This window comes from Sulfuricurvum sp. (genome assembly GCF_028681615.1).
Taxonomy (GTDB): Bacteria; Campylobacterota; Campylobacteria; order Campylobacterales; family Sulfurimonadaceae; genus Sulfuricurvum.
Map to the genome: position 1 here is coordinate 1 of NZ_JAQUHV010000005.1, position 57,671 is coordinate 57,671.

Here is a 57,671-nt window from a genome sequence, read left to right on the forward strand (position 1 = left end):
CACACGCCATATAGAGTTCCTGTGCATAGATGCCCGCTTCAATATGAGACGATGCACAAAAATTCTCCGCATAAATTAATACTACCATATTCGCACCTGCGATAAAACGCTGTTCTAAAAGTAAGTGGAGTATTTCAGAGATAAAATTACCGTTCACGGCACATTTTCCGTTTAGATACACACCACATTGCATAGTATGTGCCTGAAGAACGACAGGTATGATTTCTAATGAGTCCGGAATGTTCAAACACATCAATTCCATTATTGTATCATCGCTCATTTGATTTGGATCGAACTCTCTGGCACTGCGACGGGTGAGATTGAAGGACTCAAATTTCTCATATCCATGGGTTGTCGGTATGCTGATATAGGGCGGTGTTGCTTTGAGGGTTGAGATTAAAGATGGAAGTGACTCAGAATAGTCGGTCGGCTGAACTCTCATCATAGGCTTGTGCAACGGTTTGACGGGACGTATCGAATTCTCACCGATTCCATAAACGGCGGCTATAAACTCTTCATCTCCCATCCCCATCAAGCGATTAAGGTCTTCCTTCGGAGACATTTTTGTAAGTTCTAATCCAAAATGTCGTACGGATGTACTTAAAGCAGCAATCTGATGCCCTAAGTCGAGATAGAGATATCGCCAAGAACGGAGTCCGTATTTCCAACTGGATCGAAAAGGGACAAGCGAGAGCATCACGATTGCTCCGCTGAAGCGAGTTTGCATTCCGAGGTAGGGTTCTAGCCCCTCCCCTGCAATTTCGGCAATCATCACCAGTTCCATACTTAAAACGTCCAAATGATAGATACCGCTTAATATTCCTGGGATGTTACGGAGCTGTACATAAATTTCAATCGGATGGAGATTGCCTGCAGATGGAACATTAAGACGACGATAGGGCTTATGTGCTACGAGCCGTTCATCATTAATAAAACGTGTGTGTAGCAGCCACTGCAATGAGGGATGATCCGATAAACGCACGCGATAACAAAAATGAGGATAATGTTTAAAGGAGGCAGGCTGCGTATCCCAATCCAAAAAAGATTTTTGGTTAGCAACCCACTGTGGAGTTAATAGAGTTTGCTCACGCACTTCGAAGTTGTAAGAATACGTCACGGTTACTCGTCAGTTCTATAGCGCTAAAACCGTCTTCATTATGGAGTTTGGTATCTGCACCGAGACTGAGAAGCATTTTGACACACTCAACGCGTGAAGCGGAAGCAGCATACATCAATGCCGTTGTCCCCTCTTCATTGGTATCGTTGATATCGGCTCCTGATTCAACCAAGAGACGGATGACCTCGGGAGAATTGGCATAACAGGCATTAAACAATACACCGTTAAAGTCATTGTTGATTGCATATAGGTCCGCTCCGGCTTCGATTAGCCTAGATACCATCATTGCATTTCCCTGCAATGATGCAAGCAACAGAGGCGTATTCCCGTTAAAACCGCGATATTCGATATCGTCCGGATGAAACCCATGATCATGAAGCCATGTAATGTATTGCTCTACCATGATATCCCCCTAAATATTAGACACCCATCCAATTTTCGTGGTCGTGCCCTTTTTTCTTAAAATTGGCAGCTTTATCAACCGCTTCGATGCATTTGTCATAATCGACTTCATCTGTAATTTCTGCAACGACTTCTTTATAACTGATCATCCCTTCCTGATCGATTACAAATACTGCGCGTGCAAGTCTGTCTTTGAGTTTTCCCTCGGTGATTAGAAGACCGAATTTTTTTGCAAAATCACGATTCGTATCGATAACGACATCAGCTCCGTCAATTCCTTCACGTGTGACAAAATCGTTCACAAATTCGGCATCATCTGTTGTAACCATGACAGTTTTGAGCTTTTTAAATTGTTTTATAAGGTCATTGAACTTTTTAGCACCCAATGAACACACTTCGGTTTTAAGCGATGGGATTGCAATTAACAGCTGTGCCGTCGGAGCGATCATTCCGATGACATTCTGGCTGCCGTCTAAGTTTGTAACGCGTGCCGCAGGGGCTTCACGCCATATTGTCATCTCTTTTCCCTCTAACGCTGTAGGTGTTCCGTGAACGGTAATTTGCATTTTGTCTCCTTATTGGATCATTTTGATAATCCAGTGCAAAAACAGTTCTATAAATTGTTTATTTTTTGTTCACATGAATGTACGTTCATTGTCGCGATTTGTACTACAATACTAAATATCTTAACATATAGAGAAAAGATTTTGAAATGATGACGTTTGATGCGAATATACCAAATCGTGAAGAGTGCAATACCTGTGCGCTTACCTTTGCGTATAAAGAGATTAATCTACTTTATGAAGTTGCCGTTACGCTTACCAGCACGATCGATATTAATGAAAATATCGAAAAAGCGATGCGCCGACTCAAACAGCATGGATATTTAGAGCGTTGCGCATTGTTTCGAAAAAAAGAGGATGTAGACGAACTTGAATTGCTGGCATCCATCGATCTTGAGCCTTATCAGAAAAAAATGGCTTCGTACCGATTCGGTGAAGGTGCAACCGGTTTGGCCGCTAAGAGTCGTGAACCGATCGTAATCGAAAATATCCATAACAATATCAATTACCTCAATAAAATGGGGAATATTTCGACACAGATGGTCTCGTATGTTGCCGTACCGCTGTTGCAAGATGATGAGGTTATCGGTGTAATTTCTGCCAATATCGGGAAAAAAAGCCCTCTGAATTTTGATGAGATCGTCCGAATGCTCACCATCGTCGGATCTCTTTTTGTAGGTTCCCTCAAAGTCCAGCAAACGATTACGAAAGAAAAAGAATCATTGACGGAACTGAAAACCTACTACAAAGAAGAGATGCAAAAAGATTATAAATTTGAAAATATTGTTGGACGTTCTACCCGTATGCAACAGGTCTTTTCGATGATTAATACCGTTGCACCGACTGATGCGACGATATTGATCCGCGGGGAAACAGGAACCGGTAAAGAGTTGATCGCAACCGCGATTCACAATCTCAGTCGTCGACAAAACGGGCCGTTTATTAAACTGAATTGTGCCGCCATCAGTGAAACCCTTCTCGAGTCTGAGCTCTTCGGTCATGAAAAAGGGGCTTTTACGGATGCTCGTGAGATGCGTAAAGGACGATTTGAGTTGGCAGATGGAGGTACATTGTTTCTGGATGAAATCGGAGATATTACACCATCGCTTCAAGTAAAACTGCTCCGTATTCTTCAAGAACAGGAATTCGAACGGGTCGGTGGAAATAAAACGATCAAAACCAATGTCCGTCTGGTTGCCGCAACAAACCGTAATTTGGAGGAGATGGTACGAAAAGGCGAGTTCCGTGAGGACTTGTTTTATCGTTTGAATGTTATCCCTATCAATCTTCCGCCATTACGTGAACGATATGAAGACGTCAAACTGTTGATCGAACATTATCTAAACCGTTTTATGAAAGAACATCGAAAAACGATGCATTTTACAAAAGGTGCGATGGAGCTTCTTTTGGATTATCCATGGCCCGGAAATATCCGAGAACTTCAAAATACGATGGAGCGTATTGTATTGATTTGTCCGGATGGTGAAATCCAGCCAGAGATGTTAAGTCATGTTCTTCCGTTTAATTATCAAAAACTTTATATGCAGCAGCCTGAAGTACCTGTTGCAATGATGGCACCTGCTCCAACGTATGCAGCTGCGCCGAGTACACCCCCTCCTCCAGCACCCGGTGGGCCGGTTACACGAAAAAGCCTTCAAGAGCTGGAAAAAGAATCTATCATACAGGCATTGATCGATTCGCACGGAATTCAGACAAAAGCGGCGCGGGCATTAGGTATGAGTGCTCGACAAATCGGGTATAAAATCAAACAATACGGGATAGAAATTTAAGAAATTTCCATCCTGACTGTATTTTTGCCATCGACTTTTGCACGATAAAGTGCTTTATCTGCCCGTTCAATTACCTGCTCAAGGCTATCGGTCGGATAGATCGCAGTCATTCCAAAACTGCAAGTAACGTGTACGCTCGTTGTAAAACTGTGTTGATCAATGGTTTGACGAATATGTTCAGCAATATTCATGACACTCATAGGATCCGGATATTGCAGTAATATTGTAAATTCTTCTCCGCCCCAGCGAATAAATATATCAGATTTACGAATTGATTGGCTGACTAATTTCGTCAACTCTTTTAGGACCGAGTCACCGACGACATGACCGAATGTGTCATTAATGGTTTTGAAATTATCAATATCAAACATCAGTAAAAACAAGGTTACATCGAAACGCTCGCCAAGACTTTGATGTGCTTGAAAAATCTCCTCAAATAATCGACGGTTCCCGATACCGGTTAGAGAGTCAGTCGTTGCCAATTTCAATAAACTACGTTCATTTTCTCCTGCTAAACCCAACATGGAATGGATGATATTATGCTCATGTTTAATCAAAGGGGTAAGTTGTGTATAACATAACGACAATAAATGACGCCGATCCATCACGCCGATTACAACTTGCTTTTCATTTATAGCTACAATTTTGTCATATTCAGCTTGGGACATTTCGTCTAATACATCCGCAATTGACATAGAACAATAAAACGTTTTAACCGGTGAACTCATGATCTCTCTAGCTGGTCGTGTAAGATTATCGCAGTTCTTAAGAGAATGAACCATGTCTTTTAGGGTAATAATGCCGATCGGTTTTGTTTCATGAAGGATAATTACGACATCTGCTGGGTTGGTTGTGAAATAATTAAATATTTCTTGAAGAAGTACGTGATCATTAAAAAAACGAACACTATGATTTTGTGAAAATATATGGCCTATCGGCGTCATATGGGATACCGATAAGTCCTTGGAAATCAAACTCATTGGATTAGATATCACTTTGAATATTGCAGTGATATACAAATTTCATAAATTCAGGTGCTTGTGTTTGCAAAATTTTCATATTTTTGAAATATTGCTTCAACGGAATTCCATAAAGACGTTTGAAATCATTCAAAAAATGGGATTGGTCATAATAGCCGCTTTCTCTCACACTCATAGAATCGTAGTTGTTTTCATATAAGGATTGAATCATTTTTTTACGTTTGACGGTCATGATATAAGTGGAAAGATTAATGCCGAGATATTTTTTAAAATAACGTCGTAACGTACTTTCAGAAATATTAAATTCTTTTGCAATGACACCGGACACATTTGTCGGAAGGTGCGAAAAATGTGTATTGATATATTGAATGATTTGTTGAGTTGTAAGATAGGATTGTTTCAGACTCTCTTCACTGCTGATAATACTATCAATCATCTGAACGTATTTGTCACCTTTTTGATTGACAACACAATCTTTATCGATGGATGAACGGGGAACAATCGTATCGATCATAGATGAAACAGGCACATCGGTTAACTTGAACATACCACATGACTTTAAACGGATAATGGTCAATTTTTTAGCAGTATTTTTAAATATGATGTTTATCTTAGGGGGATGGGTAAATTTACCACAGACTAAATCACTGTTAAACTCATGGATTTTGCCATTGATCTCAAAAGAAATAACAGCGCAATTGTCATTCAATATAATATGTTCATGGACAGAAGGTGCGCCGATAAATTGGAATTTATCATCTTCTTTATAAGACTTAAGCGGAAGATGAAAGATAGAATCAATAAAAGGGCTTTCGTGGCAAATAATATTCATTTAATGTAAATCCTTTTGAATGCGGTAATAATAAAGCACGGAAGGATAAATGTCTTGTAAAATTCCGTCAATTAAAAAGAATTATAATGATATATTGTAGATTAAAATTAAGATGGGTAAAAACCTATCCGATTTTGGATAGGTTATAAGTAGTGTGAATTATTCTTCTCGGCGTACAGCCATGACTTCAGACGGAAATTTTTTAACCCCCGGTTCAATAAACCATGTTTCCCCATTGCTGAGTTTTACCTCACCGCCCCATTTTTCATCCGTATCGAATTCTGCACTGAGAATGGTCTCTTCCATATCTTTTTTAGCAACATAAAAAGAGATTGCCCCTTTTGAATCGTAACGTAACATAACTTTTGCCATAACATTTTCCTTTTATAGATTTAAAAACAATAACGAAATTCACTACCCTATTTGAGTATGAAAAAACTTGCGAATCCTATACCACCAATCCGATGAGAGATGACTTTCAAATGTGATACGCAAGAATGTTCCAGCTAAACGACGAACAATGGTGTCGACTTCATAATTCTTATCATCCGTTTGAGGAAAATCATCACGATAATGTACCCCTCTGCTCTCTTCACGTGCCATTGCACTCATAAGCATTGCTTCAGAGACGGTGAGAGCATTGCGAAGTTCGATAATGGACATCAGTTCGACATTGTCGCTTCGGTCTTTATTAACGCAACACAGTCCTGAGGACATTTTCATTAAATAATGGACATATTCAAGAGCATTGGCCAAAGAATCATGGGTTCGAAACACCCCGGCATTTTTATAGAGATTATTTCCGAGATTACGTCGCATTGTATTGATATTAAAACGGCTTTCACCCTCTACAATCATATCAACATAACGTAATTCTTTTGCCACTTGTGCATAGTCAATGGGATGGAATACCCCTTTTTTGGCTGCGGAAGAGGCCTGTGTACCCGCAACACGCCCAAAATAAGCGGCTTCAAGTAAACTGTTTCCACCCAAACGATTTGCTCCGTGTACACCGCTTTGAGCACATTCTCCGCAAACAAATACATTTTCCATATCGATCGATGTATCGTTACGGCTCCAGATACCCCCCATGGTATAGTGGGCAGATGGTGTGATGGGTAAAAGCTCGGTTAGAATATCGATCCCTGCACCGTTCAGTGCATGTTTTCGAGCTGATGGGAGTTTTTTATCGATCAGTTCTTCACCCAAATGTCTAAAATCAAGATAGACAGTATGACCCTTTAACTGATGTAGGACTATATCTCGTGAGAGTTTGTCGCGGGTCTGCAGTTCATCGGTAAAGCGCTCACCGGTTTCATCAACAATATAAGCACCCTCACCTCTTGCCGCTTCACTGATAAGAGTGCCGCTTCCGACCAAAGTCGTCGGATGGAACTGCACAAACTCCATATTGGACAATCGCATTTTTGCTCGTAATGCTATGGCGATAACATCCCCGCTTGACTCTTGAGAGTTTGTCGAATGCCCTCTGTATATACCGGCATAACCGCCGCCGGCTAGTACAAGTGCCTTGCATGCAAAAGCGATCACTTGAGAATCACGACGGCGAAGGATCGTGATTCCGGACATTTTGTCTTTAAAAGTAGCGATTGAGAGCATCATATGATTGGGAAATAGTTTTACCCCCTCTTTACGACATTGCACTAATAAAGATTGAGTGATTGCGGCACCGGTTTTATCTGCAATATAACAAGTTCGTTTTGCTTTTGTCCCGCCAAATGGACGCTGTGCTACGTTACCTTCATCGTTACAGTCAAAAACTACACCCATGGAGAGGAGATCATTAATAATCTCTTCACCGCCTGTGACCATAGAGCTTACCGCTGAAAAACGGGCAAGTTTGTCTGCACCCTTGAGTGTATCGGCAATGTGTTCTCGACACGAATCATGACGTGTAGATTTAAGGACGGCATTGATGCCGCCTGATGCTACGGCTGAGTTGGAACGTAATGGATTGCTTTTACAAATGAGTGCGACATTGAGTCCCGCACGTTTTGCGCTTAGCGCTGCATATAAACCTGAGATCCCGCTACCGACAACAATCACATCATACAGCATAAGCACCCCGCATAAGGGTGTTTACGGATTCTATAGATGCTTCGGGCAGATACGCCAATACAGCATTATCAATAACATGCGCAGGATCAACCGCACCGAATACGGCACAAATCCCGCCTGCACTGCGTGCAAACTGCAGTGCACTTGCAACATCATTTAATTCACTGGTCTTCATAAGTTCAGCAACATTCGGTGAAAAGGCTCTTTTGAAGAGATTTTTTTGCAAAAGCGGTGAAGAGCCGATATAAGTCAAACCGAATTTTGCGCATGCATGCATTAATGGATAGAACAGAGAATCCTCGCATTTTTGATTTGCATACCCGTAAGCATGTGGTTTTGCAAGGTTAAACGGACTTTGGATATATTTGAACCCATGGTTTTCACCACCGACACGACGTGCAATTTCAACAACTTTTGCTAATGAAACATATTCGGTATGATCTTCTTCATATAAAAATCCATTCCATGCCGCAATTCCGTAACTGACAATTTTATTCTCTTTTCGGAGTTCCTCAAACAGGTTAAAAGCATCTTCTATTCGACTATAAAATGTCTCCTGATTAACATATCCCAGTTGTGTTTCCGGATTATGAAGAAAGAAAATGTCAATCGTATCGATTTCAAGATTACGCAGTGATTGTTCACAGCTCCAACGTAGAAAATTCGGAGACATACAATGTTGATCAATGACAATCTCATCTTTATCCGCTAATCCGGTATTGATAATCGTCTCTTGTATCCAACCGTACGGATTATCAGGAAAAGGAAAATCAAGCGGTATAAATCCGGCTTTAGAAGCAATGATCACTTCTTCGCGTTTTATATCACCTTCTTTAAACATCTCGTTCAATGCTTCAGCTATTTCCCGTTCAGACATTTGATATCGATAGTTTATTGCCGTATCGATAAAATTAATCCCATGACGAAGTGCCATTTTGATGGCTTCGGCATAGTTGATAATATAATTATCTTCTTTATACGGTTCGGCTTTATAGGTTCCGATTCCTAGCGAAGGGAAGAAGAGTTCTCCATTAAAACGGTAAAAATCTTTAGAATAATTACCGAATTTTTTTAGATATCCGAATGTTCCCTCTTTTGTCGCGTGTGACATTAGACCACCATCACTCGCAAGTTTGATTTGAGTTTAAAGTTAAGCATATCCTGCATTCCTGCAAGGGTTGTGGTTGTGTTCATTGAACAGCTCATACACTCTCCTTTATACTGGATGTACAGTTCATGTCCGTCTTCAACCTCTTTAAGATCGATAACTTCAACATCGCCGTTATCTGCTTTAAGTGTAGGACGAATATATTCTTCGAGAATAGATTCGATACTGCGAAGTTTTTGGACCAAACTCATAGCGTTGAAGTTTCCGTCACCTTTTGCTTCTTTGATTTTTTTACTGATGGCTTCTTTTTGGAGTTCAGCAGTGATTTCAGCCAACATATCGACAAGATAGACATCTTTTTTCTCATGCCCGCCCGGTTTGATACATGATTTGCAGAATCCGCCTGCTTTTGTATAGTCAGTAATTTGTTCAATAGATTCCAGTTTGTTGAGACGAATGACTTCTTTAAGGGTATCAAGGCTCACGCGGGCACATTCACACACGATGTATTCCGTTTCGAACTCTGACATATCAACACCTTTATAGATGGAAGCCGCCTTTTTAATAACGTCGTAGGCCATAACCGAGCAGTGCATTTTTTGCCCAGGTACCGCAGGAATATCTTCTTCGTCACGGAGTGCTTTTTCAACGTCGATGTTAGTGATTTTCAAAGCCTCATCAACTGTTTTATCCATACATAATTCTGCCATCATGTCCGAACTTGCTATTGCAGTTCCGCATCCAAAACTTTTAAAGCGGCTTTTGACGATAACATCATTTTTAGGATCGATCATCCAATATAGTCTGACGGCATCACCGCAGCTTTCTGCACCGAAGTCGGCGATGATCAATTTTTTTTCTGCCGCATCAGCTTCTTCTTGTGTAATCTCTCCCATATTTATAGGATCGTTCATCCGTCGCTGTACCTCTGTTGAGTACTCTTCCCATAATGCTCCGCCGATTAACGTGTCTCGTGCCATTGATTGCTCCTTGATGGATGATATTACCCCAATCATTGCAAATGACGTTCTAGTTAGAGGATGACAATTTTGTAGTGATCTTTGAATTAGAACATGCTATGCATACGAATAAAATGAATTGCTTATAAAATAATCAATATATAAGTGAATGGCCACTCAATTTCAATTTATAATAGCACATTACAAACCACTTAAAGGGGTCCAAAATGGTCCAGATTACTGCTGTATTTAACCGCCACTGTTTAAATGATGTTCTTCGTGAACTATTCGATAATGAGATCGAAGGAGTAACGGTTACCGAAGTAATCGGAAAGGGCTCTCTTGGAATTGCCGAAAAAAACAATGCTCCGGATTTGTACCCAAAAGTTATGATCCTGATTGTTGTATCAAACGAGAAAACAAAGCTTATCGCTATGGAAGCGATTCGGGCACATACTCAGGATTTGGGTCACGGTGCAGGTAAAATGTGGGTCACGCCGGTACTAGAAGTTGAGCGAATCCGAACAGGTGAAAAAGACGAGTCGGCATTGACACAGCCGATACCTCGAACAACCACAAAAAGTAATACTTTCTTCACTGCTGTAGATACACCTTCAAGCTAATCTGCCTAATTTTTAGTACACCCTTTTAGGCGGTGTACTCGCACTATTATTAAACCAAAAGTTTCTACCTGCTATAATTGCGAAAAATATAATCTAAGGACTTTGATTTGAGAAGTCATTTTTGTACTGATTTAAGTGAAGCGAACGTCGGAGAGGACGTTGTATTATGCGGCTGGGCAAACAGCTATCGTGACCATGGCGGTATCGTATTTATCGATTTGCGTGATAAAAGTGGATTGATTCAACTCGTTTGTGATCCTGCTGATAATGCACACGCTCATAAACTTGCCAGTGAAGTACGTGATGAATTTGTTTTGATCGCACATGGACGTATCCGTAACCGTGGTGAAGGTCTTGTAAATCCGCGTCTTAAAACCGGCGCTATTGAAGTGGTAGTAAACGAGCTGATTATCGAAAATCGCAGTGAACCGGTCCCGTTCGGTATCGGAGATAACACTGTCGGCGAAGAGATCCGTCTCAAATATCGTTACCTGGATCTACGCAATCCTGCATCGTATAATACATTTTTACTCCGTTCCAAAGCAGCAATCGCAGCGCGTAATGTACTTGACAGCTTAGGATTTCTGGAAGTCGAAACCCCTATCTTGACCAAATCGACTCCTGAAGGTGCACGTGACTATCTCGTACCAAGCCGTGTTCACGAAGGTGAATTCTATGCCCTTCCCCAATCTCCTCAACTCTTTAAACAATTATTGATGGTAGGCGGGTTTGATCGCTACTTCCAAATTGCAAAATGTTTCCGTGATGAAGATCTCCGTGCCGACCGCCAACCGGAATTTACCCAAATCGATGTCGAAATGAGTTTCTGTAATCAAGAAGATGTTATTCGCGTTGCCGAAGAGCTGATTGTGGGAATGTTCGCAAGTGCCGGACACACGGTCACAATACCGTTTAACCGCATCAAGTACAACGATGCTATGGAGTGGTACGGATCGGATAAACCGGATTTGCGTTACGACCTCAAAATGGTAGATGTCATCGACATTTTTGCACGTTGTGACAATGAAATATTCACTTCAATCGCTGCTAATCCTAAAATGAACCGCATTAAAGCGCTTCGTGTTCCTGGGGCGGATTTAGCATTTTCTAAACGTGAAATGAAAAGCTTTGAAGATTATGTGCGCAAATTCGGAGCAAAAGGCCTCGGATATTTCCAAATGAAAGAGGATGGTCTTAAAGGTCCGCTTGAGAAATTCTTCTCTGCAGAAGATTTACAGCTTCTTATCGATCGTACCGGTATGGAAGTGGGTGATGTTGTTTTCTTCGGTGCTGGTGACAAAAAAACCGTATGGGATTATATGGGACGTTTCCGTATCTTTATAGCGGAACATGAAAAAATGAATCTGATTGACAAAGATCGTTTCGAATTTGTCTGGGTAGTCGATTTCCCGATGTTTGAAATCGAAGACGGTCGTGTCAAAGCGCTACACCACCCGTTTACTATGCCGCGTGATCTGAATCATGAGCACCTTGAAGATATTGAATCGATCGCATATGATATCGTTCTTAACGGTACGGAACTCGGCGGTGGATCAATCCGTATCCATAAGCAGGCATTGCAAGAACAAATTTTCAGTCTACTCGGTATCAGTGAAGAAGAAGCTCAAGAAAAATTTGGGTTCCTTCTTGATGCATTGAAATTCGGTGCGCCTCCGCATGGTGGTTTCGCACTCGGTTTCGACCGTTTTATGATGCTTCTTTCCAAAAAAGACAGTATCCGGGATGTCATCGCATTCCCGAAAACACAAAAAGCTTCTTGTATCATGACAAAAGCACCTAGTCCGGTAGAGTTGACACAATTACGAGAACTTCATATACGTTTACGCGAGACTGCGAAGTAATAATGAAAAAACTTTTTTTGATCATTGGTGCACCGGGTTCAGGAAAAACGACTGATGCAGAAATCATTGCAGAACGTAATGATGAAGAAATTGTCCATTACTCTACCGGAGATTTGCTTCGTGCTGAAGTTGCCAGCGGATCTGAACGCGGTCAATTGATCAACAGCTTTATCAGTAAAGGGCATATTGTACCGATTGAAATTGCCATTGAAACAATAACCAGTGCAATTAAAGAGGCTCCGTCAGACGTTATTTTATTTGACGGTTATCCCCGTTCATTTGAACAAATGAATGAGCTTGATAAATTTCTCGCAAATGATTCTGACATTGAACTCGTAAGTGTCATTGAGGTGGTTGTGAGCGAAGATGTAGCACGTGATCGTGTTATTGGCCGTTCTCGCGGTGCTGATGATAAAGTTGAAATTTTTAACAACCGCATGAAAGTGTATACCGATCCGTTGTTAGAGATTCAAAATTTTTACGAATCCAAAAACCTTCTTAAAAAAATTGATGGCGAACGATCGATCGAAGCAATCGTTGATGAGATGGAACTTTACATAGAATCTAAAATCTAATTAATAGGAATTAATATGAAAATTATACTTTTAGGCGCTCCAGGCGCAGGAAAAGGGACTCAGGCCCAGTTTTTGACCAAAGCATTCGATATTCCTCAAATTTCTACGGGCGATATGCTCCGTGCAGCGATCAAAGCTGGAACTGAACTAGGGACACTTGCCAAATCATTTATGGATGCCGGAAAATTGGTTACGGATGAAATTATCATCGGATTGGTTAAAGAACGTATTCTCGAAGACGACTGCAAAAACGGTTTTCTACTTGACGGTTTTCCACGTACTGTTCCTCAAGCAGATGCTCTTAAAGAAGCCGGTGTAGCAATTGATGCTGTTATTGAAATTGATGTTCCCGATAGTGTAATCGTCGAACGTATGTCAGGCCGTCGTGCCCACCTTGCATCAGGACGTACCTACCATGTTGTTTTCAATCCGCCAAAAGTGGAAGGAAAAGATGATGAGACCGGTGAAGAACTAGTACAACGTGCTGATGATAAAGCGGAAGTCGTTCTGGATCGTTTACGTGTCTATCATGAACAGACCGCTCCTTTGGTTAATTATTACAAAGGTGTTTCAGCTAATGACACATCTGTTAAATATATTACAATTGACGGCACACAACCGATTGAAACTGTTGAGAAAGAGATTCTTTCACAACTCAAATAATTTTTTTGATTCGCCGCTGATGCGGTTGAATCTATTCTGTATGATATAATCTCCCTCATGAAAACTCCCCATTTTTATGCCGTAATTATCGGTACTGAAATCCTTAACGGCCGTCGTGAAGATAAACATTTTGTATTCATACGGGATGCATTGCTGCAACGCGGGCACACCCTCTTTTCCTCTTTTATTATTAAAGATGATCCCGTTTTGATCCATAATGCATTTACAATGATTAAAAATGATCCTGATAGTGTCATGTTTAGCTTTGGCGGTATCGGCTCTACTCCGGATGATCTTACCCGCCAAATTGCTGCAGATGTCTTTAGTGACGGTGTTCTGCTACCGCATGCCTCTTTTCATGCGCATATAATCGAACGTTTCGGTGAAGCTGCTTATCCACATCGTGTTCATATGGCAGAACTGCCTAAAAATTCTGGTCTACTCCATAACGTTATCAATAATATGTCAGGATTTTATTTAGACGACCGCTATTTCTTTATGCCGGGATTCCCGGAAATGTCCCATCCTATGGTTGAGGAAGCATTAACTCGATTTTATCCGGAATCCATTATGTCATATCGTCACACATTAATCGCGCAAACGGGTGAAAATACCTTAATTGATGTTATGCATCGTCTTGACAGTCGTGTTGATTTTTCATCTTTACCGATGATGAACGGTGGCAATCCTACTGTAGAGATATCTGTTGCATCTACAGACATGATATTATCACAATCAAGTTTTCAGCTCTTTCTTGATGCATTGAATGAAAAAATGATTGCATATAAAATTATCTAAAATTAATAAATATAAATATTTTTTTATATATGCCGATTTACTTTATAGTAAAGTAAGTAGGAGAATGTATGAGTATAATGAGCTATTTGCTAATCGTGCTGGGGTTAAGTGCGGCTTTGTATATTATTTACCGTCACACTTTTCTAAAAAAACCTAAAAGCGATTTGCCAAAGAAATCCCATTTTACATTTAAAATTGAGACGGACTAGTATACGACTATTGATAGTGTCTATCGTAGAGTTTATTGCGTCTGTTGTCAACGGTAACTTCCATTTTAAGTGCTTCTAAACGTTCTAAGCGTTCTTGTGTCGTTGGATGTGTCCGGAAAAGGTTTGAAAAAGAAAAGTTTTTTCCGTCAAAAGGACTAACGATAAACAAATGCGCATTCTCCGGAGTCGCCCCCTGCACTTCTCCTCTCTGATTATAATTTGAAAGTTTTATGAGCGCACTTTGCAGCCATTCTGGATGACCGCTTAAACGAGCCGCCCCCTCATCCGCCATGAATTCACGTGAACGGCTGATAGTCATTTGAATGACACTAGCGGCAATCGGAAGAAGTATTGCCATTGCGATCATAATAATCGGGTTGCTGTTTCGGTTATTTCGTCCGAACATTGCACCGAATTGGAGTATATTGGCTATAAATGCAACCGCTCCGGCTATGGTAGCGGCAATAGTAGCAATCAGAATGTCGCGATGATGGACATGTGAAAGTTCATGTGCCATAACCCCTTCGATCTCTTCTTCAGTAAGAAGCTCCAGTAACCCTGTTGTAATCGCAACTGCAGCGTGCTCTGGATTTCGTCCTGTTGCAAAAGCATTAGGAATGTGGTCATGGATAATATACACCTTAGGCATTGGAAGATTGGCACGCTCGACCAGACGCTCAACGACACGATAGAGCATTGGAGCTTCACGTGGATCAACTTCTTGTGCATCATAATGTTTGAGAATCATTGAGTCGGAAAAATAGTAGGCATAAAAGTTCATACCTCCAGCCATAATGAGTGCGATGAACATTCCACCTGTCCCACCCAGATACCCACCGATCAAAACGAGTAAAACACTGAGTGAAGCTAATAATACGAATGTTTTAAACTGTTCCATCTTCTTTGCCTTCTAAAAGTGCTAAAATGGATTTTTTATGCATTTTGCGAGCAAAATCAAGTGCGTTAAGTCCATACGCATCACGTGATTCTACATCTACTCCCATCTGTAGAAGTTTTTTGATTACTTCCACACGTCCATAGCATACCGCTCCCATAAGGGGTGTAAAACCGCTCTGACGTGTTGCATGATTCACATCAAATCCCCTGTTGATCAGGAGCTCAATCAACGGGAGATTATTATAAGTGACTGCGACGTCAAAGACGCTGACACCAGCATGATCAGTATGGAAAATATCAGCGCCGTTTTCTATTAAAAGATCAATGATTTCAGGGTCGCAATGGTAGCGCATTGCAAAACAGATAACGGACTCTCCGTTTTCTTCAACCTCGTTTGCATTTGCTCCATTTTTAAGATACTTTTTTATACCGAGATAATCGTTTGCTTTTAATAAATTGATCCATTGTTCCATTGTTTATCCATAAATAATATATCGAAGTATAACACGCAAGATTCAACCCATCCATAGGCTCTTATGGTAAAATCCCATATTAATTTTATAACAAGAGAGTGAATATGGAAATTTTAGAGACCGAATCAGCATTTAAAGCGTGCGTACAAGAGATTCAAAACACTACTGGGTATAAAAATCCACTTGCATTCGGAATCTGCCGTGTCGATTTCGGTCAGCTTGACAGTTCAAAAATACTCCAAGCGACTTATCCTCATATCAATTGGAATGAAAACTTCGGAAGTGCGGCTATCTTTATTAAAAGTGCTCAAGAACAAGGGTTTAATGTTGATTTTACGGCTGATGAAGTGATTATTCCCGTTACATCAAAATTTTTAGAAGGGTGTTTGAATGCATTCACTCCTTATGCTGATGAAGCGTTTGGTGATGCTCATAAAAATATTCAAGTCGTTTCTGCTCTGTACAACCAAATACAAGAACGCGGTATGCGAGAGGGTGAATTCCGTCTCGTTATCCTTTTCAATGATGTTGCCTGCACTAGTGTGGAAGGTACCTATCTCAAGCTCTATGCTCTGTCTACTTCAAAAGCCCCTCTTCGTTCCCTTAATTTAAATGGTGCCTTTGGTGCATTGTATAACGTAGCATGGTCTGACGGACAGCCGATTGAACTTGAATGGTTACGTGAAAACGAGATTGAGCTCAAATTTGCCAATGAATATCCTAAAATCGATTTTGTCGATAAATTCCCGCGCTATCTCCAGCACATCATCCCTGCCAACAATACCCGTGTATTGGATGATTCAAAAGTACGTTTCGGTGCTCAACTTCATGCTGGGACAACGATTATGCCGGGAGCAAGCTATGTCAACTTCAATGCTGGAACAACAGGTGTCAGTATGGTAGAGGGTCGTATTTCAAGCTCTGCCGTTGTCGGTGACGGTTCAGATGTCGGTGGCGGAGCTTCAATCCTCGGTGTTCTGAGCGGAACAGACGGAATCCCTGTCACTATCGGTAAAAATACCCTTTTGGGCGCTAACTCGGTTACAGGAATCGCTCTGGGTGACGGATGTATCGTAGATGCCGGCATCGCAGTCTTGGCAGGAACAAAATTTGCGGTTAGTGCCGAAGAACTTGCTAAAATCCAGGAAGCAAACCCGTCAAAAGCACTCAGCGGAACGAGTTTCAAAGGTAAAGATTTGGTCGGATTAAACGGTATCCATTACCGTCAAGACTCTACAACGGGTCAACTACTTATTCGCCGCTCTACCCGTGAAGTAAAACTTAACGCCGATTTACACTAATTTTATTTCCCTTCTGTCTCTTAAGGTAGAGGGGATTATACTTTTTTATCTGATATACAAGGAGCTTTAGATGATAAGCTCAAATGTCTCTTCTTTGATCTCAAATCAAACCTACATGAATAACAGTGCTGCAAATGTAGCAAACGTAAATACAGACAGTTACGTACCGCGTAATACAACGATCAGTGAAACACAAAACGGTGGGACAAAAGCAAACACAACCTTGGCTACATCAACCGGAAGTGAAAAATCTCAGACGGATTTAACGAAAGAGATGACAGATCAAATAGTGATTGAGAAAACAGCAGCTTCAAATGTTCAAGCCATTCGAACCCAAAATGAGATGTTGGGTTCTCTTTTGGATATCAGAGGATAAGAGGACGCCTTTATAACGCTTTTTTCTTTGATACGGGTTTGTTTCCTCGTGTGAGAGTAAGCGGTAGCTGCGTAAATATATTCATACTTTCAGCTCTGTTGAGTAGCATTTTCTCCGGATCAAATTCATCTAATTCTGAGCCCAGTTCCAATGTACTTATTATTGCTTTGCCGATGATAAAACGCCCTTTGTTACCGCTCTTATCAATTGTTCGGACGCCCCATATATTGTGCATAACCAACACGTTATCTTGATATGCACCGATATAGAGTAGCACGTGTCCTTTCAAATAAATAATGGTTTCAAAAGGAACGCCCTTGCTTTTTATCAGTGAAAGTTTCTCGTCATTGCTGATCCCGGCGAATGAGATTACTTCTCCTTTGCGTCCTTGTGCTGAAGAGTTACGCGGCAGCCAAATACCAAATGGAGTATACATATCCCGAATCATTGAAGAACAATCGCGTTCTCCGTACATACCACCCCATCCATAAGTATTTTTCAGTAATTGTGTCCCGATAGTGATCAAATCAGTTTTATTAATTTTACTAACACCGACATGGGCAGCATGTTTCGGGAGAGTAAGAATTCGAAATGAGTTGTTAATGTCATAGGCTTTAACGTAATAATTTTCTCCGTTTTCATGATCTAACGGAAGTACCATACCGATGCGCGAATAGGCTACAAAGCGATTTTCCGAGTCTTGGAGAGGGATATTGTCTTCAATAATAAAAACTTTATCGGATTTCTGAACATCAGTTGCGGTTTGATCACTGATGATACTAATACCGTCTGATTTTACCCAACCTGATGCGTTATTGGTAAAAATATAGCTCCATGCCCCGTCTTTGGTTGTGTGTGAAATAAAAATCGGTTCATTGTAGTTGACACTGCTATTTTGGAGGAGATCGAACGGATACCCTTCTCCCGGTAGTGAAGGATCTTTATAAAGAGGTTTGTCTGTCGGAAGTGCTCGTATATCCATCCATTTAAGGGTTATCGCTTTTTGGTTCATGGTTCCATAGGACTCAAAATTACACTGATCGCCGATTTCTTCAAACCATGCAGGCAGTACCGGTCGAAGATTGCTTCCATACCCTCCCCTAAACGCTCGTATAGGCCATGCGGCTTCTTGTGCCTTTTCAGGTGGAGATGAATAATTCCATGGAGAATAATACCGCGTATTAAAAGTAGTTTGTACTTCATACAGATGATCACGATCCACTCCGTTTTGTTCGACATATGGTGCCATGGCTTGTTCAAAGCGTTCCAAATCATTTATTTTCGGGCCATATTCGGGAAATTTGATATCAAGTTCTTGGGGAAGTGCGCAACAAAAAGGGTCTAATTTTAATGCACTTTGATTGGTATCTTGGTTGATGAGAGCTAGTGGTTTAGTTTGTATCGGTAAAGCAGGCGGAGTATGCGGTGCACACCCTCCCAAGATAATTAATACGCCGATAATACCAATCGTATGTTTCATTCTTATCCTGCTTATTCCACTCCGCCGAAACGCCCTACGACTCTGCCGATAATCTCAACTTCATCTTTACGCGCGACATAGGTTGGGTAATCTTTATTATCTGAAATGATATCAAGTTTCCCATCAATCCTGACTTGTAATCGTTTAATAAATAGGCCATGCTCCGTACGGATGGTAAAAATACCTCCGCGACTGATGTCTGTTTTGGAGCGATTGACAAAAACAATGTCATTGTAACTAAAAGAAGGCTCCATGGAATCTCCTGAGACATTTATAGCTTCAATGTTGCGTAATTCTTTCTCTCCGCCAAGGGAGAGTACAAAGTTTTCTTCAAGCATAAGCGGTTCGTAATCCAGTTCCTCATTTTCTGCCCCTCCGCCTGCAGAGGCATTCACCGATGAGAAATAACGAACCATATAAAAGCGGTTGGTAGGTTCAATCAAACTCTCCGGAGATTGGTTATAGAGTAACCAGTTTATGGCTATAGAGCGTTTAGCACAAAAATCGAGCAATTCGGTAAAGGGAATTTTATTGCGCTTTTTCATAGTTGCAAAATTCATTTGCGAAATTTCCAATAACTCTGCCACGTCTTTATCAAAGACTTTTTTATCTGGGAATTCGGAAGAGACAATATCTTTGATTGCTTCGACGATATCACTGAATGTTTTCATATTGAAATCCTTTTACAGTATTGATAATGTATTGTAGGAATTATGCCATTAAAATTGAGTTTATATGACAAAATGACATATTTTATATCAATATTTTTAAATCTATCTACAATTTGCCTAATATCACTCAAGGAGTTGACAATGGCAAAGGTTATTCGCAAGGCAAACGGATGGATGGATCGATTTGAGATGAAGATGGGAGAATGGGCAGAAAAGCTGTTTTAGTCTTCTTTGTTGTCTCGATCCAATCGTGAAAGATGATATCCGCGAAAAATGTAGACTAATAAGAGAACAAGCAGGATAAGTACAATGGTATCTATAATTTGGAACATATTACATCATCTTTCTATAAGAGTTAAAGTTCTGTTTGATCGCTTCGTAAAGAATAATCCCCGTACTGATAGCGAGATTAAGACTGCGCCCTTCTTTAGTCATCGGGATAGTCATCGTTTGATTAGGATAGGTATCTAATAATTCACTGGGAAGTCCGGACGTTTCGCTGCCAAAAAAGAGGTAGTCACCCTCTTGAAACGCGGTATCAAAATAAGGACGATCCGTTTTTGTTGTAGCAAAGAAAAAACGTTCTTTATTCGGATGTGCTTCTAAAAATTGCTCTATATTTTCCCACACGTGCAAATCGATTTTATGCCAATAATCAAGGCCTGAGCGTCGCACGGCTTTTTCATCAATATCAAATCCCAAAGGTTTGATCAGATGCAAAGCTGAACCGGTATTGACACAAAGTCTTCCGATCGCCCCTGTATTATTAGGAATCTGAGGGGTTACTAAAACGATATTGAACATTTAGAAAATGATCGTTTTATTTGCATGAACAAAAATACGATCCTCCAATGCCAATTTGAGGGCTTTGGACAAAACGATTTTTTCGACATCTCGACCGAGCCGTTGCATCTCTTCCCATCCAAAGGCATGATTAACATGGATTACATCTTGCGAAATTATCGGCCCTTCATCAAGATGATTATTGACAAAATGGGCAGTTGCACCGATGATTTTTACTCCACGCTCATACGCTTGTTTATAAGGATTGGCTCCAATAAACGCAGGGAGAAAAGAGTGATGTATATTGATGATTTTGTCTTCATACGCTTCCACAAATCGAGGAGTCAAGATACGCATGTATTTGGCTAAAACCATATAGTCAATTTCACCTAACTCAGAAAGTTGTGCAAGAACCCGTTTTTCGTGTTCGTCTCGGTCACACCCTTCATGAGAAACAGTATAAAATGGGATATCGAATTTAGAAACTAGAGGCTTGAGCAAATCATAATTGGATACGACTCCGACGATATGACAATCCAGTTCGCCTGCTTCATAGCGAATAAGAATATCTCCCAGCGCATGTGACTCTTTCGTAGCCATTAAAACGATCCGTTTTTTACGTGGAGCGATTACTTCTAAATGGGCATTTGAAGGCAAAATCGCAGCAAGTTCATTTTTAAGTACGTCTGGAGCAATCTCTCCAGCCACAACACTGCGCATGAAGAATTTGTTGTGTGCTTTATCTACGAATTCATTGTTAGAGATGATATTGAGATTACGGTGGAAAAAAACACTTGAGACTTTATAAACAAGCCCTTTTTCATCGTTACAATGGATTAAGATACGATATTGTTCATTCATTTTTCAATCCTTATCATATCCAAGCGGTTGTCGATGGTTCCTAAAAGGTATTCCAAGAAATTAAGCGTCAAATCGACTTTGGCTTCTATCTGGATATTATTTGGAGATTGAAAGCCTTCAAACAGAACCAATAAGCGTTCTCGTATCCCCTCAAGCATACGTGCTTCATCATCCCGTATCGTATGAATCGTTTCAACTTCCCTAATAGGAGTTTGAACAACAGGTTCGTGCGGAACTTCTGATTTTTCTTTGAAGACTTCGAACGTATTGGAAGGTTCAGATAATGTCGATAGCTCTTCAATTTCGGCTAATGTGGATAAAATTACATCTTTTAGTTCCATGCTTTCATCAACCACCTTTCAAACTGGATAAATTCTGCTTCTTCATCCATTTGGACAAAAAAAGCTTTCATTTCGTTGTTAACGCCTAAAAATTTTTTTCGCATTCCTGATAGTCTGCGGATAGCAATTTTAGCATCCGCATTAGAAGGATCTTTTTTCAATATTTCTTTGTAAATTTCAAGGGCATCTTCTTTAAGGCCTTGAAGTTCGTAAATATTGGCGAGAGTTAAAGTTTGCATTTTGCTGCGAAATTAGCGATAATAGAACCCATTTCGCTAGTAGAACAAATCTCTTTAGCATCAAATCCTGAGATATCTTTAGTGCGATAGCCCTCAGCAAGAGCTTGTTTGATACCATAATCGATACGATCCGCTGCACGGTTTTCGCCGAAGGCAAATCGGAGCATCATAGATGCACTAGCGATGGTTGCGATAGGGTTGGCAATCCCCTGCCCTGCAATATCGGGAGCTGAACCGTGAATCGGCTCATATACGCCGATATCTGCACCGACAGAAGCAGACGGTAACAGGCCGATAGAGCCAGAGAGCATACTCGCTTCATCACTTAAAATATCTCCGAAAATATTACCTGTTAAAATGACGTCGAATTGTTTCGGGTCTCGGATAAGCTGCATTGCCGCATTATCGACGTACATATGACTGAGCTCTACTTCCGGGTACTCGGTTGCTACCTCTTCGACCACTTCACGCCACAATTGGCTGACATCCAGAACGTTGGCTTTATCGACTGAACAGACCCGCTTAGATCGTTCCATTGCTATTTTAAAGGCAACATGAGCGATTCTGACCACTTCATCACGCGTGTAAACCATGGTGTTCCAGCCTTTGTTCTCATCACGCCCTTTAGGTTCACCGAAATAGATACCGCCGATCAATTCACGTACAACCATCAAATCGACGCCTTTAACGACTTCAGGTTTGAGGGAACTGGCATTCACGAGTTCATCATAGACATTTGCGGGACGAAGATTGGCAAAAACACCTAACTCTTTTCGGAAACGGAGCAATCCGCTTTCAGGACGCTTTTCTCTTGGAAGAGTATCCCATTTTTGCCCGCCGATTGCACCGAACAATACAGCATCGCTGGCAAGTGAAATATCAATTGTTTCTTGCGGAAGCGGATCGCCTGTAGCATCTACGGCACATCCGCCCATAAGTGCTTCTTGGTAATTAAATTCAATATTTTCACATGCAGCTACCGCGTCAAGAACTTTTACGGCTTCGTCGATAATTTCAGGACCGATTCCGTCCCCTTTTATGAGTGCAATGTTATAGGTTTTCATAGTTTACTTCTCCTGTGCAGCGATTTCTTCGCTCGCATAATTCATTAAACCGCCGGCAGAAAGCAACTCTTGCATAAATGGCGGGATGGGTATAAAGTTGTAAGTTTTATTTGTTGTAAGATTGGTGATGGTCCCTGCATCCATATCAATACTGACAGACTCACCTTCTTTTATCTCTAAACTCTCGGTAAGTTCAAAAATCGGCAATCCCATGTTAAAAGCGTTGCGGTAAAAAATACGGGCAAACGTCGGAGCGATAACAGCTGCAACACCGGCAGCTTTAAGTGCTATCGGAGCATGTTCGCGGGATGATCCGCAACCGAAATTTTCATCGGCAACAATGATATCACCTGGAGTCATTTTAGAAACAAATGTCGGATCTGCATCTTCCATAACATGTTTTGCGAGCTCTTTTGGGTCAGAAGTGTTTAGGTAGCGAGCGGCGATGATAAGATCGGTATCAATATCTTTACCGAAATTCCAAACTTTGCCTTCAATTTTTTGCATCAAAAATCCTATGGTACGTAAAATTAAGCGGATTATAGCCAAGAAGAGTTGAAAGAGTTTTAAATCCCGTATGAAGGGATTTAATAGTGGTTAATATTAACGTTTCAATCCATTAACGGTCGCGAGCATCTCATCACTGGTGGTAATGACTTTTGAGTTTGCATCGTAGGCACGTTGTCCCGTAATAAGGTCGGTGAGCTCAACAACCAGTTGAACGTTTGAAAGTTCGACAAATCCCTGGCGAATAGAACCCAATCCATCTTCACCTGCTGTCCCCTCGACAGGCTGACCGGAACTGTCTGTTTCAACGAAAAGGTTATCTCCCATTGCATGTAAACCGGCGGGATTGATAAAATTCGTCAGAGAAATCTGTCCTACCTGTGTTGCTTGTGCCTGTCCAGGTTGAGTCACACTGACAATCCCATCTGTACCAATGCTGACATTGGTAGCATCTGAGGGAATAACAACTTCAGGAACAAGCGTATATCCGTCGGAGTTGACCATAGTACCGTTGGCATCGATTTTAAAGGAACCGTTACGGGTATAAACTTCCGTCCCGTTAGGAAGTTGGAGTTTGAAAAAACCTTGACCGGTTATTGCCATATCAAGGGTATTGTCGGTTTGTTTTAGACTTCCCTCGGAGAATATTTTATTGATAGCGGTCGGACGAACCCCGAGACCGACTTCGATTCCTGTCGGTGACTTGGTTGTATCACTGGTTGACGTTCCAGCATAGGTCATTACTTTATACATCAAATCGGCAAATTCAGCACGGGACTTTTTATATCCCATGGTGTTAACGTTGGCAATGTTATTTGCAGTCGTGTCGATTTGGGTTTGCATAGATAGCATACCGGTAGAACTGGTATAGAGTGATTGCATCATGGGTCATTTCTCCTTAGTTTTATCGTCTGGTTACGGCAAGTTTTTCGATTGCGTCTTTATTCATATCATTCATTTGCGTGTCCATTGCTTTTTGGTACATACCGACCAAGCGATTGGCTTCAACCAATGAAATCATTTGATTAACCGCATTGACGTTGCTTTTTTCGGTAAATCCCTGCATTAGAGATCCGCTCTCATTTAATGGTTTAAGTGGATCAGCGGATTCAGGGATATAAAGGTTCTCTCCCTCTTTTTTTAACATGCGTATATTTTGAGGTTCAAGAATCATGAGTTTTTTGTTTGCGACCATTTGTGTCGACCCTGGAACATTTGTGGAAATTTGACCGTTTTTATCGATTGTAATCACGCTATCCTGCGGATTGAAAGAGATCGTGGTCTTACTCTGAGCATAATCTGCCGGTAATACCTCATATCCTTGTTTTGTCACGAGTTTACCTGCGTCATTTGTCGTAAAAGTTCCATCTCGGGTCAATCGGATCCCTTGCGGTGTTTTGACGGCGAAAAACTGACCTTCTTTACTCAGAGCAAGATCAAACGTGTTTTCAGTTTTTTGCATAGAACCCAAACTAAAATCGGTATAAGCATCTGTAATCTGTGGAACACGTGAAAGCGAGCGGTTAAAATACTGTGCGCCTTCTTCTGTTTGATTAGGAATAGGGAGAATATTTTGTTTCTCTTTAAAAAGACGGACAAAATCTCCAGTAATCAATTGATCTTGTTTAAAGCCTGCCGTATTTGCATTGGCAAGATTCGAAGCAATTGTATCGATGCGGTTAAACTCAGCAACCATCCCGGCTGTAGCCGCATAATATCCGGTCTGCATTTATCATCCTTATAGAATATTAATACGACACTAGCAACAAGTGTTCCAAAGTAAGAAATAGAAGAAAAATATATATTTCAGAGAGTATTTAAGAAATATTTCGGTATAATCCACCTCTTTTTAACGTAAGGGAGTCTTCCTCGCATGAGTGTCAAAGATCTAAATAAATATCTCGAAACCCTATTCACAGAACATAAATCTAAAAATTGTCTCACCTATGAAACAATTGTCGATCCTTTTGACAAACAACCAACCCTTGCACAAGCTAAAACTATTTTAAAGCTGGCACAAAAACATAAGATCTGCTTGTTTACCTCTTCGGAACATGCCAAAATGCTCAATCAGCAAGAAGCAGCTGCAAAACGTGCCGCGCAACTTAAATACATTGAAGAAGCCAGCGGAGATGAATTCGATATTCTAAAACAGCATGAACTTCTTGAATGGTCACGTTCGGATTCTCCTGTACGTATGTATCTTCGTGAAATGGGTCAAATCCCGCTTCTTACAAAAGAAGAAGAAGTCGAAATATCCAAACGGATGGAAATGGGGGAAGGGATCATTATCGATGCGATCTGTTCTGTCCCCTATTTAATTGATTTTATTCTTGATTACAAAGATCCTCTCATCAATCGTGAACGACGCGTCAAAGAACTTTTTAAAAGTTTCGAAGAAGCTGAAGAAGAAGACTCTGATGATGACAGTGATGATGACGGCGATGATGATGAATCAACTGAAAAAGCACCGTCTCTTAAAGATAAAAAACGGGTAGAAAAAGTCGTTACCAGCTTTAAAGCACTTGAAAAAGCAAAAAAAGACTGGGTCAAAGCAACCGAGAAAATGTTAGAAGAGTGTTCTATCGATGAGATGGATGCAGAATACGTTTTGTTCTTCCTAAATGTCAGTTTCAAGAAAAAAATGTTGAAAGAGGCATTACTTGATCTTGGACCGACCTCAAAATTGATCAATGAGCTTGTCCGTTCTATGGAAACAGCTCTACGAAGTGATGAAGGTTTTGACCGTGAGTTGAAACGACTTGAGTATAAGCTTCCGCTTTTTAACGATCAACTCAAAAAAAATCACACATTGATCTTAAACAAAATTTGCGACCTGACGAAAGAAGAAATCGCTGCTAAAGTTCCTGAAGCAACGATGGTTAGTACCTATATGGAGATCAAAAAACTGATTCAAACCAAAGAAGCCTCTAAAGGCGGTTTCAATATGGAGCCGGAAAAGTTAGCTGATATTTTGGAACAGATCAAACGGGGTAAAAATATCTCTGAAGTTTCAAAAACACGTATGGCTAAATCCAATCTCCGTCTGGTTGTCTCGATTGCAAAACGTTATACCAACCGCGGACTTCCTTTCTTGGATTTGATTCAAGAAGGAAATATCGGATTGATGAAAGCGGTCGATAAATTTGAATACCAAAAAGGGTATAAATTTTCAACGTACGCTACATGGTGGATTCGCCAAGCAATCAGCCGTGCGATTGCCGATCAGGCACGTACTATTCGTATCCCGATCCACATGATTGAAACGATCAACCGCATTAATAAAATTATGCGTAAACACCTCCAAGAGCACGGAAAAGAGCCGGATGTCGAAACCATCGCGGAAGAAGTAGGCTTGTCGGTTGAGAAAGTCAAAAACGTCATCAAAATCACAAAAGAACCGATTTCGCTTGAAGCTCCTATCGGTAACGAAGAAGACGGACGTTTCGGAGATTTCATCGAAGATAAAATGTCTCTCTCTCCATCAGATGCTATTTTGAAAGACGATTTGAAAGTCCAGATTGAAAGTGTTCTTGAACAGTTGAATGAGCGTGAAAAAGCGGTTATCAAAATGCGATTTGGTATTATGGACGACGAGAGTGACCGTACTCTCGAAGAGATCGGAAAAGAACTTAACGTTACACGTGAACGTGTTCGTCAAATCGAAAGCAGTGCGATCAAAAAACTGAAACACCCTAAAGTGGGTCGTAAACTTAAAAACTATATCGAGGACTGATGACATTTGATCAGCAGTGGATTGAATACGATTTCAATCCGTTTATCCTATTTAATTCCGGTGGAAAAATTATATCACTGAACACAGAAGCGCAATATCTTCTCGGTGCTATAGAAGCATCGGCTATCTATAAGATTGCAACAACGTATGCAAGTTCTTCATTCGGATTTAAAACAACATTTCTTGAACTTGAATTTGGCCGTTTTAAATTTTTCGGTATCACTGTAGGATATGAAGATGAAGAGCAGATTGGTATACGTCTTTACCAACTCCCTTCTTTCCAGTTCACAAAACAAAAACCGGACGGCCAGTTAGTCAATGTCTATACATTGATCGATTTGTGTATCAGTTCCAATTCGATAGGCAGCCAAACACGCTATACAAAAGAGCTCGATCCCACGATTCCTGAGATTCGTTTGCAAACAGAATTATTTATTAAATTGCTTAATAAAATCTATACGTCGATGTTGGGGAATGATAAAATTTTAACCCGGCTATTTTTCCGTGTAGGTGAGCATATTAAATTTGAAGGGGAGAAATATTCACTCTTCTCTATTGAAGTTTCGTCAGAATCAATTAATAAAAAATATCTCTCTGAGATTACCCATTTGGCTGAAGAGAATAATCTCTTCGTCGATCTAAAAGATCAAAAAATTATTCTAAATGTTCCGATGATCGTGAAATAAATAACTCGCGTGAAATAAAGTATCCCAACGGGATACCCGCTGCTAGTCCTAGAAGATAGGGCAATACTAAGAGAGAATGGTTGTTGTTAAGAGCCAGGAATCCCAAGATTAAAAAAGCATACGGAATAAGACGATACAGCGATATCCAAGCTGATGCATTTTTGGTCGTGTTTTGAACTATATTACTCTTTTGACGTGCTTTTTCTTCTTTTATCATCTGCTTGATATCGGCAACTTCGTTCTCTCGTTCTTCTTCGTACAAATCGTACGGATCATCCATCATATCTATTACATCTTTATTGTCTTCGATATCGGCTGTCTCGACACGTTGATTAATCATCGTTCGATACGAATAAAGCGATCCCATAAGGATAAGCATCGAAGAGAGCATCGCAACCGTAAAATTTGAGTATACTTCTTTAGATAAAAAGAGTAGTACTAAGACGGCAAAGTGGGCAAGTACAAAAATACGGATTGCGTTTTTAATCCTCATCCTCATCCTCATCGATGCTTTTCCCCATATTGTATCGCGGATCTTTGGCCAATTTTTCAAACTCTTTGTATTGTTTGCTGTAGGCTTTGTAAACATTTAAAAATGCAGCTGCAAGACCTATAGCAACACCGATCCACAAAAGCCACGTAATACCTGTAAGTTTTTTAAGCCCCAAGCCGATTGCGACACCGATCAAAACGGCTACAACCATCGAGATTCCAAGTGATAAGGTCTCGGCACCTTCGATAATCGGTTTAATCCGTGGTTTATGCTCTTCGTGATTCTCTTCCACTACAGTTCTCCAAATATTTTGTTTGCAGCGGCAATTGTCTCTTCAACCATTTCATCGGTTGTTGCGGTAGAAATAAATCCTGTTTCAAATTGTGAACAAGCAAAATAAAAGCCCGCATCCAACATCGCAGCATGGAACTTGGCAAAACGTGCAGTATCACTCTTAAGGGCTTCGGCAAAATTCGAAACTGACTCATCACTAAAGAAAAATCCGAACATAGAACCGCGTACATCGGTTTGTAAAGGGATATTGTGTTTTGTTGCTGCTTCCGCAAAGCCGTTCATAAGACGTTTTGCCCTCTCTTCGAGGACACTGAAGACTCTTGCATTGTTCTTGAGCTTATGAATGGATGCAAGTCCTGCAGCCATGGCAACAGGATTTCCGCTGAGAGTTCCTGCCTGATAGACACCGCCTTCGGGTGAGAGGTGCGCCATTATCTCGCGTCTGCCCCCGAATGCTCCGACAGGCATTCCGCCACCGATGACTTTTCCTAGCGTTACCAGGTCAGGTTTTGTACCTGTGATACTCTCCGCACCATGTAAACATGCTCTGAAACCGCTCATTACTTCGTCAAAAATCAGTAATGCGCCGTATTCATCACATACTGTCCGAAGTTCTGCCAAAAAATCTTTGGTTGCGGGTACCAGTCCCATATTTCCGGCAATCGGCTCGATAATGACACACGCAATACCGGGGCTGTCTTTAAAACATTGACGGACACTTTCAATGTTGTTGTATTCAGCTAATAAAGTATGTTTGGTAAAATCGGCCGGCACTCCCGGAGAACTCGGTGTTCCAAACGTCACGGCACCTGAACCTGCTTGAACAAGCAGAGCATCACTGTGTCCGTGATAGCAACCGGTGAACTTGACAATATCATCACGACCGGTAAACCCTCGAGCAAGACGGATCGCACTCATTACCGCTTCGGTTCCGCTGCTGACAAAACGGATTTTTTCAATAGAGTCATAAATAGAGATAATGAGCTCAGCAAGATCACTTTCAGCTTCTGTAGGAGCACCGAAACTTAGACCGTGTTTGACTGCTTCGATTACAGCTGATTCAATGCTTTCGTCTCGGTGGCCGAAAATTAGAGGACCCCAACTTTGAACGTAGTCTACATAGCGGTTATCATCGATATCAATCAGATATCCGCCTTCTCCGCGTGAGATAAAACGGGGAATACCACCAACACTTTTAAATGCCCGTACAGGTGAGTTTACTCCGCCCGGTATCAATTGTTGAGCTTTTTCGAAGGCTGTTTGTGAGTGTTCAATGCTCATACATAATCCTAATCAATAAATCTTTTTCTTATTATACCGAAGATTAGGTTGTCCAAACGGCTCGTTATGCGATAAAATAATAAAAAAACTTAAGGCCTTTTATGCAATTTAACGTCGATGCCACCTGCGGCAACGCCAGAGCGTGTACTATCACTACGGCACATTCTACAATCCAAACACCTATCTTTATGCCGGTGGGAACGGTAGGCTCTGTAAAAGCACTTGATATGGCAGATATGACAGAACTATTAGATACTCAAATCATCCTTGCCAATACCTATCATATGTATCTGCGTCCGGGAGATGAAACCGTAGCACGTTTCGGCGGACTGCATGGATATACGACATATCCCAATAGTTTTTTGACGGATAGCGGAGGTTTTCAAGCATTTAGTCTTAGTGATATATCTAAACCAACCGAATCAGGGATCGAGTTTCGCAGCCATATTGACGGAAGTAAACACTTTTTTACCCCGGAAAAAGTCATTGATATCCAAAACAATTTAAACAGCGATATCATGATGATTCTAGATGATCTTGTGGCACTGCCGGCTACACAAGAACGGATTCAAACATCAATTCAACGGACGACCCAATGGGCACAACAGTCGATCGACTATCATCGTAACAACCAATCAAAAGGAATCGGTATAAATCAAAATATCTTTGCCATTATTCAAGGTGGAACCGATTTCAATTTCCGTACCCAATCGGCAGAAGAGCTATGCGCCATGGATTATGACGGGTTTGCGATCGGAGGACTTTCAGTCGGTGAATCGAACAATTTGATGTATGATACGGTTGAACACACTACACCGCTTATGCCAAGTGATAAACCGCGGTATTTGATGGGTGTCGGTACACCTGAAGATTTAGTTGAAAACATTGAACGGGGCGTTGATATGTTCGACTGTGTTATGCCGACGCGTAATGCCAGAAACGGTACACTCTTCACCACATTTGGGAAAGTTAATATCAAAGGTGCACTTTATAAATACGACGCACAGCCAATTGATCCGGAATGTACTTGTTATACTTGCAGACGCTACAGTAGAGCGTATTTACATCATCTTTTCCGTTCACGTGAGATCACCTATTTCCGTCTTGCATCGCTTCATAACCTACATTACTATCTTTGGTTGGTCCGTCAAGCACGCGAATCAATCTTAGCCGGTAAATTTATTGAATTTAAAAAGGATTTTTATGCACGCCGTCAAGCCTAAAATGACCCTCGGAGTCAATATCGACCATATTGCCGTTCTCAGAGAAGCACGAAAAATCAACGATCCGGATCCTCTGATGGCACTTGCCATATGTGCTCAAAGCGGAGCCGATCAAATAACTATCCATTTGCGAGAGGATCGTCGTCATATCCATGATGAAGATGCACGTCGGATCATTTCAGCATCACCTCTTCCTGTGAACCTGGAATGTGCGATAGAACCCTCCATTATCGATATTGTTTGTTCTCTAAAGCCTCACCGTGCTACTTTGGTTCCTGAAAAAAGAGAAGAAGTAACAACGGAAGGCGGATTGGATGTCATTGGCAACTATAATTCAATATTAAATACTATTAATATATTAAAAGAAAATGAAATAGAGATTTCTCTCTTTATCGATCCTACGCGAGAAGCAATTGAAGCTTCTGAACGTTTGGGAGTACAATGGGTTGAACTCCATACAGGAAGTTATTCTAATTTGTATGCAATGCGACACAGCGCCCTACCCCACACACATCATGCTATTTCGGCACTTAACCTTTCACGGAGAGAATTGGACGATAAAATCGAACAGGCATACGGAGCAATTGTCGATGCTGCGAATTATGCCCGATCACTTGGACTAAAAGTAGCTGCCGGGCACGGGTTAAACTACCAAAATGTGACCCCTATTGTGAATATCGATACGATTGAGGAACTCAATATCGGTCAAAGTATCATTGCCCGATCTGTGTTTACCGGTCTTTCCTCAGCCGTGTCGGATATGAAAGCATTATGTCAACGCTGAAAACTATCGCCATCAGTGTCGGTGATTTGAACGGTGTGGGATTTGAGATAATCCTCAAGGCCCACAATCAGATCAAACAGCTCTGCAATCCTCTTTATTGTATCAATTATACTATGGCACATCAAGCGGCAGCTTTACTGCATAAACAAATTCCAAACGATTTTCATATGTATAAAGTTTCCGGTGAATTTACCATCGAAGCAGGAAAAGTTTCCGCTGAGTGCGGACGATACAGCTATGATTCTTTTATTGCCGCTGTAGAGCTTGCACGATCGAAAGCCGTTGATGCCATTGTCACTTTACCGATTCATAAAGAAGCATGGAAGTTGGCAGGCATCCATTATGTCGGACATACAGATGCGCTGAGAGATATATTTCAAAGTGATGCGATTATGATGCTCGGATGCGAGAAGCTTTATGTTGCGCTTTATACGGAACATATCCCTCTTCGTGAAGTAGCATCTAAAATTGAGACGGATAAATTAACGGCCTTTTTGCTGCTGCTCCATACAGCTACAGGGCATGAACCGATTGCAGTGTTAGGTCTTAATCCCCATGCCGGGGATCATGGAGTCTTAGGTGATGAGGAGCGTTTTATTGAAGAAGCGATTGAACGTGCTAATGCACAGATCGGTAGAGAGATCTTTATCGGTCCGATCGTTCCGGATATAGCATTTACACCTCGGTTCCGAGAAAATTTCTCAATGATAGCGGCGATGTATCACGATCAAGGATTGGCTCCGCTTAAAGCGCTCTATTTTGATGAAAGCGTCAATGTCTCCTTAGGTCTGCCGATCATTCGTACTTCTGTCGATCATGGAACGGCGTATGACATAGCGTATCAAAATAAAGCATCCGTACTGAGTTATATGAATGCTGTCAAGGCAGCAATTACATTTAACGTTAAAGATGAAAACCATGGCTGAAAAAGCATCTATCAATGTGTTTAAGAGCTTAAGCCATCCCCATTTTAATATACAATTATTTCGTCCCGGTTTTATAAAAGCGGCTTGGAAAGCGTATTCGGATATTGTATCGACACCTATTTCACAAAGCCAATTTCAAGTCCTTATCGGTGCATTGTTTGATTGGCTTTTCTTAGAAAAAAAATCCGATTCTGATACGGTATTAAGCGATATACGCGATCTGTTTCGTAATTCTGAAGAGGTTGAACGATTTTTATCCGATACATTTTATATCGTACTAAACCATTATATAAAATCGTTTTACGGACACCTTGGCGGATGGAGTAAAATCGTCTCTTTTTCTACAGCTATCGAAAGGTTTGTCACCTATGCCGCTAACCGGCTGGATGATGAATCCTTCTTCTTATTCGAAGATGCTTTTATCAATGCGCTTGAAACACTTCGCCAGAAGTCAGAGGCTATTACGGTCCTTAACACATATTACGGTGTACCTATCCAATATACCGCTGAAATTTTACATACCGATACCCAAAGTGTTATCCTCCGCGTACACCCTCTTCAAGAGACTGCCGCATTGATACAAAACGGCATTTATATTCTCAAAAAAGACCAATTCATCAATGATGTTTATGCATCCGTTAATCCGATAACGGTTGAAGGTGAACGTCTGTTGGAATTGAAACAGTTTGATCAGCTTCAGACCTCACTTTTTCATCGTCAAAGCATTCGTGTACAACCTCCAAAACCGTATAGTTTTACGATTGTCCACCCAAGCCTCACCTTGCATTGTCATTTGTATGATATTTCCATTGGAGGAATCGCTGTTACGACGAAACATCCGTATGCAATTTCTCCGTTAAGTGATGTAACCTTGATCTTCCCTCCTGAAATTATGGGACAATCACCGGAAGTAAAGGGAAAATTAGTCTTCAAATCTTCCTATGAAGCAGGATACAAATACCATTTCAAGATTGAAACAAATCTCCAACAAGAGGGTGAACTCGGAAAATACATTGCTAGACGGGAACAGGAACTCATTAAAAAACTACGAGATGAGATTATTTAATATGAATGAGACAAATACTTCTCAGTCGGATACAGCCTTTGTCAATCCAAAGATAGTTTCTGATGTCATCGATGTTTTGGATACGATCCTTCCCAAAAACCTTTATGCACTTGATTTTACACTTGAACACTATTTTACGTTGCTCAAAAAATTATCGCTTTTTGAAAAAGAAGAGTATTTCAACGATAAAAAAGAGGCCATAAAAAAAGCCATAGTATCCTATTTTGCTCAATCCAATCAAAATATTGATATCAAGATCTCTTTTAAAACTTTTACCATACACAAACATTTTTTTGATCATTCAAATTCAGAAAAGCTTGACCGTATGATCCATAAAAACAGGGCCTTAATCAGTGATTTAGAAAGTAAAAAATCTGAATTTCTTCCATTGCCTTTTTTAGTTTCTATCCCCAACGAATTTTATACACAGATTATGCAAGGCTACATTGACAACAAACAATCGATGGAGTCTGCACGATATATTACACGACAGCAGGTCGACAATATTTTCAATCTTGATGAACGTGATATTATCTTCTTTTTGCGTGGAAAAATTTCGATACGTTATTTTACCCCTCCTAAAAAAATACCGGAAGGTGTGGATAAACGATTTTCAGGGGAATCCATTGAGAGCATGGAAATAATGTATCAAACCTACTTTCCTGATGGTGCATGGCCGATGATTGAAGAGGTATTGGATGATGTTCTTGCAGATAGCCTTAACTTTGCGTTTATCAGCAATATGACCTTTAGCAAAACGTTTATTCAAGTATTTAGATCCATGGTAGAGGTTATGCTGCTCGATATCGTCAGTGAAGATGATCGTTCTAAAATTGAAGGACAAACGGGATATATACTTCGACAATATTTTCAAAAAATTCTTTTACATACCTCTAAAAATCTTTTGAATTTTATTGAGAACCGAAATAAAAATGCTGAAAAATTTGTCAATTATTTTACCGAAGAAACGGTCATCGATGCCAACGGAAATAAAATACAAAAATATGCTATTACGGATAAGCGCAACAACAGATGGAACTGTAGCGCCGTCATTTCTTTGATGATGCAATACAAACAAACAAAAATCAAAGTCGCGGCTCAAGACGAAGTTTTAACTATCGCTCAGGAACGTGTTAACGAGTCGGAAAAAGAGATTGAATCCGAAAAAAAATCTAAACATAATATTGAGAAAGAACTGGAAGAAATTGTAAAATTGTTACCTGATGCTGATATGAAATTGATGTCCCTTAAAGAGAAACTCTCATCGAATTCAGACGAGAGTGAAGCGATAAAAAATGAAATGGTTCTACTAAATGATTATTACAATGAACTCATTACAAAAAGAAAAAGTCATATTGCACAGCTTGAATCCATCAATAACAAGATCACGAATAAAATTAGCGAATTGGCCCAACGCAACATCAAACTGGCATATGAAGAGAAAATGCATAAAACGATTATGGAACAGAGTGCTCCTGTCTTAGAGATGTACGAATTAGTCGCGGATGCCCTTGCCTTTACACTTGCAAAACGCTAATTCTTACGATAGACGGTTTCGGTAATCTTCATAGCCGAACTCATGGAGAACATTTAGTTTCCCTTCTTTTGTCCAGATTGCAAGAGACGGGAGTTTAATCCCGTTGAAAGTTGTATTTTTGACAAATGTATAGTGAATTTGATCTTCAAAGATAATTTTATCTCCAACTCTCAACGGTACATCAAACGAATAGTCTCCCATAATATCGCCAGCTAAACACGTATTTCCGCCAAAACGATAGGTGTATGCTTTTTCACCTGCTTCCGCGGCATTACGTACAGCAGCGCGATATGGCATTGCAAGTGTATCGGGCATATGGGCTTCAGCAGACGTATCCAAAATCGCTATGTCCATTCCGTTATGTACAATATCAAGTACCGATGCAACCAACGGGCCTGTTTGCCAACCTACCGCTTCACCCGGCTCAAGATAGACGGTGATATCATTATGACGGGATTTAAATGCTTTTATGACTTCGATGAGGCGATCAACATTGTAATCGATACGGGTAATATGGTGCCCTCCCCCAAAATTGACATATTTTAATCCATTGATATAAGAACCGAATTTCGACTCAAACGCTTCGAGTACCCCTTCCAGCGCATCAACGTTTTGTTCACACAACGCATGAAAATTTAAACCGTCCAGTTTGCTTACAATACTCTCATTGAAATTAGACAAAGTCGTTCCTAACCGGCTGTAAAGACCGCACGGATTATAAAGATCTACCGGAGAGGACGAATATTCAGGGTTAACACGCAAAGACACCGAGATCGATGGGTTTATTGCTTTTACCCTATCATAGTAACGGTGAAACTGTGCTGGGGAATTAAAAACGATATCATCCGATATACGGGCTATTTCATCAATATCTTCGTCTTTAAATGCGGGAGAATAGGTATGAACCTCTTTGTTCATTTTTTCACGTGCGAGCTTAGCTTCATGTAATCCGCTCGCAGTACATCCATGCAGATATTTTCCTACTAAATCAAAAGTCGACCACATCGCGAACCCTTTGAGCGCAAGGATGATTTTAGCCCCGGATTCATTTTGCACACGCTGCATTACTTGTAAATTTTTTTCTAACCGGGCTTCTTCACAAATATAACACGGAGTATGGGTGAGTTGGGAAAAATCGATATCGCTCATGGAAATTCCTAGGAAGGTAGTTTTACGGGTGTGATTGTAGCACAGAGTTATTTCTACACCGACAAAATTGATGGAACAAGAATTGTATTGAGAAAATATATATAACTCTGAAGGAACCTCAATGTCTATAAAAGACTACATCGCTGAAAACAAACTCGAATGGATGATCGTTTACAACGCACCGACTGATGCTTACAAATATGCGTACCGTGGATGTCTCATCGTTACTGAAGGTAAAGTAATTACTGCCGATAAAAGTCTTCCGCCTAAAGATATTGTTAAACAAGTACTATTGGCTACCAACAACGATACAATCGATTTTATGGCTTTAGAACTCCAATCCTTGGATCTTTTTGAACCATTTGTTGCAAAATACAAAGAGTATTTGACTCCAGAAGGAAAATACCTTCTTTTCGTCTCTGACATTATCGGTAAAGGGACATTTGTGTATGAAGGAATTACCTTCAATACTTTTGCATTGGATGAAAGTTCAGTATGGAATGACTTGCTTGATATCGCTGATCTTTCAAAAGGTGATTTGAAAAAAATGTCTGACAAAGAGAAAATTGATGCGGTAGCAAAAGAAATTCTACGCAGTAATCTTCGATTGAATGATAAAACCTATGATGATATCAAAGCATTGCAACGTGGTGGAAAAGCTTCATTCGGAGCAGTATAACCCCTTCATTTCCCCTTTGTTTGGGGAAACAACATCTCTCAATCAATTCTCCAAAATTCTTTCTTTCTCATCTCTCATTTTATTACACTTTGCATGATACAATTGTAGTCAATCCTAGTTTTAGCTCCGCATATGAATCAAGGAGATTAAATGAATACTACAGTATATTTGAAGATCGCTAGAGATGTGATTAAAGCACATTTTGAGCATACAGTTGTTGATAAAGATACACTAATAGATACATATCCCGAACTAAAGATACAAAGAGCCACTTTCGTGACACTTACTCTAAACGGTCATTTACGTGGTTGTATCGGTTCGATCATCGCCCATCAGAGTTTGATTGATGATTTAGTCTCTAATGCCGAATCCGCGGCCTTTCGTGATCCACGCTTTCCTCCGCTTTCTCTAAATGAACTTGATTCAGCAAAGATTGAAGTATCACTTCTCACTAAACCTGAACTTGTCACATACAAGGATGCTGAAGATCTATCACACATTATCCGCCCAAATATCGACGGTGTTATCCTACGCGTAGGAAATTATCAGGCAACTTTTTTACCCCAGGTATGGGAAGAATTGGAAGATTTTGATTCATTTTTTACCCATTTAGGTCTAAAAGCAGGGATTGGAAATGATCCCCTCTCGTATCATCCCGATATTTATACGTATCAGGTTGAGAAAATCAAGGAGGCGTAAATGACACACCGTCTTATGAGTGTAGCAGGTAGTTTTTATCCTGCACAGGAAAAAGAGATTAATGTGATGATTGAGCATTTCAATACGATATTATCATCCCATCCTGATGTGTTACATCGTTTCGATCTATTAAAAGGCAATGCGATCATTGTTCCGCATGCAGGCTGGATTTATTCCGGTTTTACAGCAAACATCGCATTTCGTATTTTAAAAAATACCCATCCTAAAACAATTGTAGTGATCGGTCCTTCCCATCGTGTCGGTTTTGATGGGGCAAGCATATCGGATATGGACTCGTATCAGACACCATTAGGAAATTTAGCAATCGATCGTAATCTCGTAAAAGATTTAAAAGAGCGGTTGCATGTTGCATATTATCCGGAAGCACATCACGAACACAGCACCGAAGTGCAGATGCCTTTTATAAAACACTATTTTCCGGATGTAAACGTCGTAGAGATTGTCTACGCATATTCGGATCCTTCCCAAATTGAACCTATCATAGCTTATTGTCTGAATCAAGGGGATGTTGCCGTTGTTATCAGTACCGATTTGAGTCATTACTATTCACAAAAACAAGCAAATCAAATCGATGAGATCTGTTTGGAAGCTATTCGAGATAAAAACACAGTTGAATTGCATCAAGGGTGTGAAGCATGCGGTATTATTGGTGTAGAGGCTATGTTGAATGTGGCTAAGAAAAAAGGGTTAAAAAGTACGATTCTTGATTATAGAACAAGTGCCGACACGAGTGGAGATTCCTCCCGTGTCGTTGGATATGTAAGTACTTTGTTTAGTTAAACGTCCATCTCGATAACATTCCAAGGGAGTCCTTGGGTGTTCATTTCATCCATAAACGGATCCGGATCGAGCTGTTCCATGTTAAATACGCCTTGTCCGCTCCAAATGCCCTGAACCATCAATTTGGCACCGATAACGGCAGGAACACCTGTCGTATACGATACACCTTGTGATTTTACTTCGGCATAGCACTCTTCGTGGTCTTTGACTTGATAGATATAAATTTTACGTTTTTTACCGTCTTTTAGACCTTCGGCAACGATACCAATGTTGGTTTTACCTTTGGTACGAGGGCCAAGAGATGCCGGATCAGGGAGCAGAGTTTTCAAAAACTCGATCGGAACGATCTTTATCCCCTGATGTTCAACCGGTTCGATTCCGAGCATACCGACATTTTCGAGACATTTCATGTGTGTAAGGTAGCTTTGCCCAAATGTCATAAAGAAACGGATACGTTTAAGACCATAGATGTGTTTTACCAATGATTCCATCTCTTCGTGATACAACAGATAGCTGTCTTTAGGCCCTACTTCCGGATAATCCCATACCTGCATGATTTCCATCGGTGCGGTTTCAATCCATTCACCGTTTTCCCAATAACGTCCTTTTGCACTTACTTCGCGAAGGTTGATCTCAGGATTGAAGTTTGTTGCGAACGGATAGCCGTGATCACCGGCATTACAGTCAAGGATATCGATTGTGTGGATCTCGTCGAAATAGTGTTTTTGAGCGTATGCACAGAAAATGTTTGTTGCACCAGGATCAAATCCGCTTCCTAGCAGCCCCATGATTCCGGCTTCTTTGAACTGTTCATTACGTGCCCATTGAAGTTTATACTCAAATTTTGCCTCGTCAGGGTGTTCGTAGTTAGCCGTATCGAGATAAGGGGTTTTTGTAGCGATACATGCATCCATAATCGTAAGATCTTGATACGGCAAAGCGACATTGATTAAAATATCAGGATTGAATTTATTGATAAGATCAATGACCTCTTGTGTATTGTCCGCATCTACGGTCGTAATTTCAATAGCACCTGATGGAAGTTCACTTTGGATCTCTTCACAACGTCCGATACTACGGCTCGCTAAAATAATGCGGTCAAATACATGGTTGTTCATAACACATTTATGTGCTACAACGCGCCCTACTCCGCCGGCGCCGATAATGAGTGCAGTTGCCATAGCAAAACCCCTGAAAAAAAAGATAGTGTAATTATAGGTGAAAATCTCTTACGAAATTGTTACAGAAAAAAGGCTGCATACAGAGTCAAACCCCATATAAATGCCAACATGCCGAGTGAAAGAAATACCAATGCCGCTCCGGCGTCTTTTGCCCGTTTTGCCAGTTCATGGTGATCAAACGTTACTAAATCAACGGTTCGTTCTACCGCACTGTTGATTACTTCAGCAAGAAGCGGAATAAACAATGAAACAGAAAGAATGGATTTATAGACAAAGGCTATCGGCAGGCTCCATGCAATGATCATCCCCATAACAAATAAAATGATTTGAAGACGAAATGACTTTTCATTTTTCGTCACTTCAAGCAAGCCGTTAAGGGCATATTTTGTATTTCTAAAGAGTGTGTATTGCGGCTTGTTGAGCGCCATTAGTTTCCTTACATCCAGTAATTTAGTTTAATATTGTAGTCAGGTTGAATAAACAATCAACCTAAAACAGTACTCCATCCTTCATAAAGGCCGTGTTCCTGCATCGCTGACTCATAGAGCGATGTCGTAGTTTCTTCAACAATTTCAGCTGTTATGGCTTCATTCTTGATCAGAACAACACCATATCCATAGTCACTTTCGTCATCATTGACATATTCTTTCACATTAAACCCATGCGAAGCGAGCTGTGCAATCGCACGTTCCATAGAACTTTTGGTTTGAAAAAAGAGATAGTGTTCAACTTCTCTAGGAATATTTAAATCATCGCCTGCTTCGACAAGTGCAGCGATCGTATGTCGGTTTTGGATACTCAAAAGCCCATATGCATCAGGATAAAGGTTATCACTATACATTTCCCATTTGCTATCTCTCGACGAACCGCGTTCATACACAAATCCACCATGCCGATTCATTACATCGGAGCTAATATTTTCAAAACGTTTTGATTGAGGAGCATAAAAATAAAACTCAGCCCACCCCTCTTTCATTACACGTCCTGCAAATACCGCATCCAAAGAAGTGTTGAGGGTAGCTATTAAATCTTGAGTAAATGATTCCAAACTTTCAGTAACGGCATCAGCCTTGACGAAAAGCCATAAGAGAGATGGACGATACTCTTGAGGTGCTTCTTCGATGAGGTCAAGTTCAACATCACATCGATAGGGGATATTCTCATCATCAAGAAGTTCATAAAATTCGACCATTAACTAAAACCTTATTTTTTCGTCATTATAAAGTCTTTATTCTTGGTTTTCTCCCAAATAGCTCTTATGAAGTTTTACTTTGCTCGCCAATTCTTGAACATTTCTCGTTTCAACCAACGGAATCGATTCTCTTTTTTGAAGAGTTTGAACCAAAACCTGCATTTGTGCTATCGCTTCTGCAGCCACCTGCTCCACACTCTGTCGTATTGAACGGTATTCTTGACGTTCATAGGATTCAAGCGTGACAATAAGTTCACTCAATTTGCCTTTAGCATCACTAAACTCATCATGCAGGGTTTCTGCAGAAGCGAAAAGTCGTGTAAGTGGTTTAAGCGAATCGGCAAGCTCTTTTGAATGAGACGTCATTTCTCGCATCTGCTTGGATGAGAGGACCATTTGCTGCATGATAAGCTCACTTTGTTCTCGTGTCCCCCGTAATAATGAATCATTTTCAAGTAATGAGGTTACAATAGATTCACTTTTTGAACCGAGTAATTGAATATGATGCGAAAAATCATGGATAATGCGATCCAGTTCTTTTTGCAAAACTGCAATGGTATGATCAGGAAGATGCTGACGGTTCATATGGGATACGAGGTCATGTAACTCTTTTAGCTGCGTATGCACCTCTTTTTGTTCATCACACGTGGTACGAGATACGTTTTTGAGCTGATTAAAATGATCTTGTTCCGCGACACGTAAAAGATCGATATGACGATGCACGACATTATCAAGACTCGGAAGTTCACTGAGAGTAAATTCTTCAAATTTTTCCATAGCACTTTGCTGTTTTGCTAAAAGGGATTCTATTTTGGAGACGAAGAGTTTTTGATTGGCTTGTATTGCATTTAGGTTATCGAGTTCTTCTTTAAAAACATTACGAATTTGATCATGGGTTGAGCTCTCCATTTGTGCCACAATATCTAACCGTTCGCCCAAAGTAGATAAAACGGATTCTATAGACCTTATTTCTTCATTCAATGAAGCAGATCGAAGCCGATCTTCATGCTTGTTGATGCTGGAAACTGTTTGACTCATAACACTCATAATGGAAGCCAGTATTACCCCTACACTTAACGGTAGAAGCGATTCTTTGAATATATTGATATCTGTCATACCGCTGAGAATAAAATGCAACAACCCGCCAATGATCCCTAGCGCCAGTACTACTGGGGTGTAATTGATTTTATTCGGATCTTTATAGACTGCAGTATGACGTAAAAATAAAAGTGACATCACAATTATGATAAAAAGTAAATCGATACTGATCATACTTTATCCTTTTTCACAAATAATTTTGAATAACGAGTCAGGCGTTGATGCAAAATAATCTCCGTTCCCATCAGTACTAAAGCCCCATGCAGCGAAGATACTGCGTATCCCTGCACGGGAAGCTGCTTCAATATCTTTGGAATTGTCACCTACCATCCAAGCATTATCCGTACCCGGACGATATCGGAAATGATTTAAATGGTGATTGAGCATTTGTGGATGGGGTTTTGGGCTTTCTACATTATCCGCACCGATTATATTCGTAAAAAAAATGTCCAATTCCAAATGCTTCAACATACGCTTTGCAAAAATACTTGGAGCATTCGTTGCAACACCCATTGCAACACCATGATCGTGTAGCGTTTTTAGTACATCATGAACGCCTTCGTATGCTACTACATTTTGAATGCATTGTTCAAAATAGTGTTCTTCAAAAAGATCACGGGCACATTGTTCATAAGTCTCTTTTTCATAAAATATCTCAGATAAATTTCGCTTCGGAGCATTAATGGCATCGACAACTTCTTGAACACTCAAAGGCTTAAGAGAATAGCACTGCGATCGGACATAATTGATAGACACGGTTATATCCAAACCCGAATCAATCAATGTACCGTCCATATCAAAAATCGCGATGCGTTGCATTTATTTCATTTTCTCATAAAGTTCAATGAGTGTTTGGACAAATAACGGATGATCGTTCGGACAACGGCAGACACGATACTCTTGATAGCCAAATTCATGAGCCACTTCAGCATATTCAATAGAAAGTTCGAAATCGGTTTCGGAATTATCAATCGTAAAAGCAATAGGGACGATAATGACTTTCTTATTGGTTAATGAATGTAATGTCGTCTCCAAAGACGGTTCCAACCACTTCATAGGTCCGACTTTAGACTGATACGCCAAATGAATACCGTTAAAGTCAAGCCAGTTATTTTTCAACATCTCTTCTATCAATCCAACATGCGCTACAACCTGACGCTGATACGGATCACCTTGATCAACGATTTTTTGTGGCAATCCATGGGCAGAAAACACAATATCAAATGATCCGGCATTATCAGATCCCAATGCTTCTTTAATGCGTTCGACAACACATCGATTATACGTTTCGCTGGAAAAGAAATGTTTAATTTCTGCAGTGATTACATGCCAGCCGATTTTATGAGCTGTTTGCTCAAAATCATCCAGCGATGATTGGGTCGTAGTACTCGAATATTGGGGATAAAGAGGTATTAGATATACTTTCTCAACACCCAGTTCTTGTAAACGTGTACACACTTCCATTGCCATAGGAGGTGTATATCGCATAACAAAATCAACAATAATATCTTCTCCTAGAGCCACATTCAGTTGATTTACCAAAGAGCGTGTAATATCAACGATAGGAGATTTTCCACCGATTTGACGATAAATATCTTGAGACTTTTCGGCACGTGTCAACGTAATCATTCCGGCTATAAATTTGCGCAACAAAGCACTTTTTGTCCGTATAATATAAGGGTCATTAAACATATTGTGCAAAAACATCTCTACTTCGTGAAGATTGTTTGGTCCACCCATATTTAACAGTACAATTGCTTCTCTCATCTGTGCTTGTTATCCATCTGTTTTTGAAGAAAGTGTACCATAACGAAGTGTTAAAATTTAGCATTATAAAAAAAAATAAAGCTTTTTAATCTATAATGACTACAACGCAGAAAAAAGAAGGAGGGTTAATGCTGATAAAACGAACAGTGCTATCACTGATTTTACTGACATTAACGGTTCAAGCAGAATCACAGAGGCGTGAACCGTCCCTCTTTTTAGAATATGAACGGGAACTAAAAAAAGTTAACGATTCAGCAAAAAATGATGATAACCCTTTTGAAAAAAACAATCAAACTTTAACAATAGCCAAACCAACTCCACCAACACCTCCGGTTGTCAAAGAGACAGTCTTAAAAAACACCACATTCGATCACGATTCTATCGGTAAAGATACCAACCCTTATCTAGTAATCGCCAAACCTTCTCCGATTGGTTCCAATACAGTTTGTCCCGATAATGCAAACATTGATGAACCGCCTAAAAATGCACCACAAAAGATCGCAGGAAATTTGAAAAATCTAAAAGACAAGATTCTTGCACGTGCAAAACTGTTTCTTGGCACACCCTATGGCTTTGGGGATAAATCAGGGGATCGTACCGACTGTTCCGGATTTACACAGCAGGTATTCCAACAATTTGGTATAGCACTACCCCATAGCGCTACAGAACAGGCGCATCTCGGTGAAAATGTCGACCCAAAAGATCTACAGGTCGGAGATCTGCTTTTTTACCGTACCTATAAATCCGATCCATCCCATGTAGCCATATATGCTGGAAACGGACAAATTATCCATGCTTCTTACGCCAGTCGAAAAGTTCAATATGATTCAATTGACAAAGGATATTACAAAGAGCGCTTTATGTATGCCAAGCGATTGGCTCTTAATACTCCACAATACGACGAATAAGAAAAAAAGATGTCCTCTTTTTATTCCATCCTTGATAAACACTGGCTCTGGAAAGAGGTTTATACAAAACTTTCCCTTTCCTCTCCGGCTTACTCTTACTGGAATGACAGCCGACATATAAAACTGAACCGCTATGTCTTTATCGAAAAGAATACTCTTCCTGAAAAATATGCACATATCGAAGAAGATTTAACCGACCTAGGCGGCTATCTTCCAACCCAATATGCAGCGACACAGCTTGGAATAGACAGCCATATTTTCGGCTATAAAAAAATGCGTCTTTACCATCAATTCGAATACAAGTTTGTCAACGATATCAAATTTGTGAACCTCAAACGTTTTTTTCTCGAAAACGGGATCAAAATCGGGAAACAAAGTTATGTCCATCTGGCACGTCTTGATGAGTTGATCATTACATCCGATTCACGCTTTTACCGGATTGATGACAACTATGGTGTTGTTGTTTACGACTGACGCTTTGCCCATCGAGGGAAAAAACGAGACGGAGACAAGATCGGATCCATCTCGAAACCATCTGCAATGAACTCTTTTAGTCTTTTTGCCAAATACGGCGCAAGAACAAATCCGTATCCGCCTGAACCGTTAATCATAGTTACGTTTGGATAATAGAGGTAATCAGTTGGATTTACTGCTTGACCATGACGTATATGGGGATATTTTGCCAATGTTGCATCCGCATTTACCAGATTGCCCAACATTGGGAGATAGTCGTTTGAGCCTGAACGCAAGCCGGTATAATCCGCAAGAACTATGATATTATTTAACATTAATGTTTTAGAGGCTTTTTCAAGAAGTATCTCTCTCCCCTGCACTAAATCATAAGGTTCCCCTGAAAACGGTGAATAGTGGACATCATGAGTCGCTCCGATAGCGACAATTCCTTCTTTGTTCGTCGGAGAGATCGAAACATGTTGGTGCAAAATACATGGAATATGTGTCGACGTTTCAATGTCGATTCGATGCCCCCAAATTCCTCGTAATCCAACATAATCGACAGGCAAGAGTTTCGGATAGGCACCGATCGATAGAACCAGATGTTTTGCATGTAGGTTGCCAACCTGCCAGAGTCCATTTTCATGTGTAATATGTTCTGCTTTGAAGCAATAAAAGTCGATTCCATCCACCATTGCCCGACACACGCCCTGAGCATCTACAATAGCACCCGTGTCAAAATAAATCGAAGCAGCATTTTGTGCTTCATCACTCAGTAAAGTCTGTATTTTATGGGGAATATTTGAGTGCTTTAAATGGGTATCACGAATGAAAGATTCAACTTTTTCACCCTCTTTCGGACTATTGGCGATGTGAAGGAGCGGTTTTACTAGGGTAAAATTTGGAAAATTTGTCGTATAAAAATCAAGTGCTTCAGTATGAGCTTCACTCATTATCTCTTTGAGTTCGCCCGCTTTGGAAATTTTAGGTGATATAAACGCCCCTGCCGCACCGCTACCGCCCGAAGCAATACCGTTTTGATCGATCAGAGCGACACGTAAACCGGCACGATGAAGCGTATAAGCGCTACAGCAGCCGTTTACCCCTGCACCGATGATGATGACATCATAAGGTGATGTTTTTAATGTCGGCAATCGAATAAATCTCTGCGTAGATCATTCCGACCAACGCTTTGCGGTTGGCACGGACACTCAAATCTTCGGCATTGACCATAACGTTGTCGAAGAAGGCATCCAAAGGTGCTTTGAGACCGAAGAGTGCATCCAAACGATCTTCGAGAGTTTCGTAGCTCGCAGAGATCGCTGAGGTTGCGGCAGCATAAAGATGGCGTTCCGCATCGTTTTCAAACAACGACTCATTGACACTGAACCCTTTGTCCATCGCTTCATCTTTGAGAATGTTGCTGACCCGTTTAAAGGTAGAAAATGCTTCGACAAATGAATCGGATGATGCAATGGTATTGACGGCACGGATTTTTTGATCAATTTCAAGAACATCGAGTTCTACATTTGCATCTTTGGCAACTACTGCTTGGATAATCGATGGATTAATACCGACATAGGCTCCTGCTAGTCGTTCAATTACAAATGTTTCAATATTCTTTTTGTACTCTTTCCCTTGCGGATAGAGATTGGTAAGCTGATCGATTAAATTGGAGAAATTCAGCGGAATTCGATATTCTACTGCGATTTTGATAATACCGTTAACAGCACGACGTAGGGCAAACGGGTCACGAGAACCTGTAGGAATTTCACCAATGCTGAACATGCCGATCAACGTATCAACTTTCATCGACATCGCAACAATCGCACTGAGCATGGTGCTTGGTAACGCACTTTCTTCTCCCGTAGGGAGGTATTGTTCTTTAATCGCAGTGGCTACTTCGGCACTTTCACCTAGAGCTAGTGCATAGTAATATCCCATAAGTCCCTGTAGCTCGGTAAACTCATAGACCATTTCAGACATCAAGTCGGCTTTTGCCAATTCCATTGCCCGTTCTAAATGATTAGGATTGATATTATCATATATCAAGTTTGCGATGGTCGATGCGACCACTTTTTCACGTTTGATTTTTTCCGCCAACGTCCCCAAACCGTTCATAAAGACGACTTTTTCCAATCCTGCAGTACTGAGCCCTTTTTTGAGGTCGTTTCGGTAGAAAAAGAGTGCATCGGAAAGGCGTGGACGAAGAACCCTCTCATTGCCTTCTATCACTTTTGAGAAATCATCACAAAGTGCATTTGAAACGACGACAAAAGCATTAATCAGCTTTCCGTCTTTGAAGACCGGGAAATAGCGCTGATGCTCTTTCATCGAGGTTATGATAACCTCAGGGGGCAGCTCAAGGAAACTCTCATCAAAACTGCCTAATAGCGGTGTCGGATGCTCGGTAATTGCAACGACTTCGTCCAAAAGATCTGCATCTACTTCGATGCTGATGCCATGGGCTTGTTCAAGTGCTGCGAATGTATCTAAAATGGTTTTACGACGCTCTTGCGGATAAAGTGTCACCGATCCCTCTTTAAGAAGATCGAAGTAGTGGTGGATAGAATCAACATTCTTCGCTCCAAAGTGGCTGATCCGGTGGACATACGTATGAGCAGATGAGCGAACATCGAAAAGTTCTACATCAACTACCTCATTATCCATCATAACGTTGACCCATCGGATCGGACGAATAAAGCTCTCATGCGAGGAACCCCAGCGCATTGATTTACCGAAGTTTAGACTTTTAATCCATTGCTCGATCATCTCACCTAAAATTTCACTGCTTGGTCTTCCTTCTACCGTGCGGCTAAAGAAAAGGACCTCTTTCCCTCCCTTTTCAGCACGTGATATTTGGTCGAATTCAACACCGCATTTTTTTGCAAAACCTAAAGCAGCAGGAGTCGGGACACCGTCTTTAATAGCGATCTCAACTGGTGCACCGTAAAACTCTTCGACACGGTCGTCTTGGGAAACTTTAAATTCCCGGTGCCACAGTACCAAACGACGCGGTGTATAATAGAATTCAAACTCCCCTAAAAGAGCATTTTTTTCAAGTACGGCAACCCATTTTTTCTCGATTTCAGAGAGTTCTTTGAGAAGGGGTACAGCGGGGAGTTCTTCAACACCGATTTCAATCAAAAGAGGTTTTAACATATTCACTTATCCATCAATCATTTTTAAAGCCCGATTTTACCCCGCTATTGGTTAAAAATCGCTGTTGCTTTGGAAAAAATTAATTAAGAGATAAAGTATCTCATTTAGGTGTAGTTAAAAGTTTTGAGGTGTACAATGTCTGAATTAATTTTAAAAACAAGGAATTCTCATGCCAACAATCAACCGTTACGTAGACATCAGTACTGTAGACCGCGAAGCAAAAAAAGACTACATTGACCGTCATTCACCGTTCATTCACTGTGCTTCAACTGCAAAAAAAGGTGAAAAATTTCCTGTTACTGTAAAAATGGGGAACGAATATTCTCACCCTGATGATTTCGATCACTTTATCGCGAACATTTCACTTTATAACGGTGAAACTCTACTCGCTCGTGCTGATTTTGTACCGGGAACACTAGGTAATGAAAAAAATCATGCGGAAGTAACTTTCAATATTGTTCCTATGGGTAAAAAATTAACTCTAATAGCACACGGTTACTGCACTAAACACGGTGTGTGGGAATCAACTCCAGTCGAAGTCGAAGTCGCTGAATAACGTTTAAAGCCCGACTTGTTCGGGCTTTTTAATCATCTATCTCATCATCACTCAGTAATATCTCATAAGCAACTCTCGCATCATTTACTTTAAAATCATATTGTTCCAGAATAGATTCAATTTCTTCAAATGGTTTCACCTCTTTCAACGTAAAAAGAGATCTGGCGCATTTTAAGGCAGCACATGCACGCGGATCTGTTGCTTCTTCAGGATTGAAAGAATAGTATAGTGAGTTCGTAAACATTTCATCAAAATTCCAATAATCGAATAATTTTCCGGCCAACTCATCACCTGATTTTCCAAAAAGATTTTTTTCTTCTATTAGGAGCTTATCGGGTTCATTTCCCGTAAATACATATGATATGTTATTCAGCATCAAAGCATATGAAGCAACCAAGCGCCCTATTTCTAAAATAAAAGTCAAACCGCCGAGAGATTGTAGAATGGAACGATGTTTTTTTACCAACCAGAGGTCCAGAAAACGTTGCTGCTTTTCCATAACTGAAAACCATTCGTGTATACTCATCCCATATGAACTCAAATCCGTATAGGGATGCGCTTTCAATGCAGCTGTGAGAGACATACCACGAATTGCAGCAATACCAAAGAGTGCAATCGCTTGTGAGATTGATGTAATCGGGTATCTAAAACCATGATAAGGAACATTGGAAAAACGTAAAATATCTGTATAAAGTATAGGATCTGATTCAATCACTTGAATAATTGCTTTTAAATCTATCTCTTCTACACTGCAAAGTAAATTTATTTTATTGATTGATTCCGGTAGAGGGGGAAAAGACTCTATCGAATAAAGTATATTATTGTCCACACACTTCCTTTTGTTTACTGGTTATCTAATATCGGTGATTTTAGCATTATTTTTTATCGAAAACTTCTTTTTCAAACTTTAATTTAATTTAATTTAATTAATTATAAAAATTATATAAGTAACATATTTAAGCAAACATAGAACAATTATTATTAAAGAATAAATAATAAAATGTTGAAATAAATTATTTTTTAGTCAAAAAAAGGTGTTGTGTGGATAAAAGATCCTGCTGTCTCTCTCTCGAAACATTGGAAGAGGATAAAATGCATGAAAGACGACGTGAATTTGAAATACTAGCGATGGCCATGGAACATGCGTCAGATAGTATGATTGTTACCGATCGACACAATAATATTATAAAAGTAAATAATTCCTTTTTAAAAACATTCGGCTACAGTGAACAAGACGTAATCGGGAAAAATACAAATTTTCTTTCGTCTGCAAAACATGATCCTTCTTTTTATAATCAAATGTGGAATACGCTGCTCAAAGAAAAGCACTGGAGTAGCGAAATATGGAATAAGCGGAAAAATGGTGCTGTTTTTCCTGCCTGGGTTAGTATTAGTGCTATTATGGATGAAAATAATAAAATACAAAATTATCTTGCAATCTTCACAGACCTAAGTGCTTTACGCGAAAGTCAAGAGAAAACATTAAAACTTGCCTACTATGATCAGCTTACAGGTCTGCCTAATAGACAAAAAATTGTCTCCGATATGGAAAAGAGAAATCCAGTTGTTTGTGTCATCTTTAATATTGATGATTTTAAAGAAATTAATGATTTTTACGGAATTGAGACAGGTGATAACATTCTAAATCAGGTAGGACAGTGGTTTTGTAAAATGAATTTTTTCCCCTACCGCATAAGCGGGGATGAATTTGCCGTTTTATTGTATGAGCATTTTACGTGGAGTGATTTACGAAATCGAATTACGGCTTTAATGTCATTATTGGAAGAAAAAGTCTTTTTTATTAAAAATGAAACGATTAATATACGTATGACGGTTGGAGCGGCGATTGGACATGGTAAATTATTGACCCGAGCCGATATTGCGTTAAACCGTGCAAAAAAGAATAAACTTTCTCTTGCGCTCTATGCAGAACATGAAAATATTGAAGAAACTTATCGTTCCAATATGAAAATGAGGACTGCTATTCGCAGCGCATTGGGAAAACATCGAATTATTTGCCATTATCAGCCGATTATTAATCTAATAACCGGAAATATCGACAAATATGAAACATTAGTTCGAATGATTGATAATGATGGCACTATTGTGCCTCCTTCAGCATTTTTGACTATTGCAAAAAAAACAAAGCTTTACCCTCAAATCACTCTTGAAGTTCTCAATCAATCATGTTCTCTTTTTTCCAAACGAAGTGAAGAGTTTTCCATAAATTTGTCAGATAGCGATATACGCGATCCTTTTATTGTCAAAGAGATCATCCATACCATCACTCAAACAGGTACTGCTTCACGGATCGTTTTTGAAATATTGGAATCAGAAGGTATAGAAAACTATGAAGAAGTTGTAGAATTTATTACTTCCGTGAAAGCACTGGGAGCAAAAATTGCTATTGATGATTTTGGAACAGGGTACTCCAATTTTGAGAATATTCTAAAATTGAACGTCGATTATATCAAAATTGATGGATCACTTATTCAAGGTATAACCGACAATTCAAGGCATCATATCGTTGTTGAAACGATTGTTAATTTTGCCCATAAAATCGGTGCTAAGACCATAGCCGAATTTGTAAGCAGCGAAGATATCTACACTGCGGTCAAAGAACTCGGGGTCGATTTTGCGCAAGGATACTTTACTGGTAAACCTGAAGAGATCGTTTCTTCATTGTAGAGCCCTTTATCTCCTTTTAACCGCTTCTTCTTTATACTCCTTATAAATTAATATGAAGTGAAATTCGTGGACTCTTTTCAAAATCTTGCTTTATTAGAAAACCTCTATCGTTTAAAATCATTGGGATATGCCTACATTGATCCAATTACTCCTAATATACAAGCCACTTCAAATACGCTTCCGGATTCTCTCAGTAGATTAGGAGAAAATATATCAAAATGCTATTTGTGCGATCTAAGCAAATCACGCAGACAAAGCATGATCGGTTACGGTAACCCGCGAGCCTCATTAATGTTTATTGATGCTTATGTTTCAGCTGCCGAAGATGAAGCGTCAGACTACTATGTCGGAAGATCCGGTGTTATGCTACGAGATATGATTGAAAAAGTGTTGAAATATCAAGTTGAAGATGTCTATTTTACGCATGCAGTTAAATGTAAGCCCTTTGGATTTCAAAGTCCTTCACAAAGCGAATGCAGCAGCTGCGCGCCATTTTTATCCAAACAAATAGAACTTATTAAACCCAGTATTATCGTGACACTTGGTTCAGATGCATATCAGATACTCACAGGTGATCTCGAAGATTTTGAGCGTGTTCGAGGAGAAATCATACCGTTTAGAGATTCTCTTTTGATCCCTATGTATCATCCGCTTTATCTTGTTCGTAATCCCTCTCTAAAAAAAGAGGCTTTACGAGATTTACAAACCATAAAGGGGCAATTATCATGATTCTAATGCGTATAATTTTGCTATCATCCCTACTCTTTTTTTACAGTTACGCCCGTACAATAATTATTCAAAAATCAACGGATACAACAAACTTTACTTCCGAATTTTCCACGACAGATAAAATGATCAATATCGCTGTTATTTCTGCACCCGGCGTCATTGGAAAATATACACAGTCTGTCTTTAACGTTTCAGAAGCAACTCTTATTGCTCTTAAAAATGATCACTTTCAACTTAAACGTTATGACATTCCCGATGAGTCAGCCGGTTCTCTTTCGCAAGCATTAGAAAAGATTCGGCAAGATGGGATGGATGCAATCGTTGCACCATTAACGTCCAGTGGTGCAAAAAATCTCATTACTATTCCTATTCATATTCCGGTTTACATACCGACTGTCCACAAACGTGATCTTCCTGATTCACCGGAAAATATTGTTTTTGGCGGAATTGATTATTCTGCCCAAATTGAAGCTCTCCTCCCGTACATGGGAAATTCAATTAGCATTTTTTATGATAATTCCAGTGTTGGGACACAACTAAAAACCTCTACAGAAGAAGTTTTTCTTGCCCATAAAAATGAAAAAAAGAGAGTTGCAAGTTATCCTATCGATATAAAGGGCGATAATATAGTCACTTATCTGGCAAAACCCTCTTTATTTAATAAGAGCAGTGTTATTATTCATATACCCGTAGTCAAAAGTGCTTTATTGGCGGCTCATATTACTTTTTCCAAAATAAAAGTGCACAACATACTTTCTACACAGATTAATGTCGATCCTACACTTTTAACCTTGACACAATATCAAGATCGAAAAAATATCATTTTAGCCAATTCTTTAATTGAGTTCCCTAATGATATCTATGAATCGAATGCATTGATGAATAATGATATTACGTTTGATTGGATCCAATATTCTACCAGTGTCGGTATCGATTATCTTATTGCTTCACTTAGTAATACCCCAAGAAAATATACCATGCGTATTATCAATTCTCAGGTCATATATCCTGTAGAACTACTACATGCAAAAGAATACGGTTTTGAACCATTTATCTCACACTGAGCCATTTTCACTCAAAAAAATTGGGATTTTTGCCCATTTATCCCATACGCAACGTACTCAAATTGAAAATATCGGGATCATCCGTTCTTACAGCGAAGGTGAGGTCATTTTTTATGAGGGAGATGAGAGCAGCTATTTTCATTTTCTCATAGATGGTGAGGTATCCGTCTATAAATCCTCTGCTTCATTGGATACGATCACGATTCACCATTTTCACGCACCTTCACTTATTGCAGAAGTTGCAACACTTAAACAAATCCCCTATCCTGCTTCGTGCGAGGCAAAACAAATTTCCGTTCTACTTAAAATTCCTCGAGATCCTTTTTTGCATCTTCTTCAGAATGATCCGTCTCTAAGCATTGCACTTATTTCTTCTCTGACTCAAAAAATTTCTGCATTAGAACTTGCTCTGCAACGTCACACAGCACCGAATGCAATTGCAAAAGTAGCACGTCTTATCCGTGATGATTTATTTGCTTTTAATCGCTTAAAGCAAATAGAAATAGCTCGACTTATTGGAATCACACCGGAAACCCTTTCTCGTATTCTTAAAAAACTAAAAATTGAAGGCGTCATCGCCCATACAAAATCCGAAGGAATTACTGTCCTTTCAGATGAAATACTAATCTCATACTGCGGATAATTATTTTCCTTTAAGAGAATGAGTGATAGAGTTAATCCAACTATCACTGAGGAGCATCCAAATGGGTAAAAGAGGTATTTCACTTCTTCGCGGGATCGAAGCACAAACAGTTTATGATCTTCTTAATAAAGCATATTGTGATGAGTGGCTTGCCTATTATCAATACTTCATTGAAGCCAAAGTGGTTAAAGGACTCATGAAAGATGCCGCCATTGTAGAACTTACGCAACATGCAGCCGATGAACTCCGTCATGCTACAATGGTTTGTGACCGCATTATACAGCTTGGAGGTACTCCGATTCTTCACCCTTCTGAGTGGCTTACGAACAGTAACTGCGGATATGATGCTCCTACCGAACCAGATGTACGCAAGGTATTGGAACAAGCAATCAAAGGAGAACAGTGCGCTATTGGTGTTTATTCTAATATTCTTGATATTACACGTGAAAAAGATACAATCACCTACGATCTTGTTTCACAAATCTTGGCGGATGAAGTGGGACACGAAGAAGATCTACAGGCTTTGTTCGATGATATCGAAGAGTTTATTGAACAATTTAAGAAATAATGATGATAAAACAAATATTCATTCTTCTCTTTGTAATGACAAGTTATATGCATGGTGCAGACATTTTAACATTAGTCAGTCTTCTTGATCGAAATGACACTGCAACATTTGAATCCCAAATACAGTCACTTCAAGATGCTAATTCAGTTCGGGAAGATAATAACAAAACCATTTTGATGTATGCAAGCTGGGTTGGCAATATGGATGCAGTCAAGTATCTTGTCGAGAAAGGTGCAGATGTTACTGCACAAGATATAGGTGGAGCTACGGCTTTGCATCTGGCCATATGGAAAGGATATACACCGATTGCTTTATACTTATTAGAAAAAGGTGCATCAGGACATATTATGAGCAAAGATGGATTAACTCCATTGGATATCGCAGGGATGCGGGGAAACAAAGAGGTTTCATCTGCTATTGAAAAAGCTACACTGAAATTAAAACCGCTTTTATAGCGCGATAACGGTGCAGCATGGCTTTATCCCTCGTGTTTAGAGGATTTGGCAAAAAAGGTATTTTCAAGTTCTTCCAGCCGCTCTAATTTCTGATAATGGCGAAGATTCAAAGATGCAAATTTATATCCTAAATAAATAATGATCGGCCATAACGAAAGCCAAAGCAGTGATTCGATGTATTCCATAGTCTGTCTCCTAATAACTAAACGGATCGTTTTTGATCTCTTCGTGAGTAACGGGACGTGCCATAGAATACCATACATATGCGATGTATCCTAATACAACCGGCACGAACAGCGATACGTACCCCATGACCATAAGCGTATAGCGGCTGGCTGAACTGTTGGCGGTCGTCAATGAACTGCTCAAATCAACATAGGAGGGATAAAAAGGGGCTCCCCCGATCCCGGTAGAGAGCAGCAGTGCAAATACCGTCAATACGGCACCTGATGCAGCGAACCAAAATCCTGTTTCTTTACCGCGAAATCCGCCGAAGAGAAACAAAAGCAATCCGATCACAAACGGAACCGATACACTGATCGGATGGTTCATAAAGGTATGGAAATAGCGGTTGGACTCAATCACGACTTTCCCCTGCAAAATATCGGCACCCAAAACTGAAAATATCCATACTGCATACGAGGCTAAAAAAACCAACGTGACCACGATCTCAGATTGTCTTTTTTTCTCCGTTATACGGAGTATTTCCGCCTCTTTTACGCTGTTAAGAATATAGAGCATCCCCAATATACGGGATATAAGAAGTACGCATATCCCGCCTAATACATTAAAAGGGACACTCAATGCCTCCAGCCCGCGAGTTGGCATTATCCAATGGGCAAGCTTGTCATTATCAAGAATAAACGGACTTCCTGAAAACATTGTAGAGATAATCACCCCGATTAAAAACGGGGCGAGGTAGCCGTTAATACTTAAAAATATTTCAAATATTTTTGCGCCGTAGACATTTCCTTTTTTGGTACGATACTCGTAGGAAACCGCTTGAATGATATAAACAAACAGCAGTGTCATCCATGCCGCATACGCTCCGCCGAAACTGACGGCATAAAAGAGGGGAAAAGCGGCGAAAATAGCTCCTCCGAATAAAACCAGTGTCGTAAAACCCAATTCCCATTTACGTCCGAAAACATTATACAGCAGTGTTTTATCCGTTTCATTCTTTCCTATCAACGGAATCAGAGCCTGCCCTCCCTGCACAAAAAGCATCATCGCCAAAAATCCGCCCAGTAATGAGACGATCCCCCACCAATAATTTTGCAGCCACAGCAGTTCCCATGTCTCAAACATGATCTTCTCCTTTTTCCATAATAAGAGGTCCATGTGCAATCGCCGCAACCATGATCTTAATTTCGGCAATCAATAAAGCGGTAAACAGTGCCGCAAACATCCAAAAAGTGATCTGCACACTCAGTGGATTTAACGCACTTACCCCTTTCATCGTCGGAAGAAGATCTTGAATCACCCAAGGCTGCCGCCCTACTTCGGCTACGATCCAACCTGCTTCACACGCTATAAACCCTAGCGGAATAGAAAACAATGTAACCCATAAGGCCCAGCGTGTATTGATGAGTTCATTGGTCATCGAAAGATAAAGGAGGACAAGAAACAATACGATGAAAAATGATCCCAATCCAACCATCAGGTGAAAACTGTAAAAGGTAAGAGCGATCGGAGGAACCGTCTGTTTCGGATCACTAAAGTGTCCGTACCCCATGTACGACTGATTCACATCAAATGCCGCAAGATGATCTGCCGCTTTTTCATTGTCGCCGGCTTTTTTAGCTTCATGATACTGTGCCAGGTTGGACAATGCTGATTGTCCCCGAGAAATTTTTTCGCCGGCACTCATCACATTGAATTTTTCATTACCTGCAATGAGATCGTTTATACCCGGGACAAACGCATTGATATCGTGGTATCCGAGTATGGAGAGTGCAAACGGAATTTGGATATCTCCAAAAAATTCGGGCTTGTCATCTCCGATCTCTTTATCCAAATTTAAAATCCCGAACGCTACGATTCCCGCACGTCCTTCTCCCGTATACAGCCCTTCCATAGCCGCCAGTTTCATAGGTTGTTTTTGGGCAACCTGATGCGCCGATTCATCACCGCTTAGCAGGAGAAATATTGATGCAAACAGACCGAATGATGCCGCGACAATGATACTTCTCCGGGCAAAATGCAATTCACGTCCCCGTATCAAAAACCATGCCGATACACCGACGACAAAAATAGCCGCCGTTACATACCCGCCGCCGATGGTATGCAGAAATTTTGCT

General features: G+C 40.3%; 64 protein-coding genes (1 of these 64 running past the window's edge). 27 read left to right on the forward strand and 37 right to left on the reverse strand.

Annotated features, from left to right (window positions below):
* The 3 genes from PHE37_RS07010 to PHE37_RS07020 form a co-directional block, all read right to left on the reverse strand.
* On the reverse strand, window positions 1-1,117 hold a 1,117-nt coding region (locus tag PHE37_RS07010; RefSeq protein ID WP_299994481.1), incomplete at its 3' end, for a nitroreductase family protein.
* Window positions 1,086-1,520, reverse strand: a complete 435-nt coding sequence (locus PHE37_RS07015; RefSeq protein ID WP_299994480.1) for an ankyrin repeat domain-containing protein — start codon at window positions 1,518-1,520, stop codon at window positions 1,086-1,088. The genes PHE37_RS07015 and PHE37_RS07010, both read right to left, overlap by 32 nt.
* Window positions 1,521-1,536: 16 nt before the next feature.
* Window positions 1,537-2,085, reverse strand: coding sequence for a redoxin family protein (locus PHE37_RS07020; RefSeq protein WP_299994479.1), 549 nt, complete (start codon window positions 2,083-2,085; stop codon window positions 1,537-1,539).
* Between the two features lie 146 nt (window positions 2,086-2,231).
* Here PHE37_RS07020 and nifA point away from each other — a divergent pair, with 146 nt between their 5' ends.
* Window positions 2,232-3,872: a nif-specific transcriptional activator NifA gene (nifA, locus tag PHE37_RS07025; RefSeq protein ID WP_299994478.1), complete on the forward strand. Its 1,641-nt coding sequence runs from the start codon at window positions 2,232-2,234 to the stop codon at window positions 3,870-3,872.
* Here the strand turns inward: nifA and PHE37_RS07030 are convergent.
* The 6 genes from PHE37_RS07030 to PHE37_RS07055 all read right to left on the reverse strand — a co-directional run bounded on the left by PHE37_RS07030 (window position 3,869) and on the right by PHE37_RS07055 (window position 9,851).
* Window positions 3,869-4,600: a diguanylate cyclase gene (locus tag PHE37_RS07030; protein ID WP_299994476.1), complete on the reverse strand. Its 732-nt coding sequence runs from the start codon at window positions 4,598-4,600 to the stop codon at window positions 3,869-3,871. The genes nifA and PHE37_RS07030 overlap by 4 nt on opposite strands.
* Window positions 4,601-4,856: 256 nt before the next feature.
* Window positions 4,857-5,684 carry an AraC family transcriptional regulator gene (locus PHE37_RS07035; protein ID WP_299994475.1) on the reverse strand — a complete coding sequence of 276 codons (828 nt, stop codon included), beginning with the start codon at window positions 5,682-5,684 and terminating at the stop codon, window positions 4,857-4,859.
* A 159-nt stretch (window positions 5,685-5,843) separates the two neighbouring features.
* Window positions 5,844-6,056 carry a putative nitrogen fixation protein NifT gene (nifT, locus tag PHE37_RS07040; RefSeq protein ID WP_299994474.1) on the reverse strand — a complete coding sequence of 71 codons (213 nt, stop codon included), beginning with the start codon at window positions 6,054-6,056 and terminating at the stop codon, window positions 5,844-5,846.
* 42 nt (window positions 6,057-6,098) lie between these two features.
* On the reverse strand, window positions 6,099-7,763 hold the full coding sequence (locus PHE37_RS07045) for an FAD-dependent oxidoreductase (protein ID WP_299994472.1): 1,665 nt from the start codon (window positions 7,761-7,763) through the stop codon (window positions 6,099-6,101).
* Window positions 7,753-8,874 (reverse strand): aldo/keto reductase, encoded by a 1,122-nt coding sequence (locus tag PHE37_RS07050; protein WP_299994470.1) that lies wholly within the window; start codon window positions 8,872-8,874, stop codon window positions 7,753-7,755. Before PHE37_RS07050 ends, PHE37_RS07045 begins: the two co-directional genes overlap by 11 nt.
* On the reverse strand, window positions 8,874-9,851 hold the full coding sequence (locus PHE37_RS07055) for an iron-sulfur cluster assembly scaffold protein (RefSeq protein WP_299994468.1): 978 nt from the start codon (window positions 9,849-9,851) through the stop codon (window positions 8,874-8,876). The genes PHE37_RS07050 and PHE37_RS07055 overlap by 1 nt, the downstream gene beginning before the upstream one ends.
* Before the next feature lie 206 nt (window positions 9,852-10,057).
* On the opposite strand from PHE37_RS07055, the gene PHE37_RS07060 reads away from it, so the two are divergent.
* The 5 genes from PHE37_RS07060 (at window position 10,058) to PHE37_RS07080 (ending at window position 14,351) form a co-directional block, all read left to right on the forward strand.
* Window positions 10,058-10,453, forward strand: coding sequence for a P-II family nitrogen regulator (locus PHE37_RS07060; protein WP_299994466.1), 396 nt, complete (start codon window positions 10,058-10,060; stop codon window positions 10,451-10,453).
* A 107-nt stretch (window positions 10,454-10,560) separates the two neighbouring features.
* Window positions 10,561-12,315, forward strand: a complete 1,755-nt coding sequence (gene aspS, locus PHE37_RS07065; protein WP_299994464.1) for an aspartate--tRNA ligase — start codon at window positions 10,561-10,563, stop codon at window positions 12,313-12,315.
* Window positions 12,316-12,317: 2 nt separating this feature from the next.
* The gene (locus PHE37_RS07070) at window positions 12,318-12,890 is read left to right on the forward strand and encodes an adenylate kinase (RefSeq protein WP_299994462.1); all 573 of its coding nucleotides are present in this window, start codon (window positions 12,318-12,320) and stop codon (window positions 12,888-12,890) included.
* Window positions 12,891-12,905: 15 nt separating this feature from the next.
* Window positions 12,906-13,553, forward strand: coding sequence for an adenylate kinase (gene adk / locus PHE37_RS07075; RefSeq protein ID WP_299994461.1), 648 nt, complete (start codon window positions 12,906-12,908; stop codon window positions 13,551-13,553).
* Between the two features lie 57 nt (window positions 13,554-13,610).
* Window positions 13,611-14,351, forward strand: coding sequence for a molybdopterin-binding protein (locus PHE37_RS07080; protein ID WP_299994459.1), 741 nt, complete (start codon window positions 13,611-13,613; stop codon window positions 14,349-14,351).
* A gap of 216 nt (window positions 14,352-14,567) precedes the next feature.
* Here the strand turns inward: PHE37_RS07080 and htpX are convergent, their stop codons facing one another.
* Both htpX and PHE37_RS07090 read right to left on the reverse strand, forming a co-directional pair.
* A complete protein-coding gene (gene htpX, locus PHE37_RS07085) occupies window positions 14,568-15,458 on the reverse strand; it encodes a zinc metalloprotease HtpX (RefSeq protein WP_299994458.1) in 891 nt (296 codons plus the stop codon).
* On the reverse strand, window positions 15,445-15,930 hold the full coding sequence (locus PHE37_RS07090) for an ankyrin repeat domain-containing protein (RefSeq protein ID WP_299994456.1): 486 nt from the start codon (window positions 15,928-15,930) through the stop codon (window positions 15,445-15,447). The genes htpX and PHE37_RS07090 overlap by 14 nt, the downstream gene beginning before the upstream one ends.
* 104 nt (window positions 15,931-16,034) lie before the next feature.
* On the opposite strand from PHE37_RS07090, the gene PHE37_RS07095 reads away from it, so the two are divergent.
* Both PHE37_RS07095 and PHE37_RS07100 read left to right on the forward strand, forming a co-directional pair.
* The gene (locus PHE37_RS07095) at window positions 16,035-17,231 is read left to right on the forward strand and encodes a tetrahydrodipicolinate N-succinyltransferase N-terminal domain-containing protein (RefSeq protein ID WP_299994454.1); all 1,197 of its coding nucleotides are present in this window, start codon (window positions 16,035-16,037) and stop codon (window positions 17,229-17,231) included.
* Between the two features lie 70 nt (window positions 17,232-17,301).
* Window positions 17,302-17,607: a hypothetical protein gene (locus tag PHE37_RS07100; RefSeq protein ID WP_299994453.1), complete on the forward strand. Its 306-nt coding sequence runs from the start codon at window positions 17,302-17,304 to the stop codon at window positions 17,605-17,607.
* Between the two features lie 10 nt (window positions 17,608-17,617).
* On the opposite strand, the gene PHE37_RS07105 is transcribed toward PHE37_RS07100, so the two are convergent.
* The 10 genes from PHE37_RS07105 to PHE37_RS07150 form a co-directional block, all read right to left on the reverse strand.
* Complete coding sequence (locus PHE37_RS07105) at window positions 17,618-19,087, reverse strand: SH3 domain-containing protein (RefSeq protein WP_299994451.1); 1,470 nt, start codon at window positions 19,085-19,087, stop codon at window positions 17,618-17,620.
* Window positions 19,088-19,098: 11 nt separating this feature from the next.
* The gene (locus PHE37_RS07110; RefSeq protein WP_299994450.1) at window positions 19,099-19,758 is read right to left on the reverse strand and encodes a S24 family peptidase; all 660 of its coding nucleotides are present in this window, start codon (window positions 19,756-19,758) and stop codon (window positions 19,099-19,101) included.
* Between the two features lie 333 nt (window positions 19,759-20,091).
* Entirely contained in the window at window positions 20,092-20,562 is a 471-nt protein-coding gene (locus PHE37_RS07115; protein ID WP_299994449.1) for a tRNA (cytidine(34)-2'-O)-methyltransferase, read from the reverse strand.
* On the reverse strand, window positions 20,563-21,402 hold the full coding sequence (purU, locus tag PHE37_RS07120; RefSeq protein ID WP_299994448.1) for a formyltetrahydrofolate deformylase: 840 nt from the start codon (window positions 21,400-21,402) through the stop codon (window positions 20,563-20,565).
* Complete coding sequence (locus PHE37_RS07125) at window positions 21,399-21,743, reverse strand: hypothetical protein (protein ID WP_299994446.1); 345 nt, start codon at window positions 21,741-21,743, stop codon at window positions 21,399-21,401. Before PHE37_RS07125 ends, purU begins: the two co-directional genes overlap by 4 nt.
* Window positions 21,734-21,982: a tetratricopeptide repeat protein gene (locus PHE37_RS07130; RefSeq protein ID WP_298693238.1), complete on the reverse strand. Its 249-nt coding sequence runs from the start codon at window positions 21,980-21,982 to the stop codon at window positions 21,734-21,736. The genes PHE37_RS07125 and PHE37_RS07130 overlap by 10 nt, the downstream gene beginning before the upstream one ends.
* Window positions 21,970-23,046 (reverse strand): 3-isopropylmalate dehydrogenase, encoded by a 1,077-nt coding sequence (gene leuB, locus PHE37_RS07135; protein WP_299994444.1) that lies wholly within the window; start codon window positions 23,044-23,046, stop codon window positions 21,970-21,972. The genes PHE37_RS07130 and leuB overlap by 13 nt, the downstream gene beginning before the upstream one ends.
* A gap of 3 nt (window positions 23,047-23,049) precedes the next feature.
* The gene (locus tag PHE37_RS07140) at window positions 23,050-23,553 is read right to left on the reverse strand and encodes a 3-isopropylmalate dehydratase small subunit (protein WP_299994442.1); all 504 of its coding nucleotides are present in this window, start codon (window positions 23,551-23,553) and stop codon (window positions 23,050-23,052) included.
* A 96-nt stretch (window positions 23,554-23,649) separates the two neighbouring features.
* Entirely contained in the window at window positions 23,650-24,438 is a 789-nt protein-coding gene (gene flgG, locus PHE37_RS07145; protein ID WP_299994440.1) for a flagellar basal-body rod protein FlgG, read from the reverse strand.
* Between the two features lie 19 nt (window positions 24,439-24,457).
* Window positions 24,458-25,282 carry a flagellar hook-basal body protein gene (locus PHE37_RS07150; protein WP_299994438.1) on the reverse strand — a complete coding sequence of 275 codons (825 nt, stop codon included), beginning with the start codon at window positions 25,280-25,282 and terminating at the stop codon, window positions 24,458-24,460.
* Between the two features lie 144 nt (window positions 25,283-25,426).
* On the opposite strand from PHE37_RS07150, the gene rpoD reads away from it, so the two are divergent.
* A complete protein-coding gene (rpoD, locus tag PHE37_RS07155) occupies window positions 25,427-27,289 on the forward strand; it encodes an RNA polymerase sigma factor RpoD (protein ID WP_299994436.1) in 1,863 nt (620 codons plus the stop codon).
* Complete coding sequence (locus tag PHE37_RS07160; protein WP_299994434.1) at window positions 27,289-27,975, forward strand: hypothetical protein; 687 nt, start codon at window positions 27,289-27,291, stop codon at window positions 27,973-27,975. Before rpoD ends, PHE37_RS07160 begins: the two co-directional genes overlap by 1 nt.
* Here the strand turns inward: PHE37_RS07160 and PHE37_RS07165 are convergent.
* Genes PHE37_RS07165 through hemL form a run of 3 tightly spaced genes read right to left on the reverse strand, consistent with a single transcriptional unit; the run spans window position 27,944 to window position 30,043 of the window.
* On the reverse strand, window positions 27,944-28,468 hold the full coding sequence (locus PHE37_RS07165; protein WP_299994432.1) for a hypothetical protein: 525 nt from the start codon (window positions 28,466-28,468) through the stop codon (window positions 27,944-27,946). The genes PHE37_RS07160 and PHE37_RS07165 overlap by 32 nt on opposite strands.
* A complete protein-coding gene (locus tag PHE37_RS07170; protein ID WP_299994431.1) occupies window positions 28,458-28,760 on the reverse strand; it encodes an AtpZ/AtpI family protein in 303 nt (100 codons plus the stop codon). The genes PHE37_RS07165 and PHE37_RS07170 overlap by 11 nt, the downstream gene beginning before the upstream one ends.
* Window positions 28,760-30,043: a glutamate-1-semialdehyde 2,1-aminomutase gene (gene hemL / locus PHE37_RS07175; protein WP_300008349.1), complete on the reverse strand. Its 1,284-nt coding sequence runs from the start codon at window positions 30,041-30,043 to the stop codon at window positions 28,760-28,762. Before hemL ends, PHE37_RS07170 begins: the two co-directional genes overlap by 1 nt.
* A gap of 101 nt (window positions 30,044-30,144) precedes the next feature.
* Here hemL and tgt point away from each other — a divergent pair, with 101 nt between their 5' ends.
* Genes tgt through PHE37_RS07200 form a run of 5 tightly spaced genes read left to right on the forward strand, consistent with a single transcriptional unit; the run spans window position 30,145 to window position 35,579 of the window.
* Window positions 30,145-31,266 (forward strand): tRNA guanosine(34) transglycosylase Tgt, encoded by a 1,122-nt coding sequence (tgt, locus tag PHE37_RS07180; RefSeq protein ID WP_299995797.1) that lies wholly within the window; start codon window positions 30,145-30,147, stop codon window positions 31,264-31,266.
* A gap of 1 nt (window position 31,267) precedes the next feature.
* On the forward strand, window positions 31,268-32,050 hold the full coding sequence (locus tag PHE37_RS07185) for a pyridoxine 5'-phosphate synthase (RefSeq protein ID WP_299995799.1): 783 nt from the start codon (window positions 31,268-31,270) through the stop codon (window positions 32,048-32,050).
* A complete protein-coding gene (pdxA, locus tag PHE37_RS07190) occupies window positions 32,038-32,976 on the forward strand; it encodes a 4-hydroxythreonine-4-phosphate dehydrogenase (RefSeq protein WP_299995795.1) in 939 nt (312 codons plus the stop codon). Before PHE37_RS07185 ends, pdxA begins: the two co-directional genes overlap by 13 nt.
* A complete protein-coding gene (locus PHE37_RS07195) occupies window positions 32,969-34,042 on the forward strand; it encodes a PilZ domain-containing protein (protein ID WP_299995793.1) in 1,074 nt (357 codons plus the stop codon). Before pdxA ends, PHE37_RS07195 begins: the two co-directional genes overlap by 8 nt.
* Before the next feature lies 1 nt (window position 34,043).
* A complete protein-coding gene (locus PHE37_RS07200) occupies window positions 34,044-35,579 on the forward strand; it encodes a hypothetical protein (RefSeq protein ID WP_299995791.1) in 1,536 nt (511 codons plus the stop codon).
* 3 nt (window positions 35,580-35,582) lie between these two features.
* Here the strand turns inward: PHE37_RS07200 and nspC are convergent, their stop codons facing one another.
* Window positions 35,583-36,728 carry a carboxynorspermidine decarboxylase gene (gene nspC / locus PHE37_RS07205; RefSeq protein ID WP_299995789.1) on the reverse strand — a complete coding sequence of 382 codons (1,146 nt, stop codon included), beginning with the start codon at window positions 36,726-36,728 and terminating at the stop codon, window positions 35,583-35,585.
* A 121-nt stretch (window positions 36,729-36,849) separates the two neighbouring features.
* Between nspC and PHE37_RS07210 the strand changes: the two genes are divergently transcribed.
* From PHE37_RS07210 to amrB, 3 genes are all read left to right on the forward strand, one after another.
* On the forward strand, window positions 36,850-37,407 hold the full coding sequence (locus PHE37_RS07210; protein ID WP_299995787.1) for a hypothetical protein: 558 nt from the start codon (window positions 36,850-36,852) through the stop codon (window positions 37,405-37,407).
* Window positions 37,408-37,557: 150 nt separating this feature from the next.
* Window positions 37,558-38,106, forward strand: a complete 549-nt coding sequence (amrA, locus tag PHE37_RS07215) for an AmmeMemoRadiSam system protein A (protein ID WP_299995786.1) — start codon at window positions 37,558-37,560, stop codon at window positions 38,104-38,106.
* Complete coding sequence (amrB, locus tag PHE37_RS07220) at window positions 38,107-38,907, forward strand: AmmeMemoRadiSam system protein B (protein WP_299995785.1); 801 nt, start codon at window positions 38,107-38,109, stop codon at window positions 38,905-38,907.
* Here amrB and PHE37_RS07225 read toward each other — a convergent pair.
* From PHE37_RS07225 to hemH, 6 genes are read right to left on the reverse strand one after another with little or no spacing between them, the layout of a single operon-like run.
* Entirely contained in the window at window positions 38,904-40,088 is a 1,185-nt protein-coding gene (locus tag PHE37_RS07225; RefSeq protein WP_299995784.1) for a saccharopine dehydrogenase family protein, read from the reverse strand. The genes amrB and PHE37_RS07225 overlap by 4 nt on opposite strands.
* A 59-nt stretch (window positions 40,089-40,147) precedes the next feature.
* Window positions 40,148-40,516 (reverse strand): diacylglycerol kinase, encoded by a 369-nt coding sequence (locus PHE37_RS07230; RefSeq protein ID WP_299995782.1) that lies wholly within the window; start codon window positions 40,514-40,516, stop codon window positions 40,148-40,150.
* A gap of 56 nt (window positions 40,517-40,572) precedes the next feature.
* Window positions 40,573-41,280 (reverse strand): DUF695 domain-containing protein, encoded by a 708-nt coding sequence (locus PHE37_RS07235; protein ID WP_299995781.1) that lies wholly within the window; start codon window positions 41,278-41,280, stop codon window positions 40,573-40,575.
* A gap of 36 nt (window positions 41,281-41,316) precedes the next feature.
* Window positions 41,317-42,552, reverse strand: coding sequence for a hypothetical protein (locus PHE37_RS07240; protein WP_299995779.1), 1,236 nt, complete (start codon window positions 42,550-42,552; stop codon window positions 41,317-41,319).
* A gap of 3 nt (window positions 42,553-42,555) precedes the next feature.
* Window positions 42,556-43,197 (reverse strand): HAD family hydrolase, encoded by a 642-nt coding sequence (locus PHE37_RS07245; RefSeq protein ID WP_300008351.1) that lies wholly within the window; start codon window positions 43,195-43,197, stop codon window positions 42,556-42,558.
* A complete protein-coding gene (gene hemH, locus PHE37_RS07250) occupies window positions 43,198-44,145 on the reverse strand; it encodes a ferrochelatase (protein WP_299995776.1) in 948 nt (315 codons plus the stop codon).
* 128 nt (window positions 44,146-44,273) lie between these two features.
* Here hemH and PHE37_RS07255 point away from each other — a divergent pair, with 128 nt between their 5' ends.
* Window positions 44,274-45,053 (forward strand): C40 family peptidase, encoded by a 780-nt coding sequence (locus PHE37_RS07255; RefSeq protein ID WP_299995774.1) that lies wholly within the window; start codon window positions 44,274-44,276, stop codon window positions 45,051-45,053.
* A 9-nt stretch (window positions 45,054-45,062) separates the two neighbouring features.
* Window positions 45,063-45,527, forward strand: coding sequence for a hypothetical protein (locus PHE37_RS07260; RefSeq protein ID WP_299995772.1), 465 nt, complete (start codon window positions 45,063-45,065; stop codon window positions 45,525-45,527).
* On the opposite strand, the gene PHE37_RS07265 is transcribed toward PHE37_RS07260, so the two are convergent.
* Both PHE37_RS07265 and glyS read right to left on the reverse strand, forming a co-directional pair.
* Window positions 45,518-46,660 (reverse strand): FAD-binding oxidoreductase, encoded by a 1,143-nt coding sequence (locus PHE37_RS07265; protein WP_300008353.1) that lies wholly within the window; start codon window positions 46,658-46,660, stop codon window positions 45,518-45,520. The genes PHE37_RS07260 and PHE37_RS07265 overlap by 10 nt on opposite strands.
* Window positions 46,632-48,668: a glycine--tRNA ligase subunit beta gene (gene glyS, locus PHE37_RS07270; RefSeq protein WP_299996037.1), complete on the reverse strand. Its 2,037-nt coding sequence runs from the start codon at window positions 48,666-48,668 to the stop codon at window positions 46,632-46,634. Before glyS ends, PHE37_RS07265 begins: the two co-directional genes overlap by 29 nt.
* Window positions 48,669-48,837: 169 nt before the next feature.
* Here glyS and PHE37_RS07275 point away from each other — a divergent pair, with 169 nt between their 5' ends.
* Window positions 48,838-49,224, forward strand: coding sequence for a class II SORL domain-containing protein (locus tag PHE37_RS07275; protein ID WP_299996035.1), 387 nt, complete (start codon window positions 48,838-48,840; stop codon window positions 49,222-49,224).
* Window positions 49,225-49,252: 28 nt separating this feature from the next.
* Here PHE37_RS07275 and PHE37_RS07280 read toward each other — a convergent pair whose 3' ends face one another.
* Entirely contained in the window at window positions 49,253-50,053 is an 801-nt protein-coding gene (locus tag PHE37_RS07280) for an HDOD domain-containing protein (protein WP_299996033.1), read from the reverse strand.
* 212 nt (window positions 50,054-50,265) lie between these two features.
* On the opposite strand from PHE37_RS07280, the gene PHE37_RS07285 reads away from it, so the two are divergent.
* The 6 genes from PHE37_RS07285 (at window position 50,266) to PHE37_RS07310 (ending at window position 55,371) form a co-directional block, all read left to right on the forward strand.
* Window positions 50,266-51,912 carry a bifunctional diguanylate cyclase/phosphodiesterase gene (locus PHE37_RS07285; protein WP_299996031.1) on the forward strand — a complete coding sequence of 549 codons (1,647 nt, stop codon included), beginning with the start codon at window positions 50,266-50,268 and terminating at the stop codon, window positions 51,910-51,912.
* 66 nt (window positions 51,913-51,978) lie between these two features.
* Window positions 51,979-52,641: a uracil-DNA glycosylase gene (locus PHE37_RS07290; RefSeq protein ID WP_299996029.1), complete on the forward strand. Its 663-nt coding sequence runs from the start codon at window positions 51,979-51,981 to the stop codon at window positions 52,639-52,641.
* Window positions 52,638-53,705 (forward strand): hypothetical protein, encoded by a 1,068-nt coding sequence (locus tag PHE37_RS07295; protein ID WP_299996027.1) that lies wholly within the window; start codon window positions 52,638-52,640, stop codon window positions 53,703-53,705. Before PHE37_RS07290 ends, PHE37_RS07295 begins: the two co-directional genes overlap by 4 nt.
* Complete coding sequence (locus PHE37_RS07300; RefSeq protein ID WP_299996025.1) at window positions 53,683-54,348, forward strand: Crp/Fnr family transcriptional regulator; 666 nt, start codon at window positions 53,683-53,685, stop codon at window positions 54,346-54,348. The genes PHE37_RS07295 and PHE37_RS07300 overlap by 23 nt, the downstream gene beginning before the upstream one ends.
* A 61-nt stretch (window positions 54,349-54,409) precedes the next feature.
* Window positions 54,410-54,916, forward strand: a complete 507-nt coding sequence (locus tag PHE37_RS07305) for a ferritin-like domain-containing protein (protein ID WP_299996022.1) — start codon at window positions 54,410-54,412, stop codon at window positions 54,914-54,916.
* Between the two features lie 2 nt (window positions 54,917-54,918).
* Window positions 54,919-55,371 (forward strand): ankyrin repeat domain-containing protein, encoded by a 453-nt coding sequence (locus PHE37_RS07310; protein WP_299996020.1) that lies wholly within the window; start codon window positions 54,919-54,921, stop codon window positions 55,369-55,371.
* A gap of 23 nt (window positions 55,372-55,394) precedes the next feature.
* Here PHE37_RS07310 and PHE37_RS07315 read toward each other — a convergent pair whose 3' ends face one another.
* The 3 genes in view from PHE37_RS07315 to PHE37_RS07325 are tightly spaced (at most 10 nt apart) and all read right to left on the reverse strand, a layout consistent with a single transcriptional unit that may run on beyond the window.
* Window positions 55,395-55,556 (reverse strand): hypothetical protein, encoded by a 162-nt coding sequence (locus PHE37_RS07315; protein ID WP_299996018.1) that lies wholly within the window; start codon window positions 55,554-55,556, stop codon window positions 55,395-55,397.
* 10 nt (window positions 55,557-55,566) lie between these two features.
* Window positions 55,567-56,679 carry a cytochrome d ubiquinol oxidase subunit II gene (gene cydB / locus PHE37_RS07320; protein WP_299996016.1) on the reverse strand — a complete coding sequence of 371 codons (1,113 nt, stop codon included), beginning with the start codon at window positions 56,677-56,679 and terminating at the stop codon, window positions 55,567-55,569.
* Window positions 56,672-57,671 carry the 3' portion of a cytochrome ubiquinol oxidase subunit I gene (locus PHE37_RS07325; RefSeq protein WP_299996014.1) on the reverse strand. It continues 539 nt past the right edge of the window, so the window shows 1,000 of its 1,539 coding nt (coding positions 540-1,539); the start codon falls outside the window, past its right edge — the gene reads right to left on this strand; its stop codon occupies window positions 56,672-56,674. The genes cydB and PHE37_RS07325 overlap by 8 nt, the downstream gene beginning before the upstream one ends.

Coding starts and splice junctions, on each gene's coding strand:
- PHE37_RS07275 (WP_299996035.1), top strand. CDS start 48,838: ATGCCAACAATCAACCGTTACGTAGACATCAGTACTGTAGACCGCGAA.
- PHE37_RS07045 (WP_299994472.1), bottom strand. CDS start 7,763: ATGCTGTATGATGTGATTGTTGTCGGTAGCGGGATCTCAGGTTTATAT.
- hemH (WP_299995776.1), bottom strand. CDS start 44,145: ATGAGAGAAGCAATTGTACTGTTAAATATGGGTGGACCAAACAATCTT.
- PHE37_RS07095 (WP_299994454.1), top strand. CDS start 16,035: ATGGAAATTTTAGAGACCGAATCAGCATTTAAAGCGTGCGTACAAGAG.
- PHE37_RS07200 (WP_299995791.1), top strand. CDS start 34,044: ATGAATGAGACAAATACTTCTCAGTCGGATACAGCCTTTGTCAATCCA.
- PHE37_RS07125 (WP_299994446.1), bottom strand. CDS start 21,743: ATGGAACTAAAAGATGTAATTTTATCCACATTAGCCGAAATTGAAGAG.
- PHE37_RS07165 (WP_299994432.1), bottom strand. CDS start 28,468: ATGAGGATTAAAAACGCAATCCGTATTTTTGTACTTGCCCACTTTGCC.
- PHE37_RS07105 (WP_299994451.1), bottom strand. CDS start 19,087: ATGAAACATACGATTGGTATTATCGGCGTATTAATTATCTTGGGAGGG.
- PHE37_RS07100 (WP_299994453.1), top strand. CDS start 17,302: ATGATAAGCTCAAATGTCTCTTCTTTGATCTCAAATCAAACCTACATG.
- PHE37_RS07090 (WP_299994456.1), bottom strand. CDS start 15,930: ATGGAACAATGGATCAATTTATTAAAAGCAAACGATTATCTCGGTATA.
- PHE37_RS07030 (WP_299994476.1), bottom strand. CDS start 4,600: ATGAGTTCACCGGTTAAAACGTTTTATTGTTCTATGTCAATTGCGGAT.
- PHE37_RS07080 (WP_299994459.1), top strand. CDS start 13,611: ATGAAAACTCCCCATTTTTATGCCGTAATTATCGGTACTGAAATCCTT.
- htpX (WP_299994458.1), bottom strand. CDS start 15,458: ATGGAACAGTTTAAAACATTCGTATTATTAGCTTCACTCAGTGTTTTA.
- PHE37_RS07140 (WP_299994442.1), bottom strand. CDS start 23,553: ATGCAAAAAATTGAAGGCAAAGTTTGGAATTTCGGTAAAGATATTGAT.
- PHE37_RS07020 (WP_299994479.1), bottom strand. CDS start 2,085: ATGCAAATTACCGTTCACGGAACACCTACAGCGTTAGAGGGAAAAGAG.
- PHE37_RS07070 (WP_299994462.1), top strand. CDS start 12,318: ATGAAAAAACTTTTTTTGATCATTGGTGCACCGGGTTCAGGAAAAACG.
- PHE37_RS07115 (WP_299994449.1), bottom strand. CDS start 20,562: ATGTTCAATATCGTTTTAGTAACCCCTCAGATTCCTAATAATACAGGG.
- PHE37_RS07160 (WP_299994434.1), top strand. CDS start 27,289: ATGACATTTGATCAGCAGTGGATTGAATACGATTTCAATCCGTTTATC.
- amrB (WP_299995785.1), top strand. CDS start 38,107: ATGACACACCGTCTTATGAGTGTAGCAGGTAGTTTTTATCCTGCACAG.
- nspC (WP_299995789.1), bottom strand. CDS start 36,728: ATGAGCGATATCGATTTTTCCCAACTCACCCATACTCCGTGTTATATT.
- PHE37_RS07210 (WP_299995787.1), top strand. CDS start 36,850: ATGTCTATAAAAGACTACATCGCTGAAAACAAACTCGAATGGATGATC.
- PHE37_RS07035 (WP_299994475.1), bottom strand. CDS start 5,684: ATGAATATTATTTGCCACGAAAGCCCTTTTATTGATTCTATCTTTCAT.
- PHE37_RS07295 (WP_299996027.1), top strand. CDS start 52,638: ATGATTCTAATGCGTATAATTTTGCTATCATCCCTACTCTTTTTTTAC.
- flgG (WP_299994440.1), bottom strand. CDS start 24,438: ATGATGCAATCACTCTATACCAGTTCTACCGGTATGCTATCTATGCAA.
- PHE37_RS07315 (WP_299996018.1), bottom strand. CDS start 55,556: ATGGAATACATCGAATCACTGCTTTGGCTTTCGTTATGGCCGATCATT.
- PHE37_RS07150 (WP_299994438.1), bottom strand. CDS start 25,282: ATGCAGACCGGATATTATGCGGCTACAGCCGGGATGGTTGCTGAGTTT.
- tgt (WP_299995797.1), top strand. CDS start 30,145: ATGCAATTTAACGTCGATGCCACCTGCGGCAACGCCAGAGCGTGTACT.
- PHE37_RS07015 (WP_299994480.1), bottom strand. CDS start 1,520: ATGGTAGAGCAATACATTACATGGCTTCATGATCATGGGTTTCATCCG.
- PHE37_RS07130 (WP_298693238.1), bottom strand. CDS start 21,982: ATGCAAACTTTAACTCTCGCCAATATTTACGAACTTCAAGGCCTTAAA.
- amrA (WP_299995786.1), top strand. CDS start 37,558: ATGAATACTACAGTATATTTGAAGATCGCTAGAGATGTGATTAAAGCA.
- pdxA (WP_299995795.1), top strand. CDS start 32,038: ATGTCAACGCTGAAAACTATCGCCATCAGTGTCGGTGATTTGAACGGT.
- PHE37_RS07195 (WP_299995793.1), top strand. CDS start 32,969: ATGGCTGAAAAAGCATCTATCAATGTGTTTAAGAGCTTAAGCCATCCC.
- PHE37_RS07245 (WP_300008351.1), bottom strand. CDS start 43,197: ATGCAACGCATCGCGATTTTTGATATGGACGGTACATTGATTGATTCG.
- cydB (WP_299996016.1), bottom strand. CDS start 56,679: ATGTTTGAGACATGGGAACTGCTGTGGCTGCAAAATTATTGGTGGGGG.
- PHE37_RS07185 (WP_299995799.1), top strand. CDS start 31,268: ATGACCCTCGGAGTCAATATCGACCATATTGCCGTTCTCAGAGAAGCA.
- PHE37_RS07255 (WP_299995774.1), top strand. CDS start 44,274: ATGCTGATAAAACGAACAGTGCTATCACTGATTTTACTGACATTAACG.
- hemL (WP_300008349.1), bottom strand. CDS start 30,043: ATGAGCATTGAACACTCACAAACAGCCTTCGAAAAAGCTCAACAATTG.
- adk (WP_299994461.1), top strand. CDS start 12,906: ATGAAAATTATACTTTTAGGCGCTCCAGGCGCAGGAAAAGGGACTCAG.
- nifT (WP_299994474.1), bottom strand. CDS start 6,056: ATGGCAAAAGTTATGTTACGTTACGATTCAAAAGGGGCAATCTCTTTT.
- PHE37_RS07260 (WP_299995772.1), top strand. CDS start 45,063: ATGTCCTCTTTTTATTCCATCCTTGATAAACACTGGCTCTGGAAAGAG.
- PHE37_RS07050 (WP_299994470.1), bottom strand. CDS start 8,874: ATGTCACACGCGACAAAAGAGGGAACATTCGGATATCTAAAAAAATTC.
- nifA (WP_299994478.1), top strand. CDS start 2,232: ATGATGACGTTTGATGCGAATATACCAAATCGTGAAGAGTGCAATACC.
- leuB (WP_299994444.1), bottom strand. CDS start 23,046: ATGAAAACCTATAACATTGCACTCATAAAAGGGGACGGAATCGGTCCT.
- glyS (WP_299996037.1), bottom strand. CDS start 48,668: ATGTTAAAACCTCTTTTGATTGAAATCGGTGTTGAAGAACTCCCCGCT.
- PHE37_RS07110 (WP_299994450.1), bottom strand. CDS start 19,758: ATGAAAACATTCAGTGATATCGTCGAAGCAATCAAAGATATTGTCTCT.
- PHE37_RS07310 (WP_299996020.1), top strand. CDS start 54,919: ATGATAAAACAAATATTCATTCTTCTCTTTGTAATGACAAGTTATATG.
- rpoD (WP_299994436.1), top strand. CDS start 25,427: ATGAGTGTCAAAGATCTAAATAAATATCTCGAAACCCTATTCACAGAA.
- PHE37_RS07060 (WP_299994466.1), top strand. CDS start 10,058: ATGGTCCAGATTACTGCTGTATTTAACCGCCACTGTTTAAATGATGTT.
- PHE37_RS07235 (WP_299995781.1), bottom strand. CDS start 41,280: ATGGTCGAATTTTATGAACTTCTTGATGATGAGAATATCCCCTATCGA.
- purU (WP_299994448.1), bottom strand. CDS start 21,402: ATGAATGAACAATATCGTATCTTAATCCATTGTAACGATGAAAAAGGG.
- PHE37_RS07225 (WP_299995784.1), bottom strand. CDS start 40,088: ATGGCAACTGCACTCATTATCGGCGCCGGCGGAGTAGGGCGCGTTGTA.
- PHE37_RS07305 (WP_299996022.1), top strand. CDS start 54,410: ATGGGTAAAAGAGGTATTTCACTTCTTCGCGGGATCGAAGCACAAACA.
- PHE37_RS07055 (WP_299994468.1), bottom strand. CDS start 9,851: ATGGCACGAGACACGTTAATCGGCGGAGCATTATGGGAAGAGTACTCA.
- PHE37_RS07230 (WP_299995782.1), bottom strand. CDS start 40,516: ATGGCGCTCAACAAGCCGCAATACACACTCTTTAGAAATACAAAATAT.
- PHE37_RS07240 (WP_299995779.1), bottom strand. CDS start 42,552: ATGATCAGTATCGATTTACTTTTTATCATAATTGTGATGTCACTTTTA.